Annotated in this window: 58 protein-coding genes, 2 tRNA genes and 1 pseudogene (2 of these 61 only partly in view); 45 read left to right on the top strand and 16 right to left on the bottom strand. The window is 68.2% G+C overall.

Annotated features, from left to right (window positions below; translation table 11 throughout):
• Positions 1-188, bottom strand: partial view of a sodium:proton antiporter gene (locus K7G19_RS04740; protein ID WP_226106049.1) — the start only. It extends 2023 nt beyond the left edge of the window; only the first 188 of its 2211 coding nucleotides appear in the window; it begins with the start codon at positions 186-188; its stop codon lies beyond the left edge, outside the window.
• Between the two features lie 451 nt (positions 189-639).
• On the opposite strand from K7G19_RS04740, the gene K7G19_RS25050 reads away from it, so the two are divergent.
• Positions 640-930, top strand: coding sequence for an H-NS family nucleoid-associated regulatory protein (locus K7G19_RS25050; RefSeq protein WP_370639498.1), 291 nt, complete (start codon positions 640-642; stop codon positions 928-930).
• A gap of 239 nt (positions 931-1169) precedes the next feature.
• On the opposite strand, the gene K7G19_RS04730 is transcribed toward K7G19_RS25050, so the two are convergent.
• Positions 1170-1595 (bottom strand): hypothetical protein, encoded by a 426-nt coding sequence (locus tag K7G19_RS04730; protein ID WP_226106047.1) that lies wholly within the window; start codon positions 1593-1595, stop codon positions 1170-1172.
• 290 nt (positions 1596-1885) lie between these two features.
• On the opposite strand from K7G19_RS04730, the gene K7G19_RS04725 reads away from it, so the two are divergent.
• Positions 1886-2326, top strand: coding sequence for a VOC family protein (locus K7G19_RS04725; protein WP_149316210.1), 441 nt, complete (start codon positions 1886-1888; stop codon positions 2324-2326).
• A gap of 336 nt (positions 2327-2662) precedes the next feature.
• On the opposite strand, the gene K7G19_RS25045 is transcribed toward K7G19_RS04725, so the two are convergent.
• Complete coding sequence (locus K7G19_RS25045; protein ID WP_370639479.1) at positions 2663-2875, bottom strand: hypothetical protein; 213 nt, start codon at positions 2873-2875, stop codon at positions 2663-2665.
• A gap of 123 nt (positions 2876-2998) precedes the next feature.
• Here K7G19_RS25045 and K7G19_RS04720 point away from each other — a divergent pair, with 123 nt between their 5' ends.
• A complete protein-coding gene (locus tag K7G19_RS04720) occupies positions 2999-5290 on the top strand; it encodes a heavy metal translocating P-type ATPase (RefSeq protein WP_370639478.1) in 2292 nt (763 codons plus the stop codon).
• 186 nt (positions 5291-5476) lie between these two features.
• Here the strand turns inward: K7G19_RS04720 and K7G19_RS04715 are convergent, their stop codons facing one another.
• The 9 genes from K7G19_RS04715 to K7G19_RS04675 form a co-directional block, all read right to left on the bottom strand.
• The gene (locus tag K7G19_RS04715; RefSeq protein ID WP_150083671.1) at positions 5477-6367 is read right to left on the bottom strand and encodes a polysaccharide deacetylase family protein; all 891 of its coding nucleotides are present in this window, start codon (positions 6365-6367) and stop codon (positions 5477-5479) included.
• Positions 6368-6451: 84 nt separating this feature from the next.
• Positions 6452-7504, bottom strand: coding sequence for a bifunctional UDP-4-keto-pentose/UDP-xylose synthase (locus K7G19_RS04710; RefSeq protein ID WP_149316207.1), 1053 nt, complete (start codon positions 7502-7504; stop codon positions 6452-6454).
• 13 nt (positions 7505-7517) lie between these two features.
• The gene (locus K7G19_RS04705; protein ID WP_150083672.1) at positions 7518-8450 is read right to left on the bottom strand and encodes a formyltransferase; all 933 of its coding nucleotides are present in this window, start codon (positions 8448-8450) and stop codon (positions 7518-7520) included.
• A complete protein-coding gene (locus tag K7G19_RS04700) occupies positions 8438-9682 on the bottom strand; it encodes a glycosyltransferase (protein ID WP_226106043.1) in 1245 nt (414 codons plus the stop codon). Before K7G19_RS04700 ends, K7G19_RS04705 begins: the two co-directional genes overlap by 13 nt.
• Complete coding sequence (locus K7G19_RS04695) at positions 9661-10851, bottom strand: DegT/DnrJ/EryC1/StrS aminotransferase family protein (RefSeq protein ID WP_226106041.1); 1191 nt, start codon at positions 10849-10851, stop codon at positions 9661-9663. The genes K7G19_RS04700 and K7G19_RS04695 overlap by 22 nt, the downstream gene beginning before the upstream one ends.
• A 118-nt stretch (positions 10852-10969) precedes the next feature.
• A complete protein-coding gene (locus K7G19_RS04690) occupies positions 10970-11341 on the bottom strand; it encodes an EamA family transporter (protein ID WP_150083676.1) in 372 nt (123 codons plus the stop codon).
• Positions 11338-13104 (bottom strand): glycosyltransferase family 39 protein, encoded by a 1767-nt coding sequence (locus K7G19_RS04685; RefSeq protein ID WP_226106038.1) that lies wholly within the window; start codon positions 13102-13104, stop codon positions 11338-11340. The genes K7G19_RS04690 and K7G19_RS04685 overlap by 4 nt, the downstream gene beginning before the upstream one ends.
• A 380-nt stretch (positions 13105-13484) precedes the next feature.
• Positions 13485-13775: an amino acid ABC transporter permease gene (locus K7G19_RS04680; RefSeq protein WP_149316203.1), complete on the bottom strand. Its 291-nt coding sequence runs from the start codon at positions 13773-13775 to the stop codon at positions 13485-13487.
• Between the two features lie 183 nt (positions 13776-13958).
• Entirely contained in the window at positions 13959-14891 is a 933-nt protein-coding gene (locus K7G19_RS04675; protein ID WP_149316202.1) for an amino acid ABC transporter substrate-binding protein, read from the bottom strand.
• Between the two features lie 254 nt (positions 14892-15145).
• Between K7G19_RS04675 and K7G19_RS04670 the strand changes: the two genes are divergently transcribed.
• The 7 genes from K7G19_RS04670 to K7G19_RS04640 all read left to right on the top strand — a co-directional run bounded on the left by K7G19_RS04670 (position 15146) and on the right by K7G19_RS04640 (position 22219).
• On the top strand, positions 15146-16225 hold the full coding sequence (locus tag K7G19_RS04670; RefSeq protein WP_226106037.1) for an acyltransferase: 1080 nt from the start codon (positions 15146-15148) through the stop codon (positions 16223-16225).
• Positions 16226-16414: 189 nt separating this feature from the next.
• Positions 16415-17653, top strand: coding sequence for a GTP cyclohydrolase II (locus K7G19_RS04665; protein ID WP_149316200.1), 1239 nt, complete (start codon positions 16415-16417; stop codon positions 17651-17653).
• A 23-nt stretch (positions 17654-17676) separates the two neighbouring features.
• The gene (locus K7G19_RS04660) at positions 17677-18972 is read left to right on the top strand and encodes a URC4/urg3 family protein (protein WP_226106330.1); all 1296 of its coding nucleotides are present in this window, start codon (positions 17677-17679) and stop codon (positions 18970-18972) included.
• Between the two features lie 231 nt (positions 18973-19203).
• Positions 19204-19821, top strand: coding sequence for a uracil phosphoribosyltransferase (gene upp / locus K7G19_RS04655; RefSeq protein WP_223819671.1), 618 nt, complete (start codon positions 19204-19206; stop codon positions 19819-19821).
• 69 nt (positions 19822-19890) lie between these two features.
• Positions 19891-20679 (top strand): TetR/AcrR family transcriptional regulator, encoded by a 789-nt coding sequence (locus K7G19_RS04650; protein WP_149316197.1) that lies wholly within the window; start codon positions 19891-19893, stop codon positions 20677-20679.
• A gap of 42 nt (positions 20680-20721) precedes the next feature.
• Positions 20722-22029 (top strand): amidohydrolase family protein, encoded by a 1308-nt coding sequence (locus tag K7G19_RS04645; protein ID WP_226106035.1) that lies wholly within the window; start codon positions 20722-20724, stop codon positions 22027-22029.
• Positions 22030-22132: 103 nt separating this feature from the next.
• Positions 22133-22219: transfer RNA gene (locus tag K7G19_RS04640), tRNA-Leu, on the top strand.
• Between the two features lie 489 nt (positions 22220-22708).
• Here the strand turns inward: K7G19_RS04640 and K7G19_RS04635 are convergent.
• Positions 22709-23311 (bottom strand): hypothetical protein, encoded by a 603-nt coding sequence (locus K7G19_RS04635; protein ID WP_226106362.1) that lies wholly within the window; start codon positions 23309-23311, stop codon positions 22709-22711.
• On the opposite strand from K7G19_RS04635, the gene K7G19_RS04630 reads away from it, so the two are divergent.
• The 3 genes from K7G19_RS04630 (at position 23304) to ampC (ending at position 25597) form a co-directional block, all read left to right on the top strand.
• A complete protein-coding gene (locus tag K7G19_RS04630) occupies positions 23304-23711 on the top strand; it encodes a hypothetical protein (protein WP_187829065.1) in 408 nt (135 codons plus the stop codon). The genes K7G19_RS04635 and K7G19_RS04630 overlap by 8 nt on opposite strands.
• A gap of 291 nt (positions 23712-24002) precedes the next feature.
• Positions 24003-24079, top strand: a tRNA-Arg gene (locus K7G19_RS04625).
• 333 nt (positions 24080-24412) lie between these two features.
• Positions 24413-25597, top strand: a complete 1185-nt coding sequence (ampC, locus tag K7G19_RS04620) for a class C beta-lactamase (protein WP_226106033.1) — start codon at positions 24413-24415, stop codon at positions 25595-25597.
• Between the two features lie 136 nt (positions 25598-25733).
• On the opposite strand, the gene K7G19_RS04615 is transcribed toward ampC, so the two are convergent.
• Positions 25734-27113 carry a cell wall metabolism sensor histidine kinase WalK gene (locus K7G19_RS04615; protein ID WP_226106031.1) on the bottom strand — a complete coding sequence of 460 codons (1380 nt, stop codon included), beginning with the start codon at positions 27111-27113 and terminating at the stop codon, positions 25734-25736.
• A 236-nt stretch (positions 27114-27349) separates the two neighbouring features.
• Positions 27350-28009 (bottom strand): annotated as a pseudogene (locus K7G19_RS04610) (response regulator transcription factor); the annotation flags it as partial.
• 782 nt (positions 28010-28791) lie between these two features.
• Here K7G19_RS04610 and K7G19_RS04605 point away from each other — a divergent pair.
• From K7G19_RS04605 to K7G19_RS04460, 30 genes are all read left to right on the top strand, one after another.
• Positions 28792-29499 carry a helix-turn-helix transcriptional regulator gene (locus K7G19_RS04605; RefSeq protein WP_190286376.1) on the top strand — a complete coding sequence of 236 codons (708 nt, stop codon included), beginning with the start codon at positions 28792-28794 and terminating at the stop codon, positions 29497-29499.
• 6 nt (positions 29500-29505) lie between these two features.
• Positions 29506-29724 carry an EscF/YscF/HrpA family type III secretion system needle major subunit gene (locus tag K7G19_RS04600; protein ID WP_149316190.1) on the top strand — a complete coding sequence of 73 codons (219 nt, stop codon included), beginning with the start codon at positions 29506-29508 and terminating at the stop codon, positions 29722-29724.
• Between the two features lie 2 nt (positions 29725-29726).
• Positions 29727-30035: a DUF1039 domain-containing protein gene (locus tag K7G19_RS04595; RefSeq protein WP_150083747.1), complete on the top strand. Its 309-nt coding sequence runs from the start codon at positions 29727-29729 to the stop codon at positions 30033-30035.
• Between the two features lie 19 nt (positions 30036-30054).
• A complete protein-coding gene (gene sctI / locus K7G19_RS04590; protein ID WP_149316188.1) occupies positions 30055-30381 on the top strand; it encodes a type III secretion system inner rod subunit SctI in 327 nt (108 codons plus the stop codon).
• Entirely contained in the window at positions 30378-31118 is a 741-nt protein-coding gene (sctJ, locus tag K7G19_RS04585) for a type III secretion system inner membrane ring lipoprotein SctJ (protein ID WP_149316187.1), read from the top strand. Before sctI ends, sctJ begins: the two co-directional genes overlap by 4 nt.
• Positions 31111-31731: a type III secretion system domain-containing protein gene (locus K7G19_RS04580; protein WP_149316186.1), complete on the top strand. Its 621-nt coding sequence runs from the start codon at positions 31111-31113 to the stop codon at positions 31729-31731. Before sctJ ends, K7G19_RS04580 begins: the two co-directional genes overlap by 8 nt.
• Positions 31728-32660, top strand: coding sequence for a hypothetical protein (locus K7G19_RS04575; protein ID WP_226106028.1), 933 nt, complete (start codon positions 31728-31730; stop codon positions 32658-32660). The genes K7G19_RS04580 and K7G19_RS04575 overlap by 4 nt, the downstream gene beginning before the upstream one ends.
• Positions 32657-33748 (top strand): TyeA family type III secretion system gatekeeper subunit, encoded by a 1092-nt coding sequence (locus tag K7G19_RS04570; RefSeq protein ID WP_226106026.1) that lies wholly within the window; start codon positions 32657-32659, stop codon positions 33746-33748. Before K7G19_RS04575 ends, K7G19_RS04570 begins: the two co-directional genes overlap by 4 nt.
• A 126-nt stretch (positions 33749-33874) precedes the next feature.
• The gene (locus K7G19_RS04565; RefSeq protein ID WP_149316183.1) at positions 33875-34243 is read left to right on the top strand and encodes a hypothetical protein; all 369 of its coding nucleotides are present in this window, start codon (positions 33875-33877) and stop codon (positions 34241-34243) included.
• Positions 34240-34446, top strand: coding sequence for a hypothetical protein (locus tag K7G19_RS04560; RefSeq protein WP_226106024.1), 207 nt, complete (start codon positions 34240-34242; stop codon positions 34444-34446). The genes K7G19_RS04565 and K7G19_RS04560 overlap by 4 nt, the downstream gene beginning before the upstream one ends.
• The gene (locus K7G19_RS04555) at positions 34443-36503 is read left to right on the top strand and encodes an EscV/YscV/HrcV family type III secretion system export apparatus protein (RefSeq protein ID WP_226106023.1); all 2061 of its coding nucleotides are present in this window, start codon (positions 34443-34445) and stop codon (positions 36501-36503) included. Before K7G19_RS04560 ends, K7G19_RS04555 begins: the two co-directional genes overlap by 4 nt.
• Positions 36490-37812: an EscN/YscN/HrcN family type III secretion system ATPase gene (locus K7G19_RS04550; protein WP_304524165.1), complete on the top strand. Its 1323-nt coding sequence runs from the start codon at positions 36490-36492 to the stop codon at positions 37810-37812. The genes K7G19_RS04555 and K7G19_RS04550 overlap by 14 nt, the downstream gene beginning before the upstream one ends.
• Positions 37812-38207 (top strand): hypothetical protein, encoded by a 396-nt coding sequence (locus K7G19_RS04545; RefSeq protein ID WP_226106021.1) that lies wholly within the window; start codon positions 37812-37814, stop codon positions 38205-38207. The genes K7G19_RS04550 and K7G19_RS04545 overlap by 1 nt, the downstream gene beginning before the upstream one ends.
• Entirely contained in the window at positions 38204-38752 is a 549-nt protein-coding gene (locus K7G19_RS04540) for a hypothetical protein (protein WP_226106020.1), read from the top strand. Before K7G19_RS04545 ends, K7G19_RS04540 begins: the two co-directional genes overlap by 4 nt.
• Positions 38739-39998: a type III secretion system cytoplasmic ring protein SctQ gene (gene sctQ, locus K7G19_RS04535; RefSeq protein ID WP_226106019.1), complete on the top strand. Its 1260-nt coding sequence runs from the start codon at positions 38739-38741 to the stop codon at positions 39996-39998. Before K7G19_RS04540 ends, sctQ begins: the two co-directional genes overlap by 14 nt.
• An 81-nt stretch (positions 39999-40079) precedes the next feature.
• Positions 40080-40730, top strand: coding sequence for a type III secretion system export apparatus subunit SctR (sctR, locus tag K7G19_RS04530; protein WP_150083754.1), 651 nt, complete (start codon positions 40080-40082; stop codon positions 40728-40730).
• Positions 40727-40996: a type III secretion system export apparatus subunit SctS gene (sctS, locus tag K7G19_RS04525; protein WP_149316177.1), complete on the top strand. Its 270-nt coding sequence runs from the start codon at positions 40727-40729 to the stop codon at positions 40994-40996. The genes sctR and sctS overlap by 4 nt, the downstream gene beginning before the upstream one ends.
• Positions 40997-41776 carry a type III secretion system export apparatus subunit SctT gene (gene sctT, locus K7G19_RS04520; protein ID WP_226106018.1) on the top strand — a complete coding sequence of 260 codons (780 nt, stop codon included), beginning with the start codon at positions 40997-40999 and terminating at the stop codon, positions 41774-41776.
• Positions 41773-43143, top strand: a complete 1371-nt coding sequence (locus K7G19_RS04515; protein WP_226106017.1) for an EscU/YscU/HrcU family type III secretion system export apparatus switch protein — start codon at positions 41773-41775, stop codon at positions 43141-43143. The genes sctT and K7G19_RS04515 overlap by 4 nt, the downstream gene beginning before the upstream one ends.
• A gap of 536 nt (positions 43144-43679) precedes the next feature.
• On the top strand, positions 43680-44807 hold the full coding sequence (locus tag K7G19_RS25040) for a transglycosylase SLT domain-containing protein (protein ID WP_370639477.1): 1128 nt from the start codon (positions 43680-43682) through the stop codon (positions 44805-44807).
• A gap of 101 nt (positions 44808-44908) precedes the next feature.
• Positions 44909-45340 (top strand): hypothetical protein, encoded by a 432-nt coding sequence (locus K7G19_RS04505; protein WP_149316174.1) that lies wholly within the window; start codon positions 44909-44911, stop codon positions 45338-45340.
• Positions 45337-46842 (top strand): EscC/YscC/HrcC family type III secretion system outer membrane ring protein, encoded by a 1506-nt coding sequence (locus K7G19_RS04500; RefSeq protein WP_150083758.1) that lies wholly within the window; start codon positions 45337-45339, stop codon positions 46840-46842. The genes K7G19_RS04505 and K7G19_RS04500 overlap by 4 nt, the downstream gene beginning before the upstream one ends.
• A 7-nt stretch (positions 46843-46849) precedes the next feature.
• Positions 46850-48073 carry a type III secretion system inner membrane ring subunit SctD gene (gene sctD / locus K7G19_RS04495; RefSeq protein ID WP_226106015.1) on the top strand — a complete coding sequence of 408 codons (1224 nt, stop codon included), beginning with the start codon at positions 46850-46852 and terminating at the stop codon, positions 48071-48073.
• Complete coding sequence (locus K7G19_RS04490; protein WP_226106013.1) at positions 48073-48336, top strand: EscE/YscE/SsaE family type III secretion system needle protein co-chaperone; 264 nt, start codon at positions 48073-48075, stop codon at positions 48334-48336. Before sctD ends, K7G19_RS04490 begins: the two co-directional genes overlap by 1 nt.
• A gap of 167 nt (positions 48337-48503) precedes the next feature.
• Positions 48504-48905 carry a hypothetical protein gene (locus K7G19_RS04485; protein ID WP_226106011.1) on the top strand — a complete coding sequence of 134 codons (402 nt, stop codon included), beginning with the start codon at positions 48504-48506 and terminating at the stop codon, positions 48903-48905.
• A gap of 47 nt (positions 48906-48952) precedes the next feature.
• Positions 48953-49576, top strand: coding sequence for a hypothetical protein (locus K7G19_RS04480; RefSeq protein WP_149316169.1), 624 nt, complete (start codon positions 48953-48955; stop codon positions 49574-49576).
• Positions 49577-49712: 136 nt separating this feature from the next.
• The gene (locus K7G19_RS04475; protein WP_226106009.1) at positions 49713-50261 is read left to right on the top strand and encodes a SycD/LcrH family type III secretion system chaperone; all 549 of its coding nucleotides are present in this window, start codon (positions 49713-49715) and stop codon (positions 50259-50261) included.
• Positions 50258-51859: a type III secretion system translocon subunit SctE gene (gene sctE, locus K7G19_RS04470; RefSeq protein WP_370639497.1), complete on the top strand. Its 1602-nt coding sequence runs from the start codon at positions 50258-50260 to the stop codon at positions 51857-51859. The genes K7G19_RS04475 and sctE overlap by 4 nt, the downstream gene beginning before the upstream one ends.
• A gap of 95 nt (positions 51860-51954) precedes the next feature.
• Positions 51955-52569: a hypothetical protein gene (locus K7G19_RS04465; RefSeq protein ID WP_226106007.1), complete on the top strand. Its 615-nt coding sequence runs from the start codon at positions 51955-51957 to the stop codon at positions 52567-52569.
• 6 nt (positions 52570-52575) lie between these two features.
• Positions 52576-53145 carry a hypothetical protein gene (locus K7G19_RS04460; protein ID WP_226106005.1) on the top strand — a complete coding sequence of 190 codons (570 nt, stop codon included), beginning with the start codon at positions 52576-52578 and terminating at the stop codon, positions 53143-53145.
• Between the two features lie 62 nt (positions 53146-53207).
• Here the strand turns inward: K7G19_RS04460 and K7G19_RS04455 are convergent, their stop codons facing one another.
• Positions 53208-53942, bottom strand: a complete 735-nt coding sequence (locus tag K7G19_RS04455) for a response regulator (RefSeq protein ID WP_223819685.1) — start codon at positions 53940-53942, stop codon at positions 53208-53210.
• A 225-nt stretch (positions 53943-54167) separates the two neighbouring features.
• Here K7G19_RS04455 and K7G19_RS04450 point away from each other — a divergent pair, with 225 nt between their 5' ends.
• Both K7G19_RS04450 and K7G19_RS04445 read left to right on the top strand, forming a co-directional pair.
• Positions 54168-54806, top strand: a complete 639-nt coding sequence (locus tag K7G19_RS04450) for a type III secretion system chaperone (RefSeq protein ID WP_226106003.1) — start codon at positions 54168-54170, stop codon at positions 54804-54806.
• A 271-nt stretch (positions 54807-55077) separates the two neighbouring features.
• Positions 55078-55567 carry the start of a DUF1254 domain-containing protein gene (locus tag K7G19_RS04445; RefSeq protein WP_226106001.1) on the top strand. 956 nt of this gene lie beyond the right edge of the window, so the window shows 490 of its 1446 coding nt (coding positions 1-490); it begins with the start codon at positions 55078-55080; the stop codon falls past the right edge of the window.

Genomic DNA, 55567 nt, shown 5'->3' with positions numbered 1-55567 from the left:
TGCAGGAAGTGTTCGGCGAACTCGGGCAGCGTGGCGTCGATGGCCACGTAGCCCGCGCCGATCGCGATGCCGATCGCCGACAGCAGCGTCGATTCGGGCAGCCGCAGCCTGGCCGCGGCGACCTGCACCACCGCGACAATCGCCAGCAGCGCGCCGAGCAGGATCAGTACGTCGACGATGATGTTCACGGGCGGGCGCTCCCGGCGCGCGCGGCAAGGCAGCGGCGCGGAAGGAGGAAGGGGAACGGCGAAAACACGGAGCGGTCCTGGCTTGCGGCGAAAGAGAGGCTCGACCTTAGCGCGAAGGTGTGGCGCAATTCAAGGTTTTGCCGCGGCGGCGGGGCGTATCGGCGCCGAGCCTGTAGAATCGCGGTGTTCGACCGGCACCGCCGGACCTTCTGTTGTCCTCCTAGCCTGTCGGCCGCCTCGGGTCGGCAGCGTGCACGAAAACGCCATGTCCGAGTTCGATGAAGCCCGACTAGCCGCGGCCGCCTGGGTGCGCGCGCAGATGGATCGCTACGGCCTGTCGCTGGACGATCTGGTCGCGGCCGGATGTTTCTCCGGCGCCAGCCGGGCCAAACGGGGCCGCGCCGCCGCGGCCGACGCGACGGCATCGAGCCCCGCGTCCGCCGATTCCCAAATGTCGGCGACCCCGGCCACATTTGCCGCGGCTCCTGCCGCCTCCACAGCCACCACGGCTGCCTCGGCTTCCACAGCCGCGACGGCCTCCACGGCTTCCGCAGCCGCCGCGGGCTCCGCGGCTTCCACGGCCAAGGCTTCCAGCGCGAACGAACCCGCGCCGCCGCAGCCTGCCGGCGTCCTCTATCGCAATGCCCTGGGTCAGTGCTGGGATGGCACCGGCGAGATGCCCGACTGGCTGCAGCGCGCCGTCAACGCGGGCCAGACGCCCGAGTTCTATCGCGTCAGCTGAATCGATACCGCGCCGGACGGGGACGTCGCGCCGACCGGGCCCCAAGGTCGAGGGATCCCGGAGGTCGGAGAGATTCGAGAGGGTCCGAGAGGCCCGAGGGGTCCCGACAGGTCCCGAGAGGTCCGAGTAGTCCCGAGAGGTCCGGGGTCCGGGAGGTTCGAGAGGTCAGAGAGCGCCTAGCGCTTCGACAGGTCCGCCAGGGGCTGCGAGGCCGGGGGATTACGGCGTTCGCGCGCCGCTCAGCAGCGTGCCGGGCTCGACGGAAACAGCGCCTCGGGCGTGGCGCCCGCCAGCGTGCCCAGCGGCGAGCGCGGCGGCATATGGCGATACTGGCTCAGTTCGAGCCCCGGCAGCACCGCGGCGATGGGGCACATGGCCGCGCCGCCGGGATGCCTCGCGTGGCGGTCTTCGCCGTCGGCGGCATGGCCGCCGGCGCCATCGTCTTCCGTGTCCCGCTCCTTGTCCGCGCTCATGCAACCCGCCTGGTCGCGACCCACCAGTTCCGCTTCGGCCTGCAGCTTCAGCGCGGCGTGCCGGCTCATCAAGGGCGTGGCCGCGGTGGCCTGCGCCGCGCCGCAAGCCAGCTTGGCCGTGCCGGCGACTCCAGGCAGGGGCAGGGCCAGCATGGCGAGGGACAGCAGAAGGCGTTGCGGCAGACGGTTCACGAGCGGATCGGCGAGTGGCGGACAGGTTGGAAGAAAGCGGGAAGGACCGTGTCGAAGGTGCGTGGCAGACACTGCGGCGGCGGCCACGCTGACGGTCAGGCCGCATTGTACCCGCAGGTCCACGGACACGACCCTGACGGCAACATGACAAAGCTGCAAGGCAGCGGGTTGGAACGGTCCGCCGGCGCATAATGACTGCGCCTTGCGGTACGGCCGCAGGCCCGCGGCGCCGGCGCGACGGCCCCGGCGCCGCCATCCATTCATCGACACGATCGACCCAGGAGACGGACATGCAGATACAGCCTTATCTCTATTTCGGCGGACGCTGCGAGGAGGCGCTGGCGTTCTACGGCAAGGCGCTCGGCGCCAAGGTCAACATGATGATGCGGTTCAAGGAGATGCCGGCCGAGGAGGGGCAGGGCGGCGCCGGCGGCGACGGCCAGCCGCCGCTGCCGGCCGGCTGGGAGGACAAGATCATGCATGCCAGCGTGACGGTCGGGCAGAGCGAGATCATGGCCTCCGACGGCATGCCTGGCGCGCCGCCCGAACCCTTCGCCGGCTTCAGCCTGTCGATCGTCGCGCCCTCGCTTGACCAGGCGCGGCAGTGGTTCGACGCGCTGTCCGAGGGCGGCCGCGTGATGATGCCGATGCAGAAGACCTTCTGGTCGGAGGGCTTCGGCATGCTGCAGGACCGGTTCGGGCTGAGCTGGATGGTCAACGTCGCGCATTGAGCCGACGGCATTGCGGCGAAGGACCGCCGGCGGGGGATGTGGCACAAGGACGCGCCTCCGGACGCGTGGCCTCCGGGGCGCGGCATCGAGGTGTGGCGTGGCATCAGGGCATAAGGGTGTGGCGTCAAGGTGTGGCATCCGGGCATGAGGTCACGGTACCGAGCCGCGGCATCAGGGCACGGACTTGAGGAATTGACCGCGCCGGAGTTAGGGTGGCTTGACCCTGTAGCGGCTACAGGCTATTCAATGCCACCCATGCCACAGCCCACGGAACCTTCGATGGCCAGACTCTCGCCGGAAGACCCATCCTCCACGCCTTCGTCCTCCTGCTGCGATTCAAAGGCAGGCGCTTGCGGCCAGCCCGCCCATGACGATGGCCACGATCACGACCATGGCCACGCCCACGCCCACGCCCACGCCCACGCCCACGCCCACGCCCACGCCCACGATCACGATCACGATCACGATCACGATCACGGGCACGGGCACGGGCACGGGCACGGGCACGGGCACGGGCACGGCCATGCCGGCGCCAGCGACCATCGCCACGCGGACTCCTGCTGCGCCGCGCCGCCCACGCCGCCCACTACGACCTCCTCCTGCTGCGTCGCGCCGCCCGCGCCTCCCACTACGACCTCCTCCTGCTGCGGCAGCGCCTGCGGCGCCGTCGCAATGCCGCCCCCGCCGAGCGAAGCCGCGGCGCCGGCCGGCGCCCGCACCGCGCGCTTTCGCATCGAGGCGATGGACTGCCCGACCGAGGAGGCGCTGCTGCGCGGCAAGCTCGGCGGCATGCCGGGCGTGGCGGGCCTGCAATTCAATCTGATGCAGCGGATCCTCACCGTGCATCACACCCTCGATTCGGAGCAGCCGCTGGTCGCGGCGATCGCCAGCGTCGGCATGCAGGCCGAGACCTTGGCGGTCGAAGGCGGCGCCTCGCCATCCACGGCACAGGCCGCGCCGGCGCCGGCCACGCCATGGTGGCCGCTGGCGCTGGGCGGCGTCGCCGCACTGGGCGCCGAGCTGGCCGAGTGGTTCTCGTTGGCTACGCCCTGGCTGCCCGCCGCCTTTGCGCTGGTTGCGATCGCCGTGGCCGGGCTGGGCACCTACCGCAAGGGCTGGATCGCGCTGCGCAACCGCAATCTGAACATCAATGCGCTGATGAGCATCGCGGTGACCGGCGCGCTGCTGATCGGCCATTGGCCCGAAGCGGCGATGGTGATGGTGCTGTTCGCGCTGGCCGAGCGGATCGAGGCGGCCTCGCTGGACCGCGCCCGCAACGCCATCCGCGGCCTGATGGCAATGGCGCCTGAACAGGCCACCGTGCTGCAGGCCGACGGCGTCTGGCTGGCCGTGCCCGCAGGCTGCGTGTCGCCGGGTGCGGTCGCGCGGCTGCGCCCGGGCGAGCGGGTCGCCCTCGACGGCCGGGTGCTGCGCGGGCAGTCGGCGCTGGACCAGGCCCCGATCACCGGCGAAAGCGTGCCGGTCGACAAGCAGGCCGGCGATCTGCTGTTCGCCGGCTCGATCAACCAGACCGGCGAGCTCGAATACGAAGTCACCGCGCCGGCCTCGGATTCGACGCTGGCGCGCATCATCCATGCGGTAGAGGCCGCGCAGGCGAGCCGCGCGCCGACGCAGCGTTTCGTCGACCGCTTCGCGCGCATCTACACGCCGACGATCTTTATCATCGCGCTGCTGGTCGCCGTGCTGCCGCCCCTGCTGGCCGGCGGCGCCTGGCTCGACTGGATCTACAAGGCGCTGGTGCTGCTGGTGATTGCCTGCCCCTGCGCGCTGGTGATTTCCACGCCAGTCACGATCGTCAGCGCGCTGGCCGCGGCCGCGCGCCACGGCATCCTGATCAAGGGCGGCGTCTATCTGGAGCAGGGCAAATCGCTGCGCTGGCTGGCGCTGGACAAGACCGGCACCCTCACGCACGGCCGCCCGCAGCAGATCGACTACGCGCTGCTGCCCGGCGCACCGACGGGCGCCCGCGCGATCGCGGCCAGCCTCGCCGCGCGTTCGGACCATCCGGTCTCGGGTGCGGTCGCCGCGGCGGCGCGGCGCGATGGCGTCGAGACGCTGGCGGTGCAGGACTTCGAGGCGCTGCCGGGGCTCGGTGTCACCGGCACGGTCGATGGCCAGCGGTACTGGCTCGGCAACCACCGGCTGATCCACGAGATGGGGCTGTGCTCGGACGAACTGGAGGCGCGGCTGGAGGCGATCGAACGCCAGGGCCGCACCGTGGTGCTGCTGGCCGGCGGCGAGGCGAACGCGGGCGGGGCCAACGACGGCGCGGTCAACGCTGGCGCGACCAATGCAGGCGCGACCAATGCAGGCGCGGCCAACGCGGGCGCGGCCAACGAACGCGTGGGCAATGCCGGCGTGCAGGCGCTGTTTTCCGTCGCCGACACCGTCAAGCAGACGAGCCGCGACGCCATCGCCGAGCTGCACGCGCTCGGCGTCGGCACCATGATGCTGTCCGGCGACAACCCGCATACGGCGCAGGCCATCGCGGCCGAGGTCGGCATCGACGAGGCGCGCGGCAATCAGCTGCCGCAGGACAAGGCCGAGGCCGTCGCGGCGCTGACCGCGCAGACGGCAGCACAGCGGGGCCCCCGGCATGGCCGCGTCGGCATGGTCGGCGACGGCATCAACGATGCGCCCGCGCTGGCGCGCGCCGACATCGGCTTCGCGATGGGCGTGGCCGGCACCGACACCGCGATCGAGACCGCCGACGTCGCGCTGATGGACGACGACCTGCGCAAGATCCCGGCCTTTATCCGGCTGTCGCGCCGTACCGGCACGGTGCTGACGCAGAACATCGCGTTGGCGCTCGGTATCAAGGCGGTATTCCTGGCGCTGACCGTGGCAGGGCTGGGCACGATGTGGATGGCCGTGTTCGCCGATATGGGAGCGAGCCTGCTGGTGGTATTCAACGGGCTGCGGCTGGCGGGACGCCTGCGCTGAGCGTCGGCACCCGGCCGGCGCTTCCGGCCGCGGGAAAACCGCCGCCTCGGCGTGGGGCCCAGGAAAACCGCCGCCTCGCGTGGGCCCCGGGGAAAGCCGCGCTTCCAGCGCGGCCCCAGGAAAGCAGGCTTCCGGCGCGGGCCCCAGGAAAGCAGGCTGCGGGCGCGGGCGGCGAGGCCCCGCGCTTCAGCGCTGCACGATCAGCTCGCCGCTGCGCCCGGGCACCGTGCCCCAGGCCAGCGGCAGATGCGGCAGCCGCGTGCGATCGAGCTGTTCATACAGCGCCGCCAGCGGCGCCAGCCGATGCCCCTGCCGGCGCCATCCCTGCAGCAGGCGCTCGAACACCGGCGCCAGCTTGCCGCCCTCCAGCTCCGCATGCAGCGTGAAGACATGGTCGCGGCCGTCTTCGGTGCGGGAGAGCAGCGCCTCGTGGACGTTGTTCTCGTCGATGCCATCCGCCCCAATCAGTTCGTCCAGCGTCGGCAGCGTGGTCGGCAGTTGCACGTGGCGGCAGGGCGTGCCGTCGAGCAACGGTACATAGGGCTCGGCGCCACGGCCATCGGAGGCATAGCGCAGGCCCCAATCGTCGAGCTGCCGGAACGCTTCCGCATTCATCTGCCAGCCGGCCGCGCCATGCGTCGATGGCGGCGTGCCGAACACCGCCTCGAAGCGCTGCCACGCACGCCGCATCTGCGCGCGCGTCCAGGCAGCATCGCGCGTGCGCACATGGTCCTGCCAGTAGACGTGGTCCCAGGTATGGATGCCGCATTCATGGCCGGCATCGCGCGCCGCGCGCATCGCGTCGGCGGCGCGCAGGCCGATATCCGGGCCCGGCAGCAGCACGCCATACATCAGCGTGCGCAGGCCGTAGTGCGAGACCACCGAGGTGCGCGACACCTTTTGCAGAAAGCCCGGCCGGAACACGCGCCGCAGCGCCCAGCCGGTATGGTCCGGACCGAGGCTGAACAGGAAGGTGGCGCGGGCGTCGCGGGCTCGCAGCAGGGCGATCAGCTTCGGCACGCCTTCGCGCGTGCCGCGCAGCGTGTCGACGTCGACCTTCAGGGCGATCATGGCCATGGGTTGTCGTCGAGCTTGTGATGGAGCTTGTTGTAGCGCTCGCTGTAACGCTTGTTGAAGAGCTTGCAGTCGGGCACACGCGGCCTAGTTGCCGGAATCCACCAGCGTGCGGGCCTCGATCACCTTCTCGCGATAGGCCTCGAAGATCCGCCGCAGCGATTCGGCCATCGTCACCGTCGGCTGCCAGCCGAGCTCCTGCATCGTGTTGTCGATCTTCGGCACGCGGTGCTGCACGTCCTGGTAGCCCTTGCCGTAGAACTCGCCGGACGAGGTCTCCAGGATGCGGCTATGGCGCGCGCTTTCCGCGTACTCGGGGTAGTCGGCGGCCATCCGCAGCATCATCTCGGCGAGCTCGCGCACCGAGTGGACGTTGCCCGGGTTGCCGATATTGAAGATCTTGCCGCTGGCGATGCCGCCGGGATTCTCGATGATCCGCATCAGCGCGCTGATGCCGTCCGAGATATCGGCGAAGGCGCGTTGCTGCGCGCCCCCGTCGACCAGCCGGATCGGTTCGCCGCGCACGATATGGCCGAGGAACTGCGTGACCACGCGCGAGCTGCCTTCCTTCGATTCGAAGATCGAGTCCAGCCCCGGCCCGATCCAGTTGAACGGCCGGAACAGCGTGTAGTTCAGGCCCTGCTCGATGCCGTAGGCGTGGATCACGCGGTCCATCAGCTGCTTGGAGCAGGCGTAGATCCAGCGCGGCTTGTTGATCGGCCCGTAGACCAGCGGCGACGATTCGGGGTCGAAGGCCTCGTCGCCGCACATGCCATAGACCTCCGAGGTCGACGGAAACACCAGGTGCTTGCGGTACTTGACCGCCGCGCGGACGATCGGCAGGTTGGCCTCGAAGTCCAGTTCGAAGACCCGCAGCGGCTGCCGCACGTAGGTCGCCGGCGTGGCGATCGCGACCAGCGGCAGCACGACATCGCACTTGCGGATGTTGTACTCGATCCATTCCTTGTTGATGGTGATGTCGCCCTCGAAGAAATGCATGCGCGGATGGTTGACCAGCTCGCCGAGGCGGGCCGTCGACATGTCCATGCCATAGACTTCCCACGACGTGGTTTCGAGGATGCGTCGCGTCAGGTGGTGGCCGATGAAACCGTTGACGCCGAGGATCAGGACTTTCTTCATGGACTTCCAGACTTCAGGCTTGAGGAGAGGACTGCAGCAGCGCGGCGAGGGCGGCGGGCGACAGCGGCGCGTTGCCTTCGGAGAGCGCGAGGATCAGCACCAGGCCGCCGTCGCCGCACAGGCCGACGATGCGGCCGTCGAGCACGTGCAGGCCGGGCGTGAGGCCGGCCAGCACCTGCGTCGGCGGCATCTCGGCCGGCAACGGACGGCGCGCGCGTTCGACCACCAGGCGGCGGCCCTTGAGTTCGGTGAAGGCGCCGGGATAGGGCGGCGCGACCGCGCGGATCAGGTTGTAGACCGCGGCGGCCGGCTGCCGCCAGTCGATGCGGCCGTCCTCGGGACGGCGGCCGGAGAAATAGCTGCCTTCGGCGAGTACGTTAGGACGGCGCGGCGTGTTGCCGGCCAGCATCGCCGGCAAGACCCGCCACAACGTCTGCTCGGCCGCCACGGTGACCTTGTCGAACACCTGCTGCGCGGTATCGTCGGGCAGGATCGGCACCGCGGTCTGCGCGACGATATCGCCGGCGTCCGGTTTGGCCTCCATCGCGTGCAGGGTTGCGCCGGTCTCGGTCTCGCCATGCAGCACGGCCCAGTTGACGGGCACGCGGCCGCGGTACTTCGGCAGCAGCGAGCCGTGCATATTGAAGGCGCCGCGCGGCGCCAGTGCGAGCACGGCCGGCGGAATCATTGCGCGGTAGTAGAACGAGAACAGCATGTCGGGCCGCGCGGCCTTGACCGCGGCGGCCAGCGCCGGGTCGTTCGGATCGTCGCCATGGACGACCGGCAAGCCCAGTTCCGCGGCGGTGTCGGCCACGCGGCGGAACCAGATCGTTTCATCGGGGCGATCGCGATGCGTGACCACCAGCGCCACCTCGACGCCGCGCGCGTGCAGCACGCGCAGGCAGCGGTCGCCGACGTTGTGGTAGGCGAAGACTACGGCGCGCATGGGGGCTTCCGGTCGTGACGGGGATCGCGGGGGTCGTGGGGATCGCTGGGACCGGACCGGCCGCCGTCGCCGGATTCATCGAACTCGCTGAATTCGCTGAACTCCTCCAGCCCTGACCGTCGTCCGCCGTCGCCGCGTCGCGCATCGCCCTGCGACGCGTCCAGGATCGCCTTGATCCGATAGCGCGGCCGGTCGCGTACCTGCTGATAGATCCGGCCCACGTATTCGCCCAGCAGGCCGATGCCGAACAGCATGATGCCGACCAGGAAGAAGTTGAACGCGAACAGCGTGAACAGGCCCTGTACCTCGGAGCCCAGCAGGAATCGCCGTACCAGCAGCACCACGAACAGGCCGCCCGACAGCAGCGACAGGATCGTGCCGATCATCGAGAACCATTGCAGCGGCACGATCGAGAAGCCGGTGACCAGGTCGAAGTTCAGGCGCACCAGCTGATACAGCGAGTACTTCGATTCGCCCGCATGCCGCTCTTCGTGCCCGACCACGATCTCGACCGGATTCGACGAGAAGGTGTAGGCCAGCGCCGGGATGAAGGTATTGACCTCCCGGCAGGCGTTGATGGTATCGACCACGCTGCGGTCGTAGGCGCGCAGCATGCAGCCCTGGTCGGTCATCCGGATATGCGTGATCCGTTCGCGCAGCCGGTTCATCGCGAACGAGGCGACGCGGCGGAACGCGCTGTCATGGCGCTGGCGGCGAATCGTGCCGACATAGTCGTGGCCGGCGCGGATCGCCTCGACCAGCCTCGGGATTTCCTCGGGCGGGTTCTGCAGGTCCGCGTCGAGCGTGATCACCATGCGGCCGCGCGCATGCTCGAAGCCGGCCAGGATCGCCATGTGCTGGCCGAAATTGCCGTTGAACATCACCACGCGCGTGACCTCGGGCCGCTGGCGGAACTGCCGCGCCAGGATCTGCGCCGAGCGGTCGGTGCTGCCGTCGTTGACGAAGACGATCTCGTAGCTGGTGGCCAGGCCATCGAGCGCGGGATAGAGCCGGTCGAACAGCGCCTGCAGGCCGGCCTCCTCGTTGTAGACGGGGATTACCACCGAGACCTCGATCGGCCTGGCGCGCGACGGCGACGACTGGCCCGGCAGCGGCGCGGTCTCGTCGTCGCGCGCGGTCGCGTCGTCACGAATGCGCGTGGGCTGGCCCGGCAGCGGATGCGGCATCGCGCAGGACAGCAGTTCGGAAGTTACGGAAGCAGACGTTTGCATGTTTCGTTCAGCGTGGCGCAGACGCGCTCGACATCGGCCTCTTGCATGGCCGGGAAGAGCGGCAGCGTGAGAATGCCCCGCCCGATGCGCTCGGCGTGCGGCAGCATGCCTTCGCGCCAGCCCAGCGAGCGGTAGTACGTAAACAGATGCAGCGCGGGGTAGTGCACGCCGGTGCCGATGCCGGCCTCGCGCAGGGCCTGCATCACCGCGGCCCGTCCGCCTTGCAGGCGCTCGGCCGGCAGTACCACTTGAAACATATGCCAGTTCGGCAGCGCTGTCGCGGGGTCGCCGGCGACCGGCAGCTCGATGCCCAGTTCGGTGAGGCCATGCCGCGCGGCGCCGTCCATGTAGGCGCGGGCCAGCGCCGTGCGGCGCGCGGTGATCGCGTCGAGCCGCGGCAGCTGTGCCAGCCCGATCGCGGCGTTGACATCGGTCAGGTTGAACTTGCCGCCCGGCACCTCGACGTCCATGCCGTCCAGGCCGCTGCGGATCACGCCCTGCAGGCGCAGGCGCTCGGCGCGCAGCGCCTCGTCCTCATCGTTCATCACCAGGCAGCCGCCTTCGACCGTGGTGATGTTCTTGTTGGCCTGGAAGCTGAAGCTGACCAGGTCGCCGAAGCTGCCGATGCGGCGGCCGCGCCAGCGGGAGTCGATCGCCTGCGCGGCGTCCTCGATCACGCGCAGGCCGTGTTTCCTGGCGATGGCGTAGAGGCGATCCATGTCGACCGGCAAGCCGGCCAGATAGACCGGCAGGATCGCGCGGGTGCGCGGCGTGATCGCGGCCTGGACCGCGTCGAGGTCGAGATTGCGCGTGCGCGGATCGATGTCGACGAACACCGGTCGCGCGCCGACCGCGACGATCACGTTGGCGGTGGCCACCCAGGTGATCGCGGTGGTGATCACCTCGTCGCCGGGACCGATGCCGGCGATCCGCAGGGCGATCTCCATCGTCGCCGAGCCGTTGGCGAAGGTACGCACCGGCCGTCCGTCGAACAGCGCCGACAGCGCGGCCTCGAAGGCCTGCATCTTCGGGCCGGAGGTGATCCAGCCCGAGGCCAGCACCTCGCCGACCGCGGCGATCGCGTCGGCGTCGATGTCGGGCCTGACGAAGGGCAGGAAGGGCGCAGCGGATGGGGCGGCGGCTTGGGTGGATTGGGCGGAAGCGGGCATCGGGCGAAGTCGTCAGGACGTCAGCGGCAACGGAAGGTCGGCAGCGTGGTCGGGCAGGCGTGGTCGAGAAAGCGGGGTCGAGAAAGCGGGGTCGAGAACAAGCGGTCGGAAACACCGGTCACGAACGCGCGATCAGGAACACGCCGGCCAGGATCAGCAGGATGCCGGCCATCCGCAATGGTCCGATCATCTCACCGAACAGCCACCATGCGGCCACCGCGTTGACCACATAGCCGAGCGACAGCATCGGGTAGGCCATCGATACATCGACGCGTGACAAACCGACGATCCACACCGCGACGCTGGCGACGTAGAGGCTCAGCCCAGCCAGCACCGGCCATTGGGCCAGCACGCGCAGCGCGGTATCGAACAGCGTGGCGCGGTCCAGCGCGATCGCGCCGACCGCGTTGACGCCGGCCTTGAGCAGCAGTTGCGCGCAGGCGTTGAGCAACACGCCGGTCAGGATGAAAGCGAAGGTGGTGATCGTCATCGATTGGAAGCGGAAGCGGGCGCTGCGGACGCGGCCGGGGCAGCAGGCGCGGGCGGCGCAGCGAAATTGGTGACCACGACGCGGCGGACGTCTTCGGCGACCCGATACATGGGCAACGCCTGAGCCTGCAATCTGGTGTACATCTCCGGCGACATGATGGCGACCGCGGGCCGGCCGTTGCGCCACGTCTGTTCGAACGCCTCCAGCGTCGGAATCCACTTGTCCGGTTCCTGCTGCAGGCCGAACTGCAGTTCGTCGGGATGCCAGACCAGCGTCAGCGGATGGCGCAGGTAGAACGGCAGCGTGTGGTCGAGCATGCCGACGCCATAGAACGGCATGTCGTCCTTCAGCACCTGCTGAATGGCGGGTACCAGATCGATGCCGGAGGTGCGCCGGCCCATCACCTCATGGCCGAGCAGCGCGACCGTGAAGCTGGTGTACATCGCCAGGCCGTAGACCACGATGCTGGCCAGCCGGCCGTTGCGCCGCGCCAGCCAGTGGGCGAGCAGCACGCCGGCGAACATGACGACGAAGGCGGCGCCGATCCACAGCGCGAAGATCCGGTAATAGGCGTTGGGCGTGTTGTCGGAATCGAGCGTCGCGACCACCGGCGTGGCGGCCAGCCCGAGCACCGAAACGCCCAGCATCAGCAGCACCAGGCGGCGCCAGCCGGTGTCGCCGATGCGGTCCAGCGCGACGCCGGCCAGCATCCCCAGCGCCGGGAAGATCGGCACGATATAGCCGGGCAGCTTGGAGTTCGACAGGCTGAAGAAGACGAAGATGGCGCCGGCCCAGACCAGCATCAGCAGGGCTGGGCGCAGCGGGACGGCATTTGCCGGCTCCCCCGCCTGCGCCGCCTGCGCGGCCTCGGTCCGCTCGCGGCGCACCGCGCGCCAGATGCCCGGCGCCAGCGCCAGCCACGGCAGGAAGCCGGCCAGCAACAGGGGCACGAAGTACCACACCGGTCCCTGGCGATGATGGACGCTGGTCGTATAGCGCTGCCAATGCTCGTGGATGAAGAAGAAGCGCAGGAATTCCGGATTGCGCTCGGCGATCAGCCAGAACCACGGCACCGTGATCGCCAGCAGCAGCGCGGCGCCCCACAGCAGATGCAGGCGGCGCCACAGGCCGAAGTCGCGCGTGATGGCGGTGTAGACCACCAGCACCAGCCCGGGCAACGCGATGCCGATCAGCCCCTTGGTCAGGATGGCGACGCCCATCGCGGCCCAGCAGCCCAGCATCCAGCCGCGGCGTGCGGCCGGGGTGGTGTCCGGATGCTGCGCCAGCAGCATGCAGGCCAGCACGCAGGCGAGCGCGCCGGCCAGCGTCATGTCCAGCGAATTGAAGTGCGCGGCGACGCTCCACATCGGTGCCGCGGCCAGCGCCAGGCCGGCCAGCCAGCCGGCGCGCGCGCCGAACCAGCGCCCGGCCGCCCACATCGACGCGAGCAGGCCGATGAAGCCGGACAGCGCCACGCACAGCCGCGCCTGCCACTCGCCGAGCCCGAAGGCGGTATAGGTCAGCGCCGTCACCCACAGGTGAAAGGGCGGCTTCTCGAAATACTTGACGCCGTTGTAGCGGATCGTGACCCAGTCGCCGCTGGCGAACATCTCGCGGGCGATCTCGGCATAGCGGCCTTCGTCGGAGCGCAACAGATGGCGGGCGTCCAGCGTCCCGAACCAGAGCAGGACGATATACAGGACGACCAGGGCAATCACCGCCGCGGACAAGCCGGCGGCGCGCGTGGTCGGGGAACGGCGCATGAAACTCCTGAAACGGTGCTGCGCGGCCTCGGCCGCTTGCTGACAACCCGCTACGGAGCGCTGCCGCTCCGTGTGGTGCATACGACGCCTATGTCAACGGCGAAGTTCGCATTTTGTGCGAAAGCTATGACGGCTGATACCGAAAAATGTCCTACAGGGGACCGCACCGGAGGGCTTTTTCCGGCTCGGGACATATGTCCTGTGGCGTCCATTTCACTTTTCGTGCCTCGTCGCCCCGGTCGGCAGCGGCGACGCACCGCCGCCCGCGCGGGCACGGGCGGCGCGCGATGGGCGCACGGACGCAAAAAAACCCGCCGGCAGCGGGTTCTTGAATTCGCCATCGGGACGGGCCGCCCCCGGGCTGGCCCGTCGGGCCGATGTCAGTTCGCCGGCTTGGCGGGCTTGGCCTTCTTCGCCTTGTGGCCGTTCTTCTTGCCTTCGTCCTGGCCCGGCGCGAGATCGGCGCGCGTGCTCTGGTTGGTGCCCTGGGTGTAGGGATCGAACTTGTCGCCGGCTTTCGCCCCCTGGCTGTAGGGGTCGAACTTCTCGCCCGCCTTGGCGCCTTGCGAGTACGGGTCGAACTGCTTCTTGCCGCCGGTGTTCTGGGCGTGCACCGCCAGCGAGGCGGTGCCGATGCACAGCGCGATGGCCGTCGCGACGAACTTGCTCATGGTGTCTCCTCGAAAGTTGCCGTCCATCGGATGGGCGGCTGACGATGGGCAGGCGCCGACGCGCCGCCCGCGCCAGTGTCTCCAACCTGTCTTGCGGCTGTCAAGCGAGTCATACCGGGCGTCGCGGGCGCGTCGGCCTCATGGAAAGCGAGGATTGCCGGGGTCGCCGGCCCCGGTATGCGCCTATTCCGTGACCGCGTCGGACGGATGCTTCCACGCCTCGCGGACCTCGGCCGACGGGGCCAGCGCCAGGTTGATGCCACGTCCGCCGATCGGCTTCTGGAACCAGCGCTGCTGCAGCGCCTCGATCTGCGGGCCGCGATAGACGCCGGCCAGGGTCTCGTCGACCAGCCGCTTCCACGCCGGGTCCGACTTCGACAGCATCAGCGCGTTCTGCTCGACCGACAGCGCGGGACCGACGATCACGAATTGCGATGGATCCTTGGCGCGGGCGCGCAGGCCGGCCAGCAGCACGTCGTCCATCACGAAGGCCTGGGCGCGGCCGGACTCGAGCAGCAGGAACGATTCGCCGTGGTCCTTGGCGTAGACGTCGCGATAGCCGTACTGGCCCTTGAGCCGGCGCACGTGGCGGTCGCCGGTCGAGCCGGCGCTCGTCACCACGGTCTTGCCGCGCAGGTCCTCGAGCGAGTCGATGCCCGCATCGGCACGCACCAGCATCCGCACCGTCGACACATAGTGCGAGACGCTGAAGGCGACCTGCTTCTGGCGCTCGAGCGTGTTGGTGTTCGGCGCGCAGTCGAGGTCGACCAGGCCGTTGACGATGGCGGGGATGCGGTTCTGCGGCGTCAGCGGCATCCAGCGCACCTTCAGGTCCTTCAGGCCGAGCGCCTGGCGGGCGCCCTCGGCCGCGCGCAGGCACAGGTCGACCGCGTAGCCGGCCGGCTGGCCCTTGTCGTCGGCGAACGAGAACGGCAGCGCGGACTCGCGGTAGCCGAGCACGATGGTGCCGCTGGAGCGGATCTTGTCGATGACCGGACCGTGCAACGCCTCGGCGCCGGCGGCGTGGGCGATGCCGGTGCCGAGCAGGGCTGCCGCGAGGAGGACCGGGCGGAACGAACGAAGAGGGCGACGGAAAGAACGAAGGGAGGACAGCATGGCGAAGCGATAGAAAACAGCAAAGACCAAAGGGTAGCGATAGGGAGGAGTCAGGGGAAGGACAACTTCGTCATAAGTAAATACCCTAGGTCGATGTGATGACGCGGGCACAATGACCGGTCCAGCATGGCGGCGCCGGCACCTGCACCCGGGTACAATCCCGGGCCACGCGCCCGGTGTCGCGTCGCGCACGGGCGCGTCGAGGCTGGTCCGCGATTTCCGTTCGGTTCCCGTTCGCTTCCCGTCTGTCACCCATGTCTTCGCAACCCGCGCGCCTGGCCGGCATCGATGCGCTCAAGGCCATCGGCTCGCAACTGATCGTGCTGCACCATCTGGCCTTCTACGGGCCGATGTCCGATGCGGCCCATTCCCTCGCCCCCGCCCTGATCGACTGGCTCGCCGACTACGCGCGCATCGCCGTCCAGCTCTTCCTGGTGATCGGCGGCTTCCTGGCGGCGCGCAGCCTGGCGCCGGAGGGACTGCTGCGCGCGTCCCGCCCGCTGGCGGCGCTGCTGCGGCGCTATCGCAAGCTCGTCGTGCCCTTCGCCGCGGCCATTGTCCTCGCCATCGCCGCGGCGGCGCTCGCGCGGCAGGGCATGGACCATCCCTCGATTCCGGCGCCGCCGCAATGGGGCCAGCTGCTGGCGCATCTGCTGCTGTTGCACGACGTGCTCGATATCGACGCGCTGTCCGCGGGCGTCTGGTATGTCGCGATCGATTTCCAGCTGTTCGGGCTGCTGTTGCTGGCGCTTTGGCTGGCGCGCCGGATGCCCGCCAGCAGGCGTGTCCGCGTAGGCGTGGCGCTGGTGGCGGCGCTCGGCCTGGCCTCGCTGTTCTGGTTCAACCGGGACGCCGGCTGGGACATGTGGGCGATCTATTTCTTCGGCGCCTACGGCCTGGGCGTGCTCGGCTACTGGGCCTCCAATCCCGGGCGCTCCCCCTGGTGGATCGCGGCGCTCGCGGCGGTGGGCGTCGCCGCGCTGATGGTCGATATGCGCTCGCGCATCGCACTGGCGGTCGTCGTCGCGCTGTGGCTGGCGATGGCACGGCGCGGCGGCTGGCTGTCGTCGTGGCCGCGCGGCCGTGTCTTCGCCACGTTCGGCGCGATCTCGTACTCGGTGTTCCTGGTGCACTTCCCGATCTGCCTGCTGGTCAACAGCCTGATGTCGCAGCTCGCGCCCGGCATGCCGTGGCTCAACGCGGCCGGCATGGCGATGGCGTGGCTGGCCAGCAACGCCGCCGGTGCGCTTTTTTACCGATATGTCGAATCGCGCGACCCCCTCGCGTCGCTGGGCAAGTTGTTGTTGCGCAACCGTACGGGGCTCGCCGGCTAGCAGGCGTTGCCCGCCTGCAACATCGGCGGCGCTGCACGATACGTGGGCGCCGCATGAACCGTTGTTGTGCCGCAGTTGGTGAGGGAGCGTACTCAAAAGGGGAAAACGCCCATACGCGCTTGGCATGGCGATTGCCTACCATCAAGGTAAACCTGACCGTTTGGTCAGGATTCACGCCTCGAGGCTGCCATGTCCGATCACATCGTCCTGACCTCGCACGCACGCCGCGACAAGCCGGCCGAGCCGATCCACTGGGGGGCGCCGACCGCGGCCGAGCGCGGACCCGTGATCGCGACGCTGACCAATCCGGCGCATCGCAACGTGATCGGGACGCATGCCGGCGCCTATGCGGTCTATCGCGCGCTGGCGGTCGCTTCGGGCACGTTGCAGCGCGACCACCGCCCCGACCTGACCGACACCGCGCCGGCCGAGCCGATCGGCCCGCATCCGCAATGGGGCGATCCCGACAAGATCGTGTCGCTGGACCCGTGGGGACATCTGGTCTCGACCGTCTTCGCCGACCGCATCGCTGCGGGCGTCGATATCCGGCCGACCATCGCCGTCACGCGCGCCCATATCAACATGCCGGAACTGGTGGCGGCGATCGCCGCCGGCCGGCTGATCCCCGACGGCAGGATCCTGTTTGCCAACGGCGACGTGCGGGTGACCAAGGCCGCCGTCGATCCGGTCTGGTATCTGCCCGGCATGGCGCGCCGCTTCGGCATCAAGGAGAGCGCGCTGCGCCGCAGCCTGTTCGAGCAGACCAGCGGCATGTTCCCGGAGCTGGTGACCCGTCCCGACCTGAAGGTCTTCCTGCCGCCCATCGGCGGCATGACGCTGTATTTCTTCGGCGACGTCAGCCAGCTGGGCAAGCCGCAGACGCCTGTCGCCTGCCGCGTGCACGACGAATGCAACGGATCGGACGTATTCGGGTCGGACATCTGTACGTGCCGCCCGTATCTGGCGCACGGTATCGAGGTGTGCATCGAGATGGCCCAGCAGGGCGGGGTCGGACTGGTGGTCTACAACCGCAAGGAAGGCCGCGCGCTGGGCGAGGTCACCAAGTTCCTGGTCTACAACGCGCGCAAGCGGCAGGTCGGCGGCGATCGCGCCGAGACCTATTTCGCGCGGACCGAATGCGTGGCCGGCGTGCAGGACATGCGCTTCCAGGAGCTGATGCCCGATGTCTTCCACTGGCTGGGCATCCGTCGCATTGACCGCTGGGCCTCGATGAGCAATATGAAACACGGCGCGCTGGTCGCGCAGGGAATCGAAGTGGTCGAGCAGGTGCCGATTCCCGATGCGCTGATTCCGGCCGATGCGAGGGTGGAGATCGACGCCAAGGTGGCGGCGGGCTACTTCACCCGTTACACGCCTCCGGACGCCACCGAACTGACGGTGGCCAAGGGCAGGGGACTGGACGAATGACAGAACGAAACGATGCGGCATCGATGGGCGCGGCGGGGCAAGCCGGCGCGCAGGCCCGTGCTTCGCGCGAGGGCTGGCAAAGCTGGGTGGAACCCGATCATCCGGCGTCGCCGTTGTTGACGGCGCAGGCGGTGCGCGCGCGCTGCGCCGCCGTGACGGCCGCGGTGGCGGCCGGCGATTCGCAGTGGTTCAGCTGGCATCCCGAGCGGGTCCCGGCGATCGCCGACTATGTGGCCACCACCATCCGCTCGCGCTACCGCGATCTGCAGGTGCCCTACCACAGCCGCTGGCGCCATTTCGAGAGCGGCGGACCGGGCGAGCTGCGCGACCGCTGGGGCATCCTCTGCGAACGCGCGGCGCTGACCGGCGACGATCATCGCGAAGAGCGCGCGCGCATCGGCATCGACCTGGTGATTCCCAGCGTGCTGCTCGACGCGGGCGCCGGGCCCGACTGGCGCTACCGCGACCCGGCCAGCGACCTGAGCCTGAGCCGCTCCGAAGGGCTGGGCGTGGCCAGCTTCGACCTGTTCGCGCGCGGCGGTTTCTCCGCGACGCCGGACGAGCCGCTGCGCTCGGATGCCGAGCGGCTGGCGCAGATCGACCCCTCGACGCTGGCCACTGCCTTCCAGGTCGCGCAGCACAATCCGCTGGTCGGCCTCGAGGGCCGGGCGGGTCTGGTGCGCCGGCTCGGCAAGGTCGCGCAGGCCACGCCGGCGGTGTTCGGCGAGCCGGCAAGACTCGGCAATCTGTTCGACTATCTGAAGGCGCATGCCAGCGAGGGGCGCATCGACGCGGCCTTCGTGCTGCGCACGCTGCTGGTCGCGCTGGGGCCGGTCTGGCCGGGGCGGCTGCAGCTCGAAGGCGTGTCGCTTGGCGATTGCTGGCGCCATCCGGCCAGCCCCGACGGCCTGGTGCCCTTCCACAAGCTGACGCAGTGGCTGACCTACTCGCTGCTCGAGCCGCTGGAGGACGGCGGCCTGACGGTGATCGGGCTCGATGCGCTGACGGGCCTGCCCGAATATCGCAACGGCGGCCTGCTGTACGACTTCGAGCTGATGGTGCCGCGCGATGCGAGCTTCGCCGAGGCGGTGCACCGGGTCGACGAGCCCGCCATCGTCGAATGGCGCGCACTGACGGTGACGGGCCTCGATCTGGTCGCCGAGGCAACGCGGCAGGCGCTGGGCCTGTCCGCCAAGGCCTTTCCGCTGGCGCGCGTGCTGGAGGGCGGTACCTGGGCGGCGGGCCGGCGCATCGCCGCCAAGCGCCGGCCAGGCGGTCCGCCGCCGTTCGCGATCGACAGCGACGGCACCGTGTTCTGAGTTCCTGAGCCCGTGCAGGGCGCGGCTGTCGCAAACGCTGCGCGCCTGCACGCCGTCGTCCCGCCCCGGCCGCATCCGGCCACGGCCGCATCGAGGAGTGCCATCATGACCGCCCTGTCTGCCGATCTGTCCGTCGATCCGTCCGTGGCGCTGTCCACGGGGCTGCCCACGGGACTGTCCGCGGGACTGCCCGCGGGCGTGCCGCCCATCGCGCCGGCCGCCGCTTCCGTGATGGTGGTCGACCACCCGCTGGTCCAGCACAAGGTCACGCTGGTGCGCAGCGAGGACACCACCACCGACAACTTCCGCCGGCTGGTGCGCGAGATCGCGCAGCTGCTGACCTACGAGGCCACGCGCGACCTGGCGATGGAGACCGTGGCGATCAAGACGCCGATCGCGCCGATGCAGTCGCCGATGCTGTCCGGCAAGAAGCTGTGCCTGGTGTCTATCCTGCGCGCGGGCAACGGTTTCCTCGATGGCATGCTCGACCTGCTGCCGGCCGCGCGGGTCGGCCATATCGGCCTGTACCGCGACCCGGAAACGCTGGAGCCGATCGAGTACTACTTCAAGATGCCGGACGATATCCAGGAGCGTCAGGTGATCGTGGTGGACCCGATGCTGGCGACCGGCAATTCCGCGATCGCCGCGCTGAACCGGCTCAAGGAGGCGGGCGTCACCGCGCTCAAATACGTCTGCCTGATTGCCTCGCGCCCGGGTTTGCGCGCCTTGCAGGCCGCGCATCCCGATGTGGCCATCGTCACCGCCGCGATCGACGAGCAGTTGAACGAGCACGGCTATATCGTGCCCGGACTTGGCGATGCGGGCGACCGGCTCTACGGCACGCGCTGACGCCGTGGCGCCCGCCAGGAATCCGGCCGTGACGACGATGGCGTTGGCGCCGCCACGCCCGGCCTCGCCATGGACGCGCTAGCTCCCGCCACCCGCCTGCAGGCGCTGGCCGGCCGCGACGGCAACGCCGGCCGGATCCGCCAGCGCAACGAGGCGCGCATCCTGCGTGCCGCCGAAGCGGTGTTCGCGCGGGCCGGCTTCGCGGGCGCCACCATGGCGGAGATCGCCACGCGCGCCGGCGTGCCGAAGTCCAATCTGCACTACTACTTCCGCACCAAGCAGGCACTCTATCGCGCGGTGCTCGCCAACACGCTGCGGCTGTGGCTGTCCCAGGCCGACATCATCAGCGCCAGGCGCTCGCCGGAGGCCGCGCTCGAGCAGTACATCCGCGCGAAGATGCGGCTGTCGGCGCGCTATCCCGACGCCTCGCGCGTGTTCGCCAACGAGTTGCTGCACGGCGCGCCCGAGATCGGCGACGTGCTGCGCGACGCGCTGCGCAGCCTGGTGGGCCGTAAGTCGGTGGTGATCCACGGCTGGATCGCCGCGGGACGGATGGCGCAGATCGATCCGAGCCATCTGTTCTTCACGATCTGGGCCGCCACGCAGACCTATGCCGACTTCGAGGCCCAGATCTGCGCGGTGCTCGGCGTGCAGCGGCTGGAGCGGCGCGACTACGAACGGGCGACCGAGCATCTGGTGGCATTGGTGCTGCGCGGCTGCGGCCTGACACCGCCCGCGCCGGCTCGCGCCGGCCGGCGTGCGCGCGGCACGGCGACGGCGGGCGCGCCGCCGGTTGCCCGCGAACGAGGCCCGCAGCGGCGCAGCGCCTGCCAGGGCAATGCCGATCCCTTGCCGTAAGCCGTAAGCCGTAAGCACGTCGGCAACAGCCCGGAGACCCACATGCTCGATCTGATCGTTCGCGACTGCAATCTGCCCGATGGCCGCACCGGCATCGACATCGGTATTGCCGACGGCCGCATCGTTGCCGTCGAGCCGGCGCTGCCGGCGCAGGCGGCCGAGCAGATCGATGCGGCGGGCCAGCTGGTGTCGCCGCCGTTCGTCGACGCGCATTTCCATATGGACTCGACGCTGTCGTACGGGCTGCCGCGCGTGAACCAGTCCGGCACCTTGCTCGAAGGCATCGCACTGTGGGGCGAACTGAAGCCACAGCTGACGCAGCAGGCGCTGGTCGAGCGCGCGCTCGCGTATTGCGACTGGGCGGTGGCGCGCGGCCTGCTGGCTATCCGCTCGCATGTCGACGTCTGCGACCCGCGGTTGCTGGCGGTCGAGGCGCTGCTGCACGTGCGCGAGCAAGTCAGGCCCTATCTCGACCTGCAACTGGTGGCCTTTCCGCAGGACGGCGTGCTGCGCAGCCCCGGTGCGCTCGACGACCTGAAGCGCGCACTCGACATGGGCGTGCAGGTGGTCGGCGGCATTCCGCATTTCGAGCGGACCATGGCGGACGGCGCGGCGTCGGTGCGGCTGCTGTGCGAGCTGGCCGCCGAGCGCGGACTGCCCGTCGACATGCATTGCGACGAGACCGATGACCCGATGTCGCGCCACGTCGAGACGCTGGCCGCCGAAACGGTGCGGCTGGGCCTGCAGGGCAGGGTGGCCGGCTCGCATCTGACGTCGATGCATTCGATGGACAACTACTACGTGTCCAAGCTGCTGCCGCTGATGCGCGAGGCCGGCATGGCCGCGATCGCCAATCCGCTGATCAACATCACGCTGCAGGGCCGGCACGACAGCTATCCGAAGCGGCGCGGCATGACGCGCGTGCCGGAGCTGCTGGCCGCCGGCGTGCCGGTGGCGTTCGGCCACGACTGCGTGATGGACCCCTGGTATGGGCTTGGCTCGGGCGACATGCTCGAGGTCGCCCATATGGGCCTGCATGTCGCGCAGATGACCGGGCAGCAGGGGATGCGCGCCTGCTTCGACGCGGTCACCGAGACCCCGGCAAGAATCCTGGGTTTGACCGGCTACGGCATCGCGCCCGGTTGCCGCGCCGACCTGGTGCTGCTGCAGGCCGCCGATCCGGTCGAGGCGCTGCGCCTGCGCGCGACCCGGCTGCTGGTGCTGCGTGCGGGCAAGGTCATCGCCAGCACGCCGCCGGCCACGGCCGCGCTGCGCCTGCCCGGCAGGCCGGAGCGGGTCGACTTCCGAGTGGGCGGCACGGCCACGGAGCGGTCTGCGGCATCGAGGTAAATATTTTTTGTGCGAGGGTGTTGACGACCCTCGATCGGATCTGCATAATTGCGGTCTTCGCATCGCAGCAAACGTGACGCAAGACACGGAAGCGGCGAACGAAGCCCAGGTGGCGGAATTGGTAGACGCACTAGGTTCAGGTCCTAGCGGTGGCAACACTGTGGAGGTTCGAGTCCTCTCCTGGGCACCAAAATCCTGAAGAGAAGGCCGTTGCAAATCGCAACGGCCTTCTTTTTTTTCGTCCGCGTTTCGTCCGCATTCGTCCCGCGTCTCGCCGGCGGGACTACCGGGTGTGGTTCCCTCGTGCGCTTTCCTGCCACGTCACCGCCCGCGCTGTCACCATTCCCTCTGCAATGACCTGCCGTCTCGCTGCCGGGTCCCGCCAATCCCTGCGGATTCCCGCTGATTCCCGCTGATTCCATATCGCGGCGCGCCGTTTCAGTGTTCGCGCGCGGCCGCTGCCGGAGCGCGCGCGGGACGGCCTTCATCGGGTTGACGCCCCTAACGGTTGCGTTGCCTTTGACCTATGCTCAGATCAAATCGGGCACGCTGACATCAGCCCGAAGGTGGTCGCCATGGACATGGTCTTGTTGTCGAGAGAGAGGAAGACCGGCGTTGCCGCTGGCCGGGCTTGCGTGGGCACCAACCATCGAAGGATCTGCCGCTGTCACCGATGGCGCTACGGCTCCTGTGTCGCCATCTTCCTGACCGCAATGGCCCAGGCCGAGAGCGGGCCACCCGGCAGCGATGCCGTACTCGGATGGCAGCCATTGGGCGAGGAAGAGGCCGCCGCGTTGTTGGCCGCGCTGGATCCGGCTTCGACATCGGCACGGTCCGATCCCTTCCAGCCCGTGCACGCGGCCGCGGACGCATCGGCGCCACCGCCATCCCTTCCTGAATCATCGACGCCGTCGGCCGCGCCAGTACTGTTGGCCTCGCTGCCGTCATCTTCGGCCTCCGCAGCGCCGCCATCTTCGGCCTCCGCAGCGCCGCCATCTTCGGCCTCCGCAGCGCCGCCATCGTCGGCCTCCGCATTGCCGTCATCTTCGGCCTCCGCATCGCCGCCATCGTCGCCTTCAGCATTGCCGCCATCGTCGGCCGCCGCATCTCCGTCGTCTTCGACCCCACGATCCGCGCTGACACAAATGGCAGCGGAATCCGAGGCCGCGATTCGCGCGGCCCTCGCCGCCGACGCACGCGATGGCGCGCGTCGGCCCGCATGGCTGCTGCACGCCGACGATGCCGCCTCCGCCAGCGGTTTCGTCGATACGCGCGTGCGCACGCTGTCGCTGGCGCTCGACGCGGTGTTGCCGCGCAGCGGGGTTACGATCCAGCCCCGCGTGCAGCTCGCCTACCAGCCGCGCGACGATGGCCTGCCCAACCCCGCGCTGGCGGCGATGCCGGCGGACGACCGCGCGACCGGCCTCGCGGTGCGGCTCTACGGCGCGCAGCCGACCCGCCTGGCCGGCGTCTATCCCTTCGTCGAGGCCGACCTGTGGCAGGACAGCAGCCGCAAGACCATCAACATCAACGGCACCCGCATCGACACCGATCTGCTGCGCGGCCTGTTCTCGTTCAATATCGGCGCGCACGGCAGCACGCGCGGCGGCGTCAAGATCTGGGTCAAGGTCAAGACCGGCCGCAATGCGGGCGGCATCATCGGGGCGCGCTATCGGTGGTGACGATCGGTGCCGCCTACCGGTGACGACTGCGGGTCGTGACTACCGGCGGCGACTGCCGATGGTGGCTGCCGGCAGGGGCTGCTGGTGGTCGCTGCGGGTGGTGACTGCCGGCAGTGGCCGCTGGTGGTGACTCTGGTAGTGATTGCTGGTAGTGACTGCTGGTAGTGACTGCTGGTGGTGGCGGCTGGTGGTGGCTGCTGGTGGCTGCTGGTGGTGACAGCGAGCCCAAGCATCGGCCCGCAAAAAATGCTTGCGTTCCCACGCCACTGCGATACAATTGCGCCCTCGCGTGCGGCTGTAGCTCAGTTGGATAGAGTACTTGGCTACGAACCAAGGGGTCGTGGGTTCGAATCCTGCCAGCCGCGCCACCTATACGAAGGGCTTCCATCACTGGAAGCCCTTTTTCTTTGCCTCCGCGCTTTGCGCTCGGTCTTGGCGCTCCCTCTTTGCGCCCGACTTTGCAGCCGGTCCTTGCCCCGCCCTTTGCGCTGATGGCGCATGCATCGCCGCGCCATCACCGCCGATTCCGGCACGCTGACCTTGCGACGGCCTCCTCAGGTGACAGCCGTTACAGCGCGGCTCGACACGGTGCTGCCGGCATTCCCTACACTGCGGCCATACCGATTGATGCGATGCCATTCTGCCGGCAACCCGAATTCCGCAGCGCGCAGCCGGCATCGCGCATCCCGCCCCGCATAGCCATGAAACCATCGACGCCTCTGTTCTCACTGCTTGCCTTCCCGCTCGTCTGCCTGCTTGCCGTGCCTGGCGCCACGACCAACGCCTACGCCGCCGATGACGACGATGCGGCCAGGATGGCAGCGATCGTCGACGCCGCCGTCAAGCCGGTGATCGAGCAGCATCGGCTTCCGGGCATGGCGGTTGGCGTGACCGTCGACGGCAAACGCTATTTCTTCAACTATGGGCAGACCGCAAGGCAGCGCGGCCGGCCGGTGACGAAGGAAACCCTGTTCGAGATCGGCTCGGTCAGCAAGACCTTTGCCGCCACGCTGGCGGCCTACGCCGAGGCGAGCGGCAAGCTGTCGCTGCAGGATCCGGTCAGCCGTCATCTGCCCGCACTGCGAGGTGGCATCTTCGACAAGGTCACGCTGCTCCATCTCGGGACGCATACCTCGGGCTTGCCGCTCGCGGTGCCGGAGCGGATCGACAGCGAGCGCGGCATGGTCGAATACCTGTCGGCATGGCGCCCGACTTATCCGGTCGGCACGCATCGCGTTTACTCGAACAATGGCATCGGCCTGCTCGGCGAGATTGCGGCGAACCGTCTCGGCGGGCCGTACAGCGAGCTGATCCGCACGATCGTGTTCGAGCCGCTCGGCATGAAGCGCAGCCACTTCAGGGTCCCCGCCGACAGGCAGGCTGACTATGCGCAGGGCTATACCGCAACGGATGCGCCGATCCGGATGAAGGAAGGGCATCTGTGGGAGCCGGCCTATGGCATCCGCTCATCGTCCGGCGATCTGCTGGCCTTTATCGAAGCCAATATGCCGGGGGCCCGCATCGACGATACGCTGCGCCAGGCGATCGCGCGCACCCATGTGCCGCGCTTTCGCGCGGGGCCCATCACGCAGGACCTGATATGGGAACAGTATCGCTATCCCGCGACCTTGCAGCAGCTGCTGGCCGGCAATGTGGCGATCCTGCGCGCCGAGGCCGCGAACCCAATCGACGCCGCGGCGCAACCGCGGCAGCCGGTGTATCTGCACAAGACCGGCTCGACCAACGGCTACTCGGCCTATGTCGCGTTCGTGCCGGACAAGCGGATCGGCATCGTGCTGTTGGCCAACAAGGCGTATCCGGTCGATCAGCGGGTGACGATCGGTTACGAGATCCTGTCGCGCGTGGCCGGGCGAACGAAGCCATAGCCCAGCGGCGATATCCGTGCAGCGATAACCCGGCAGCGAAAACTCAGCGGCGATAACTAAGCGGCGATAACTCCGCGGGGATAACTCTGTGGCGATATCCGTGCCGCGCTAACCCCGCGCCGGCTCGCCAGCACCGTCATCGGTGCGCCAGCGGAAACCGCACGCGCGCGATGACACCGGACGGCGCGTCGCCGCGGTTGTCGATGCTGGCATCGCCGCCGTATCGCTCGGCGATCGCCTTGACGATCGCCAGCCCAAGACCGCTGCCCTCCGTGCCGTGGACGTCGGCGCGAAAGAAGCGGTCGAACACGCGCGGCAACGCCTCGGGCGCGACCCCGTTGCCGGTGTCGCGCACTTCGATGCAGCCCAGCCCTTGCTCGCGATAGGCGCGCAGGTCGACGGTGCCGCCGTCGGGCGTGTACTTGAGGGCGTTGTCGACCAGGTTGCTCAGTGCCGTGCGCACGTCGGCGAGGTTGGCGCGCACCTGCAGGTCCTCCAGTTGCTCGACGCCGAGGTCGATGCCGTGCGCGGCCGCGCGGGGCAGGTGCATCTCGATGACGTCGGGCACCACATCGCGAATGGCCACCGGCTGCGACGAGGCGCGCTCGAGCGGGGCGTCCGCCCGTGCCAGCCGCAGCAGCTGGGAGACCATGCGCGTGCTGCGTGCGATCACCTGCTGCAGCGCGTTGTACTCGCGCAGGCTGTCCGGGTCCGACAGCGTACGGCCGAGGTTGTCGGCCTGGATCTGCAGCGAAGTCAGCGGACTGCGCAGCTCGTGTGCGGCATCGGCGATGAACTTCTTTTCGACGCGCAGCGACTGCGACAGCCGCGTGATCATCAGATTGATCGACTGGACCAGCGGCAGCAGCTCGCGCGGCACCTTGTCGGTCGGCAGCGCGTCCAGGCGGCCGATGTCGAGCCGCGCCGCACGCTCGCCCAGCGCGCCGACCCGCCGCAGGGCGCGCCTGACCGTCACGAAGATCGCCAGCCACGCCAGCGGCATCATCACCAGCGCCGGCGTCGCGCTGGCGATCGCCGCGTCTTTCGCAATGCGCTTGCGCGAGGCTTCGCGCTGCGCGACGTTGATGGTCCAGTTCGGCCCGTGCTCCGAGTACACCCGCCACCGTTCCTGGTCGACCGTCTGCGTCGAGAGTCCCGGCGGGGCCTCGCGGCCGATGGCGATCCGGTCGCTGTCCGGATGAAGGGTCGGCTTCGGCGCGCCGAGCCAGATCTGGATCACGATGCCATCGGATGCGTCGCGATACAGGTACAGCGGGTCGATCGCCCGCGTCATGTCGTCGCTGACGCGCGCCGCGACTTCCTGCAGGCGGCGGTCGAGCAGTTCATGGATCTCGGACGTGGCCAGCACGTAGGTCCACGTCGTATGCAGCAGGGCGAAGACCGCGATCACCGCGCTGAGCGCCAGGCTCAGCATCAGGCTCAGCGAACGGTTGCGCGATGGCGCGGCGTGCGGCGCCGGGGGCGAGTTGCGGTGCAGGGCGGTGTGGGCGGGCATGGTATCTGGCCAGGTACGCGCCGGACTGCCGGCCGCGGGATTCAGCTTGGTGGATCGTTCGGCTGGTCGTTCGATGGGCCGTTCGGCAGGTCGTTGGGCAGGTCGTTCGGTGCGTCGCTCGCGGGATCGCGCTTGGGATCACTCTCGGGATCGAACTCGGGACCGCTGCCGGTGCCGTGATCCCGCGTGCCGGATTGCGGCGCGGCCGGTCCCGCATCCCGCTTGACCTTGTCGCTGCCCAGCAGAACGGTCCAGCCGAGTCCACGCACGTTGCGAATGGCCGATGCGCCGAATTTCTTGCGCACCGAGTAGATCAGCACGTCGACCGCATTGCTTTCGACTTCCTGGCCCCAGCCATAAATCTTTTGCTCGAGCTGACTGCGCGACAGGATCGTGCCCGGCCGTTCGAGCAGCGCCAGCATCAACGCGAACTCGCGTGCCGACAGCGTTTCGGTATGGCCGTCCACCGTCAGGCTGCGCGTATCGAGATTGAGCCGGATGGTGTCGTCGCCGAGGCTGGAGGTCGCGTAGCCGGCCTTGCGCCGGAGCACGGCGCGCATGCGCGCCAGCAGCTCGGGAACCTCGAAGGGCTTCAGAACGAAATCGTCGGCGCCGGCGTCGAGCCCCTGCACGCGCGTGTCCAGGTCGTCATGGGCTGTCAGGATCAGCAGCGGAGTCTGATTGCCCTGCGCCCGCAGCCGCTGCAGCAGATCGAGACCACCCATGCGCGGCAGGCCGAGGTCGAGCAGGATGATGGCGTAGGAGCCTTGCTCGATCGCGTGCTGGCCCGCGACGCCGTCGCGCACCCAGTCGACGCTGCACTGCATGTTTTCCTTCAGCGCGCGCATCAGGCTGGTGCCGATCTGCAGGTCGTCCTCGATCAGGAGAATGCGCATGATTTCCGCTCGATACGCGATGTAAAAGATAAGCAGGAGCGACATCGACACGGTGCCGCTCCGCGGTGCATGGGCAACGTCGGCGAAACGTCGGCGGCGCAACGTCGCGCGCTGCGGCTTCACTTATACCGCCGGGGAATCGGCGAGGGAAGTGGCGCTTGTCCCCATCGGGGTGCCGCCGATGCTGTCGGCCGTGGCGTGGCCGAATCTCGGCGTGCGATCGCGCTGTCGAAGATCAAAAATACGGCGTGATTTTCTGATGTGCCCACAGCGATGGAGGGTGACACTTCGCGCCGGTCGGACTCGTTCCCGGCCTCCCCGCCTCTGCTTTGTCCGCCTGCCACAGGCGGATTTTTTTTTGCCGGCATCGTATCCAGCGTCTTTCCAACATCAAGTCGAAACGCAAAGCGCGTGATCGCATATTGGCGCTGTCCGCACCCGCGATCGCAAGGTCTTCGACCGTGCGTTCGCGCACGCAAACCGCCGTACGCGTCTCACATTTCGGGTTGCGAGAAAGAAGTTATAAGAAATCGATCAAGACTTTCTCTAAACGATTCGAGTAGACCCTCAAATTCTCAAAGTTCATTCGATAAATGGTTTGATATCGATGCGCTGTCCGGCGCCGTACAACGCATCGAATCGAACGCATCGAACCGATCGCTCACGACGCCGGACAGCGACGTCTTTCAGGTCATCACCGGATCGGTAGCCGGGTCCGGCGATGGAATGATGCAGCCACTGAGCACGAGTGTTCGAGGGAAAGAATGGGGGCAGTCAAGCTAATGATCTTCAGCCGGTCCGGCCGGATCGAGTGCAACGGCGAGACGCACGAAGTGCCGGCATGCAGCCTGGTCTTTACCAACGGCAATGCGACGGCGATTCCGGCACGCGACGGCATCGATACCTATGTCTTCCATTCGGGGGACTTCCAGGATATCTACCGCGAACTGCATGAGCTCGCGAGCCGCTACCGACGGGGCACGCAATTCTGGCGCGAACCCGTCAAGCGGATCACGGTGCCGGAGGAAACGATCAACGTGATTCGGCATCTCGGTTCCGCCGAGCCGCGCGCGATGCTCCGCTTCGCCTATGTCTACTGCATGGGAACCGAGCCGGAGTACTTCTCCAGGCTGCTGCACCACCTGATCGACAGCAGCCGCGACTTCTTCGAGTTCATCGAGGAGAACAGCATGAGCGCGTGGCCGGTCACGCAGTACGCCAAGGCGCTCGGCATCCCGGTGCGCAAGCTGAACGTGATGTTCTACGAGAAGTTCGGCGTGTCGGCCAAGAACTGGCTGCTGGAGCGCCGGCTGCAGCGGGCACGCGAACTGCTGCTGCTCACCTCGATGAAGGTCACCGATATTGCGCAGGAGTGCGGCTTCAACAGCCACGCGCATTTCAGCGTCAGCTTCCGCCGCCGCTACGAGGCCAGTCCCCGGCTGCTCAGGCAGCACCACCAGAGTATCAACGACGCAGCGAACGAGGAGTAGAACGACATGAATCTGAACGCATTGATCGATGGCATGGACGGGCCGATCTCTTCCGCCAGCTTCAGCATGGCGGAGGCCCTGCAGCGCGCGGTGACCACGGGCGAGACCATCGACTTCATTCAGGCTCAGAAGATGACGGCCGCCTTTACCAACATGACCGCGCTGCAAAGCTCGATCATCAAGGCGATGCACGACACCATCGCCGGCATCATCCAGAAGATCTAGCCATGCAGCCCTTGTCGCGAGAGGTCAGGCGCCTGCTGGTCGAACTGGCGTTCGCTGCAGCCAATCAGCGCCTGCGCGGGGAGATCGAGGTCTTTCTGGACACGCTCGACCTGTTGGTCGACGACGAGCAGGACCGAGCCATTTGCCGCGCGCACCTGTACATGCAGAGCGGCCGGCTCGTCGAGGCGCGTGCCTGCCTGGGCGAGCGCAACGATTCCCCGGCGTTGCTGCTGGCGATGCTGATCGCCGCCAGGCGCGATGCCGCCACGGCGCCGCGCGTGATATCCCCGTCGGCCCGGACGCGCCACTGAGTTATCGAAGACTTTCATCATGACTATCGACCCCACCACCGTCGCCGGCCAGATGCCGGCCACCGCCACGGGCAAGGAGCCTGCGGCAGCCGACATCCAGGCGTTCATGGATGCGATGTCCGCCCGCGTACCCAAACCGGAGGCCATTGCCACCGACGTTCTGCGCAAGGCGGAGGCCGCGGTTTCCGCACGTGTGCAGACCGTCGGTGCGAACGCCGCGCTGGATCCGGCCACCATGACACGGACACAGCAGGCGCTGCTGGAGATGCGCAACGGCGTCGACCTGATCGCGAAGATCGCCGGGACGCTGTCGCAATCGATCAACAAGCTGACGACGATGCAATGAAGCGCTTCCGCACGATCGCCCTGGCCATGCTCGCCGCCGCCACCATGGCGGGCTGCAAGATGACGCTGTACTCGAATGTCGCCGAGGCCGAGGCGAACCAGATGCTGGCCCTGCTGATGCTGCGCCATATCCCCGCGGAAAAGGTGGTGGAGAAGGGCGGCACGGTGACGCTGCGCGTCGACAAGGGCGAGTTCATCAATGCCGTGGAGGTCCTGCGGCAGAACGGCTTCCCCCATCACAAGCGGCTCGGCATGGAAGACCTGTTTCCGTCGAACCAGCTGGTGACATCACCCACGCAGGAGCGCGCCAAGATGCAGCTGCTCAAGGAGCAGCAGCTCGAAAGCATGATCTCGGCGATGGACGGGGTCATCGGCGCCAAGGTGTCGATCGCGCAGAAGGTCGATGAGAACGGCAAGCCGACGGGCGCACCGTCGGCGGCGGTGTTCATCAAGTATTCGCCGCAGTTCAATCTCGCCAACTACGAGGTGCAGATCCGCAGCCTGATCCGCGATGGCGTTCCCGATATCGCGTCGGACCAGATCAGCGTGGTGATGCAGGCCGCAGACTATCGCTATCAGGCACCGGCAGCCGAGGCGCCGCCGTCGCGTTGGCGGCAGTGGTTGCAGGCGCAGCCGGCGCAGGCGGCGGCCGCAGTGGCCGGTGGCGTGCTGGCGCTTTGCGCGATGGCGGGACTGTCGCTCTGGATCGCCCGGCGCAAGGGGAGCGTCGATGTCTGATGCCGCCAAGGCTGGCGCACGCGCGCAACAGGGCCTGTGCCCGGCGGTGCAGCGCTTGCACGCGCTCGCGTGGCGACCGGGCGAGGTGATGCACCGCGGGTGGTGGGGCTATCTCGGGCTCGACGCGTGGCGAGACGACTATCGCCGCCATCCCGGCAGCCGCCGCGCGCTCGACGCGCTGATCGTGCAGCGCCGCGGATTTCCGGCCATGCCGCTGCCTGCCGCGCTGTCGGACGAGCAACGCCGCTTGCTGTCCCTCGAGCCGAGGCTGCCGGTGCTGCTCGTCGCGCTGGGAGCGGTGGCCGCGCGCGCCCCTGAACTGCTGCTGCTCGGCGACTATCGGCGGCAATTGCTGGCGGTACTGGGTGACGACGGTTGCGACCAGCTCGCCGCGCTGGTGCCGGACGGCAAGCGCCCGTCCTTGAGCCGCCCGCCCGAACAGATCGTCGAATGGCTGCGGGAACTCGGCAGACTTTGGCTGGAGCAGACGCTGCCCGGCAGCACCGTCTGGCAGGCGCTGTCGATCTGCCTGCCGCCTCCGGGCGGACTACTGGTGACACCGCCGCCGGGTCTTGCATTGCCGATGCTGTTTCGCCTGGAACGCCTGCTATGAATCCCTTTGGACTGACGATCACCGCTGTCCGCGGTGAACTGCCCGTGGGCGGCGTCGTGCCGGCGGCAACGCTGGACGAATACATCGATGCGGCCGCCGTGCTTCGCCGCAATCGCTCGCGTGCGGCGGCCGTGCTGCTCGCCAGCAGGCGCTGCCGCGCCCAGGCCCGGCTTGAAGCGGCGCAGGTCCTCGCCGAGGCACGTGCCGAAGGCGAGCAGCGCGCCGAGGCAGCGGCGCGGGCGGCCCACGACGCGATCTGCGCGGACGTGCTGCACTGGCTGGTGCGGGAGGGCGAGCTCGAGGCGGCCATTGCCGAGCGGCTGGAATGGCGCTGCCGGACCGTGATCGCCGACGCGGTCACCTCCTTCGCCGGCGAGGCCGACCGCGCGGCGTTGATCGCGCAGCGCGTGGCCGCTCGTTGGCGCGAGGTGTCCTCGCACGGCGCGTTCACCTTGCGGCTGTGCCCTGACGACGTCGCGGCGGTGGCGGCGCGACTGCCGGCGGAGCCGGGATTCTCCATCAGCGCCGAGCCGGCGCTGGCTTCCGGCCAGGCGCTGATCGACAGCCCCTACGTGCACCTTCGCATCGATCTTGACCGTCATCTCGCTGTGCTGCTGGCCGCCATTGGCGCCGAGCCAAGCGAGGCGAGCCTGTCGGAGGCCAAGCCGGACGCGCTGGAAGGCACCCGCCGTGAACAGCACGAACAGGACCCGGGTGCGATGGGAGGCAGCCAGCGCAGCCGCCGCGAACAAAACCCGGATCCAGTCGAAGCCAGCCCCCGCAGCCGCCGCGACCAGGACCCGGATGCTCTGGCGAACCATCTGGACGGTCTGATTGCCGATCTGGACGACATCGCGAGAGGTCGGCTTTCGCCGCCGCGGCGCAATCCTGGTCTGCCCGATACCGACGCTGCAGGATGGCCAGCATGAGCCCGAAGGTACAAGGCCCCAAGGCCGTCATTCCGACCGGTCCGGCGCCGGCGATCCTGCCGGGCCAGGGCAGCGGCATACCGAGCCGCGGGCCTCAGCAGCTCAGTCCCGCCCGCTCGGCGATGGACCTCGCGGCGCGCGCCTTGAGCGCGTCGCGCCGCCTGCAGGAAGCCGGCCTCACCAACGTGCACTCCTCCAAGCTGCACGCACTGCTGCGGGGCGATCGCCGCAACGATGCCCTGCTGGCTCGTGCCTTCGTCGGCAAGCTGGCCAAGTCGCTGCTAGCCAACAAGGATCCCCGCATCGAACAGTTGCTGCAGCAGTTCGGCGACATCGACGACGTCGACAGCCTGTTGGCCGCGATCGAACGCAGCGAATTGCATCCGGCGGCGATGGCCTTGCTGCTCGCCGCGATGGCCGAGCAGCACCGTCCCGGGCGCAAGCGCACCCGTCTGGAGCAGGCGCTGGAGCGGCGGCTCGGCGCCAGCGGGGACTGGGAGCTCGCCATGCTTGGCTGGCTCGAGTTTGGTGCGATGACCCCGGAACTGATGTCGCAACTGAAGTCGCTGTATCAGCGCGCGGACGCCGTGCAGCAGGGCATCGCGGCGTTCCTGGACCAGCTGGCCGGCATCGGAGAGCGTCGGCGCAAGGTCAAGGTACTGATCCGTGCGCTCGGGGCCGAACTGAGCGGCATCGAGGACGACGCCGCCGAGGGCATCAAGCTCGCCGCGGTGGTTCGCGACCTGAAACGTCTGCTGATCTTCCTCGGATGCGAGGAGCAGTGCGGCCGGATCGCGCGAGGACTGGGCGACCCGCCGATCGAGCCCGATACGGTCTTGCGCCTGCTGATCCGCATGGTCGACCAGCCTTGGCTTTACCACGACTGGATTCGCGGCGAAGTCGACGGCATGCAGCCGGGCCGCGAGCGCGGCTACAAGCTGGTCCGGGACCTGACCCGGCTGGCCAAGCTGTTGCCGGAGCCGTGTTTTCGCGACGACGACCACCGGCAGCAGGTGCTGGCCGCGCTGGCCGAGTTCAACGACCGTGCCGAGAACGCGGACCCTGCCGAGGGCGACGCCACGGGCTGACGCCCCTTCAGGTATCCGCCCGATGCCGCGTGCCGCGACTGCCGCGCACGATGGCGACATAGCACGCAATGAGGACAGCAAGCGCGTCCGGTGGCTCGCGCCGCCGGGGTCGTGCCTGGATCACCGATGGATATTGGAACGCTGCGCAATCTGGAAAAGCTGTTTCGGCTGATGGATGTCAAGCCGATCACGATCGAGCCCCGCGTCGAGATACGCGACGGCGAGATCCAGGTGTTCATGGAAGTGCGCGACCGCCGCGTGCTGCTGTCCACCATGCGGCCGGTCGATCCCTACGTGGCCGACACGGCGCTGCGCTCGCTGCTGACGCGCTGGTCGCCCGCGTGCATGGCCGGTGTGCCGCTGCGGGTGTTCCGGGTCGACGACTGCCTGTTCGTATCGGGCGCGATGCCCGCCGGCAGCGGCGCGGAACTGTGGTACCGGACGGTCCGGGCACAACGCAGGTTGCTGGAAGCCTGCACGAAGGAGGAAGCATGAGGTTCGTCCTTGCGGCGTTGTTGTTGCCGCTGGCGCTGCTCTGGAGCACCGCGATCGTCGCGTTGGCACTGGCGCTGGTGCTCGGCGCGGTAGCCTTCGGCGTCGGCTGCCGGACCCCCGCCGCGCTGGGAGACTTATTCGGTCGCGCCGTACGGGCACGGCGCGGGACACGGCGCAGCGCACAGCGCGGGGCACGGCCATGATCAAGCGCCTCAGTACCTGGCTCGCCACCGTCGGCGGCCGGCAGGACGTCGTGCTGGCCGTCATGCTGATGGTGGCGGTGTTCATGATGATCCTGCCGCTGCCGACCATCCTGGTCGACCTGCTGATCGCCATCAACCTGGGCCTCGCGCTGCTGCTGCTGATGACGGCGATCTATGTGCGCGATCCGCTCGATCTGTCCGCATTGCCGTCGCTGCTGCTGATCACGACGCTGTTCCGCCTCGCGCTGACGGTCAGCACCAGCCGCCTGATCCTGCTGCAGCACGACGCCGGTGAAATCGTGACCGCCTTCGGCAATTTCGTCGTCGGCGGCAATCTGGCGGTCGGCATCATCGTGTTCTCGATCATCACGGTGGTGCAGTTCATCGTGATCACCAAGGGCGCGGAGCGCGTGGCGGAAGTCGGTGCGCGCTTCTCTCTCGACGCGATGCCCGGCAAGCAGATGAGCATCGACGGCGACCTGCGCGCCGGCACGATCGACGCCAACGAGGCCAAGCGCCAGCGCCAGCTGGTGCAGAAGGAGAGCCAGCTGTATGGCGCGATGGACGGCTCGATGAAGTTCGTCAAGGGCGATGCGATCGCCGGCATCATCGTGATCCTGGTCAACATCGTCGGCGGCATCGCGGTCGGCACGATGCAGCACGATATGGGCGTCGGCAAGGCGCTCGAGGTCTACTCGGTGTTGTCGATCGGCGACGGCCTGATCGCCCAGATCCCGGCGTTGATCATCTCGATCGCCGCCGGCATCGTGGTGACGCGCGTGCCCGGCGAGAAGCGCGAGAACCTGGCGCAGGACTTGGTCAACCAGTTCTCGCGCCAGCCGAACGCGCTGATGATCGCCGCCGGCGTGCTGCTGCTGTTCGCGCTGGTGCCGGGCTTTCCCGCGTTGATCTTCATGCCGCTGGGCGTGCTGCTGGGACTGGTCGCGTTCTATGCGCGCCGCCGCGCCAGATCGGTCGCTGCCAATACGGCGGATCAGGGCGGTGCGGTCACCGACGGCGATGGCGAGACGCGCATGACGCCGGGCGCCGAGCCGCTGTCGCTGAAGATGGCCAAGGATGTGGCGGCGCTGCCGGGCCTCGCCGAGGCGCTGGAGGCGCTGCGCTGGCACAAGTTCGAGCGGCTCGGCATCGCGCTGCCGAGGATCGAGCTGGTCGCCGAGGCCGGGTTGCCGGCCGGCAGCTTCAGCGTGCTGCTGTACAGCGAGCCGGTGCTGAAGGTCGCCATGCCGGCAGGGCGGTTGCTGCTGGCGCGGCAGACCGGCGCCATGCCGATCGCCGAGCGCGTCGACAACCTGCCGTTCGGCGGGCTGACCCTGCAATGGATCGCGCCCGAGCACCAGGGCTCGCTGGCGCAGTCGGGCCTGTCGCTGCTCGCCGGATCGCAGGCGGTGTCGTACGCCACCGCGCTGACCGTGGACCGCTTCGCCGACGAATTCATCGGCGTGCAGGAAACCCGCTACCTGATGGACGCGATGGAGGCGCGCTACGGCGAGCTGGTCAAGGAGCTGCAGCGCCAGCTGCCGATCAGCAAGGTCTCGGAGGTATTGCAGCGGCTGGTGGCCGAAGGCATCTCGATCCGCGACCTGCGCACCATCTTCGAGGCCTTGATCGAGTGGTCGCCGAAGGAGAAGGAGACCGTGATGCTGACCGAATACGTCCGCGTCGCGCTGCGCCGCCAGATCGTCGGAAGGCATACGCGCGGCGAAGGGCGGATCAACGTCTGGCTGATCGGCGACGGCATCGAGAACATGATTCGCGACTCGGTGCGGCAGACCGCCGCCGGCGCCTACTCGACCCTGCAGGGCGACCAGATCGAGGCCATCGTGGCGCGCATCAAGGCCGGCATCGCCGGACGCGAGGACATGGAGGGTGCGCTCGTTACCGCCATCGACGTGCGCCGCTTCCTGCGCAAGTTCCTCGAGCGCGAGTTGTTCAGCGTGCCGGTGTTGTCGTACCAGGAGCTGGGCGACGACGTGCAACTGCACGTGCTCGGCAATATCGACATGATCGGGGAGTACGACGATGCGTATGCCTGACGTCGACGCGATCGTCTCCGAGGTGGCGGGCCGCCTGACGCTGCCCGCGCTGGACGATGGCGTGGAGCGCTTCGGCCGGGTGGTCGAAATCGGACCCACGCTGATCAAGGCCAGCCTGCCCGACGCCGCGCTGGCCGAACTCTGCCTGATCGGCGCGGATATGCAGGCCGAGGTGGTCGGCCTGCAACGCGAGATCGCGCTGCTGTCGCCATTCTCCGAGCCGATCGGCATGAGCTGCGGCGCACTGGTGCGCCCGCTCGGCACCGAGCATCGCATTCCGGTCGGGCCGCATCTGATCGGCTCGGTGGTCGACGGCCTGGGCCGCCGGATGAGCGGCCCGCCGGTGCCGTCGGCGTGCGAAACGCGCGCGCTGGAGGCCGCGGTACCGGATCCGCTGACGCGCACGCTGATCGATCAGGTGCTGCCGCTTGGCGTGCGCGCGATCGACGGCATGCTGACCTGCGGCCGCGGCCAGCGGATCGGCATCTTCGCCGCCGCGGGCGGGGGCAAGAGCACGCTGCTCGGCATGATCTGCGACGGCAGCCTGGCCGACGTGGTGGTACTCGGGCTGGTGGGCGAGCGCGGGCGCGAAGTCCGCGAGTTTCTCGATCAGACCTTGACGGCCGAGGCGCGCGAGCGCTCGGTGGTGGTGGTCTCCACCTCGGACCGGCCGGCGCTCGAACGCCTGAAGGCGGTCTACACCGCGACCACCATCGCCGAGTACTTCCGCGATCAGGGCTTGAACGTGCTGCTGATGGTCGATTCGCTGACGCGCTTCGCGCGCGCCGGCCGCGAGATCGGGCTGGCCGCCGGCGAACTGCCGGCCGCCGGCAGCTTCCCGCCCAGTGTGTTCGCGCGCCTGCCGCGCCTGCTGGAGCGGGCGGGCTGCGCCGCCAGCGGCAGCATCACCGGCATCTACACCGTGCTGGTCGAGGGCGACGACATGACCGAGCCGATCGCCGACGAGGTCCGCTCGATCCTCGACGGCCATATCGTGCTGTCCCGCGAGCTGGCGGAAAAGAACCACTATCCCGCCATCGATATCCCGGCCAGCATCAGTCGCGTGATGCACCAGGTCACCAGCGAGCAACATCGGCAGTGGGCCGGAAAGGCGCGCCGGCTGCTGGCCCAGTACAAGGAAATCGAACTGCTGGTGCGCGTCGGCGAATACGAACGCGGTCACGACGCCGAGGCCGACGATGCGTTGGACCGCCGCGCCGGGCTGGAGGCATTCCTGTGCCAGGGCACCGGCGAACGCGCCGATTACCAGGGCACGCTGCGCCAGCTGCGACAGGTCATGGAGGGGTGATGGCCAGGCTCACCACCGCGCAGATGCTCGATCAGTTGCGCACCATCAAGACTTGCCGGGAAGGCGTGCTGCGCCATCGCGCCCGTCGCATCGAGGCGGACATGCGCGAGTGCCGGCAGCAGTCCGACACGCACAAGGCCGAGCAGGCCGATCTGCGCGCCCAGTGGCGTGCCGCCAACCAGACGGAGCAGGCGGTCGACCCGCGGGACTTCCACAAGGTCAAGCGCCAGTTCGCCGAGTTCTATCAGCGCGAACAGCAGCTGCAGGCCGCCCTGCGCAAGCTCGCCGAGCAGATCGCCGATTGCCGGGCCCAGGCGGCGCAGACCGCGCGGGCACTGAAGGAGAACCTGCGCGGCCAGGAGAAGCTGGCTGCGCTGATGGAGGAGCAGCGATGAGTGTGTCTCCCGTCGGCGGCGTCCCGCCCAAGGGCGGCCGCGATCGCGACGAGCGCCGCAAGGTGGAGCCGGAGCAGTCGGCGCAGTTCGATGCGGCGATGCGCAAGCGCAGGCGAGCCCGGGAGCGGAGCGCCGAGGAAGCGGAGCCCACTGGGACGCCAGCGTTCCTGCCGCCGGCATGGTGGTCGATGCGCGGCGGCGCGCGTCCAGAGTCGGCGGCTACGGCTGCAGCGGTCGCCTGCGGTGGCCAGGACGCCGGCCGCGCCGAGGCCACCGCGCCCGGCGACGTCGAAGCCGACCGCTTTGCGGCGGGTACGCAGACGCGCCTGAACGGCAATGCGATGCATGTCCGCTTCACGCAGGGGGCATGGGCCGGCATGGAGCTGCAGGCGTCGCTGCATGCGGGGCAGGTCGTCGTCACGCTGCGGCCGCTGAACCGGCAGCAGCACAAGCGCCTGGTCGAAGCGAAGTCGTCGTTGAGCGACGAGGTGGCCAGGCAGACCGGTGAAGTGATTCGATTGGAGGTAGCCGATGCTACTCGATGAATGGAGCGATCAGGAGCTGGAACTGGCGCGGGCAATCGGCCCTGGCCGCTCCAGTGCCGCAGCCGGTGGGCGGCGTATTGGCGCGGGCGGCAGCGCCCGCGGCGAGGGACTGGACGCGTTGCAGGCGCTGGATCGTCTCGGCACTGCCGATCCGCCGATGGACCCGCTGATGGATCCGCTGGTGGATCCGCTGGTGGATCCGATCCGGCGGCTCGATGCGTTCGGCGGCGATCCGCTTCCCGACGTCCACGCCGACGTCCACGCCGACGCCCACGCCGGCGCTCACACCGACGTTCACGCAGCAGACCGCGACGGCTGGGGCCACGGCATCGGCGGCATGGGCGACACCAGCGACACCAGCGATACCGAAGCGCAAGCCGAAGCCGGCGCGATCGTGCTCGACCTGAAGCCCTGCGGCGGCGACGGCGTGGTGATGTCGATGTCGATCGACGGGCAGCGTGTCCGCGCCTGGGCCGACGCCGACGCCTGGTGCGAATGGCTGGCGCCGCGGCTGGCGGTACAGCGCTTCCACCAGATCCCGCCCGATCTGCTCGGCCTGCTGGGCCAGTGGACGCTGTCGCCGCTGCAGCACCATGCCCGCCAGGCCGGTCTGGGCGCGCCGCACTTCTGCGCCGCCGAGCCTGGCAGCTGCGTGCGTGCGATCGCGCCCACGCTGACGCTGTGCCGCGCCGATGCCGAGCTCGACCTGCGCCTGCTGGACTGGCCCGAATCGTGGATCGCCGCACTGGCACAAACGATGGAAGACCGCCGGCCGCCGCTGGTGATCCCGCCGATCCCGGTCGCGCTCGCGGCCGGATGGGCACGCCTGAGCCGCGCGCAACTCGCCCGGCTGATGCCCGGCGACGGCGTCGTGCTCGAGCGCCCCGCGGCGATCGAGCACGGCCACGCCTGGCTGGTCGCCGAACGCCCGCTGGCGCTGGCGTGCTTTGCGCACGGCGCCTGGCATATCGAATACGCATGCAATGAGGAAACCGGCATGGAACAAGAGACGGACGTCACGCTGCGCGGCAGCCCGCTGGACGACGACAACATCGTGCTGACCGCGGTGGCCGAAGTGGGGCGGCTGTCGCTGTCCCTCGATACGCTGCGCGAGTTGCAGACGGGGCAGATGCTGGAGCTGGCCCATGCCGGCCACGGCCGGGTCACGCTGACGGTCTCGGGGCAGGCGATCGCCCACGGCACGCTGCTGCGCGTGGGCGACAAGCTGGTGATGCGGATCGAGTGAAGGCCGGCGATTTCAGGCATGGGCCCGATGCCGGCGTTCACCGGCCATGCCGAGAATGATCGCTCACCCACGGACCAGATCATGTCGCTTGCCGATCATCCTCTGCAGCTGATCCTGCTGCTGTTCGCGCTGTCGTTGCTGCCGCTCTTCATCGTGATGGGCACGGCCTTCCTGAAAATTTCGATCGTGCTGTCCACGCTGCGCAATGCGCTCGGCATCCAGCAGATTCCGCCGAACATGGCGATCTACGGGCTCTCGCTGGTGCTGACGCTGTTCATCATGGCGCCGGTGGGCATGGCGATCAGCGACAACCTGAAGGCCAATCCGGTCAGGATGGAGGCGCCGGATCTGTTCGGCCAGGTCGAAACCCGGGTGCTCGAGCCTTACCGCGAGTTCATCAAGGGCAAGGCGAGTCCGCAGCAGGTCCGCTTCTTCATGGACATCGGCGAGAAGATGTGGCCGGAGCCCTACCGCAATCGCATTCCGGACGATTCGCTGGTGGTGCTGATCCCGGCCTTCACCGTCAGCGAGCTGGTGGAGGCCTTCAAGATCGGCCTGCTGCTTTACCTGCCCTTCGTCGCCATCGACCTGATCGTCTCCAATGTACTGCTGGCGATGGGGATGATGATGGTGTCTCCCGTGACGATCTCGCTGCCGATCAAGCTGCTGGTGTTCGTGATGATCGGCGGTTGGGAGAAGTTGCTCGGCCAGTTGATCCAGTCCTACCTATGAGCAACGAAATCATTGCGCAGCTGGCGTCCAACCTGCTGTGGCTGGTGCTGATCCTGTCGCTGCCCGTCGTCGTCGTCGCGTCGGTGGTCGGTGTGCTGGTCAGCCTGGTGCAGGCACTGACGCAGGTCCAGGATCAGACGATCCAGTTCCTGCTGAAGCTGATCGCGGTCTGCGTCACGCTGGTGATGACCTATCACTGGATGGGCGCCACGCTGATCGGCTATACGAACATGGCGTTCGAGCAGATTTCCGTGATGGGGAAATAGGTGGACGGCTGGCAGCATATCGTTCCGACGCTCGCACTGACGATGCTGCGCCCCCTTGGCATGCTGGTGCTGATGCCGATGTTCTCGGCACGCGCGCTCGGCGGCGGCCTGATCCGCAATGCGCTGGTGCTGGTGATGGCGCTGCCCGCGCTGCCGATGCAGCTCGCGCAGGCCGCGCAGTTTTCCGAACTGTCGCTGCCGGCCCTGGCCCTGCTGGTGATGCAGGAGTTCGCCATCGGGCTGGTGATGGGCTTCTGCGCAACCATTCCCTTCTGGGCCATCGACATGGCCAGCACCGTGATCGACACCGTGCGCGGCACCTCGATGGCCTCGGTGCTGAACCCAATGCTGGAAGAGCAGTCGTCGGTGTTCGGCGTGCTGTTCACGCAGGTGCTCGCGGTGCTGTTTCTGGTCGGCGGCGGCTTCAACGCGATGCTTACCGCGCTCTATGCCTCGTATCAGAGCATGCCGCTGCTCGGCGGCTGGCATCTGTCGGCGAGCTTCCCGGGCTTTATCGCCCATCAGTGGCAACTGATGATGGAGCTGTGCATCGGCTTCGCGCTGCCCGCGCTGGTGGTGATGGTGCTGATCGATGCCGCGCTCGGCCTGGTCAATCGCTCGGCGCAGCAGTTGAACGTGTTCTTTGTCGCGATGCCGATCAAGAGCGCGCTGGCGCTGTTCGTGCTGGCCATCGGCATGAGCTACGCGCTGGGTGCCTTCCAGCAGCGTTTCGATGCGTTCGGCGGCGTGGTGGCCAATCTGCTCGGGACCATGCGATGACCGAGAAGACCGAACAGCCGACGCCGAAGAAGATCCGCGATGCGCGCGAGGAAGGCCAGATCGCCAAGAGCGTGGAGATCGCCACCGGCATCCAGCTCGCCGTGCTGCTCGGCTACTTCTGGGTGCGCGGCGAGGACATCGTCGACGCCTTCCAGAACATCATCGAGGTGGCGATCGCCAGCACCGGCGAGCCGTTGCGTGTGGCGATGTGGCGGGTGGCGACGGTATCCGGCACGCTGATGCTGCATCTGCTGGCGCCGGTCGCCATCGTGCTCGTGCTGGCGACGGTGGGCGCGGTGATGTCGCAGATCGGCCCGCTGTTCGCGCCGAAGTTCATCAAGCCGAAAGGCGAGCGCATCAACCCGCTGACCAACGCGAAGCAGCTGTTCTCGCTGCGTTCGCTGTTCGAGTTCGGCAAGTCGCTGCTCAAGGTGTCGATCCTGAGCATCGCCTTCTATTTGCTGATCAAGCGCTACCTCTATTCCTTCCAGTTCCTGCCGCTGTGCGGCGCCGAGTGCGGGCTGCGGGTCACCGGTGTGCTGATCGGCTGGCTGTGGGGAATCCTGGTGCTGTTCTACGTGGTGTTCGCCATCGCGGATCTGGCGTTCCAGAAGCGCAGCCTGACCAAGCAGCTGATGATGAGCCGCGACGAGATCCAGAAGGAATTCAAGAACACCGAGGGCGACCCGCATATCAAGCACAAGCGCAAGGAGATCCATCGCGATATCCAGAGCGGCAGCATGGCGGCCAACGTCAAGCGTTCCACCGCGGTTGTGCGCAACCCGACCCATGTCGCGGTCTGTCTGTACTTCGTGGCCGGCGAGACGCCGCTGCCCCAGGTCATCGAGAAGGGCGTCGATGCGCGTGCGCTGCAAATGATCGCGATCGCCGAGGAGGCGGGCGTGCCGATGGTCGAGCAGGTCTATGTCGCGCGCCGGCTCCATGCGCGTACCGAGGTTGGTGACTACATCCCCGCCGAGCTGTTCGAGCCGGTCGCCGAGATCCTCAGCCTGGTCAACGAGATGAGGCAGGCGGAGGAGGGCATCGGCGATGACGACCTGGATGACGAGCTGAATGACGATTCGGACGACGACCTGGACGTCGGCGAGGACACGGAAGGCGACAGCGACGCGGGCACCCACAGCGACACCGACACCCACGGCGACGCCGACCCCGACCCCGACCCCGACAACGACACCGACCCCGACACCGACAACGACACCGACAACGACACCGACACCGACACCGACACCGACAGCTGCACCGACACCGACAGCTCCACGCCAGGCCTCGACGGCGGCGTCGACCCCCGCGGCGCTTCCGGCCGCAACCCACGACCCGATCCCCGCCGCCCGGCCGATGGCTAGGCCGGTGCCAGGGACGGTCCCCCATTGGAGAGCGTTTCGTGATGAGGACGATAACGGCGGTCCCGGTGATCGCCCTGGTCGGCGGCCTGGCGGCAGGCGCCGCACACGCCGACGACGCCGCGCCATCGGCAGCGCAGGCTGCAGCGCAGGCCGTGGCACCGCCCGTAGCGCCGGCCATGGCACCGGCCCCGGCCCTGGCCCCGGCGCCGACCCCGGCACCGGCACCGGCACCGGCCCCGGCACCGGCACCGGCACCGGCACCCGCGATGGTGCCCCCCGTGCCACAAGCGGTGAACCCCGCGGCCGGCAGTATCTGGGGCGTGCGGAGCGCCGCAGAGCGGGAGGCCCGGGCCATCGTGGACAGCGAGCGGGCCGCTTCGTCGACCGCAATACCGCAAGCGCAACTTCGCGGCTCCGCTGGTTCGCGTGGCGCCGCTGACGGGCGCGCTGATGACGGACGCGCCGATGACGGACGCTCCGGCCACTGGGGCCCCGCTGACGGAAGCGCCGGCCACGGGCGCCCCGGTGTCGAACAATTGGCGCTCAGCACGCTGGCCCGCCATGCGGCACGCGCCATGGGCCAGGACAACGCCCGCGTGCTCGGTCTCGATGCCATCGCGCCGACCGTCGACCCCGCGGTTGCGTCGGCCGAGGCGCGATCGCCGGCTTCCACGGCACCGCGCGCGCGCACCGTCGCCTTCCGGCCCGACGCGATGCGCGAGGGAATGCGCGAGGGAATGCGCGAGGGGATGCGGGAGGCGATGCGCGAGGGAATGCGCGAGGGGATGCGCGAGGGAATGCGCGAGGGGATGCGCGATGGCGGCATGGCGGGCGAAGTCGTGACCGCCGCGGGGGGGGCAACGCGCCCGCGCCACACGCAACTGGCGCTCGCCCCGCCGAACGCCCGGCTGGCATCGGCGTACGACGATCTGATCGAAGAGGTCGCGCGCCGGCACGATGTCGCGCCGCATCTTGTCAGGGCGGTGATCAAGGTCGAATCCAATTTCCAGCCGCAGGCGCGCTCGCCGAAAGGCGCGGTCGGCCTGATGCAGGTAATGCCCGCGACGGGGCGACGTTTCGGCGCGGCCGATCTGCGCGATCCGCGCAGCAATCTGAGCGCCGGCACGCAGTATCTGCGCTGGCTGCTGAACCGCTTCGACGAGGACCTGACGCTGGCGCTGGCGGCCTACAACGCCGGCGAGGGCGCGGTCGAAAGGTATGGCCGCCGCATTCCGCCCTTTGCCGAGACGCAGGGCTACGTCAGCAAGGTGCTGGCGCACCTCGGCCTGACGCCCGGAACAGCGCAAATGCCCTTGCCGGCTGCCCCGACGGCGGGCGCCAATGCCCCCGGCAACGGCGGCACGGCCGATGCGCAAGCCGCCGGCACGATCGCGAGCCGCACCGACGACGGCAGCAGCGCGAAGGCGGGCCGTCCGGCGAGGGCCGGCAGCAACGCCGCGGCACGCCAGCAGGCCGATGCGACGCTGCGGACCGTATCGAACTGGATCGGCGCGCTGTTGACGTCCAGCTCGCAGCCGCCGACGCGCGCGGCAACAAACGGGACCACTGCCACGGTACGGGCGATGGCGACGGACGCGCCCGTCGAGGCGTCGACCTGGACGCGATTGCCGGCCCCCGAGCCGGTACGCGCGGGACCGGTCTGATGACGGTGCCATCAAGCATGCCGCCGCCGCGCGGCGCCGGCGCACGGCTTTCAGGTCATGACCGGATCACGCCGTCGCGTTCCCTGCCAGATGATGAGTCGATGAACCCACCGTCCACTTTCGGCCAGCGCGGTGCCGGCGCCTGGTTGCGCAAGCTGATGGATTGTCCAGGCGTCGCGGTGATCGCCGCCAATGGACCGACCGCGCAGATCGAGGTCGGCGGTGTGCCGGCCAGCGCGTGGTGCCTCGAGGCGGGACTGTGCATCGGCCTGCTGCTCGAGCTCGGCGCCGAGCCGCCCGAAGGCTGGCTCGACGACGCGACGCTGTCGTTGGCCGCAACGCCGGCCGCGGCCGATGACGCGCTGGCCAGCGATGGCAAGGCGTGGCTGCTGTGGCACCGCTACGACCACGATATCGAAGCGAAGCAACTGGAAGAACGGCTTGCGCTGCAACTGGCGCTGGTCCGGCGGCTGACGGAAAGCGCGCGCGCTGCCGCGACCGGACCGGGTTCGGATATTGGAAGACTGATATGAATGCATTGCAGCTGGGCAAGCTGACGTTTCTCGCCGCGGCGCTGGTATTCGCCGTCGAGGCGCGGGCGGCATCGGGCCCGCTGGGCCTGTCGGGCCCGGAGTTCTCCGTGTCTTCGCGCGGCATGAAGGTCGCCGCGCTGCTGCGCGACCTGGGCGCCAACTATGGCGTGCCGGTGATCGTCAGCCCGGACGTCAACGACACCTTCGTCGGCACGCTGGAGGGCCGCCAGCCGGAACGCCTGCTCGACCAGCTGGCGCAGCTGTACAACCTCGCCTGGTATTTCGACGGCCGCGTGCTGTACGCCTACAAGGCCGGCGAGGTCAGGACCGAAGTCCTGACGCCGTCCTATCTCGATGCCGGCGAGCTGGCGCAGTACCTGCGCGAGGCCGGCGTGTTCAAGGGTGGTACCTGCTCGGTGCGGCCGGTCAGCAATTTCAATGCGGTCGAGGTATTCGGCGTCCCGGTCTGCGTGCAGAGGATCGGCAAGCTGGCCAAGGATCTCGACGAGAAGACGTTGAACCAGACCCAGAACAAGGAGGTCGTGCAGGTCTTCCCGCTGCGCTATGCCTCGGCGGTCGATGGCGCCTACACCTACCGCGACCAGCAGGTCGTGATTCCCGGCGTGGTCACCGAGCTGCGGGAAATGGTGCGCAGCCGTGCGATTCCGGCGCCGACGGAAAGCGGGCAGGTGGTACCGGTCTCCGGCACGCAGCCGACGTTCTCGGCGGACGCCCGCAACAACGCCGTGATCGTGCGCGACCGCGCGGCGAACATCCCGCTGTACGCGGAGCTGATCAAGCAGCTGGACCAGCGGCCGCGGCAGATCGAGATCTCGGTGGCGATCATCGACGTGGACGCCGCCGACATGCGCGAGCTTGGCCTCGATATCGGCGGCAGCGTCGGCCTGGGCAAGTCGCGCATCAGCTTCAACGCCGGCAATGCCGCGGCCACGGACGGCACCTTCTCGACGGTGCTGAGCAACACCGCCGACTTCTTCGTCCGCATCAACGCGCTGGAGCAGAACTCCAGGGCCAAGGTGCTGTCGCGCCCGTCGGTGGTGACGCTGAACAACGTGCAGGCGGTGCTCGACCGCAACATCACCTTCTACACCAAGCTGCAGGGCAACAAGGTCGCCGAGCTGGCCTCGGTCGCGGCCGGCTCGCTGCTGCGCGTGACCCCGCGTCTGATCGACATGCACGGGGAGCAGGAGGTAATGCTGACGCTCGACATCCAGGACGGACGGCAGGAGCCGCCGGCCAACAACATCGAGCAGCTGCCCCAGGTGCGCAACTCCGGCATCGCCACGCAGGCCATCCTGCGGCCGGGTCAGAGCCTGCTGCTGGGCGGCTTCGTCGAGGAGAAGCAGCGCCAGGGCCAACGCAAGATTCCGCTGCTGGGCGACCTGCCGCTGGTCGGCGGCCTGTTCCGCAACGAGACCCGAGAGAACCTGAGCGTCGTGCGGCTGTTCCTGATCAAGGCCGAACCGCACGCCCTCAACTGAAGTGGTCATGAAATACCGATACCAGATCAAGATCCTCAGCGGGCCGCTGGCCGGACGCCGGCTGCGCTTGCCCGAGGGCGAATTCACCATCGGCGGCGCCGATCCCGACCTTGACGCCATGCTGGAGGGCGGCGGGCGCGCCGTGCTCGATTGCACCGGGCAGGGCGTGCTGCTGCGCACTGAGGTGCCGGTATGGATAGAAGGCGTGCCGACGAAGCCGGCGGACGTCCCGTTGCCGCTGGAGAAGGTCGTCGACATCGGCGGCCTCGCGCTGCTGGTCGGGGATGCCGATCGGCCGCTGCCCGAGCGCAAGGTACCGGCCCGGCGAGACGGGCGACGCGGCATGGTGGCGACCGTCCTGGCGTACGCCGGCCTGGTGCTGCTGATGTCCGGCAGCGCGGGCGCGGCGATCTGGGCGTACGGGATGCTGCAGCCGGACAGCGCGGTGGTCGATCGCGACGAGTGGCTGGCCGAGTGGCGCAAGCGGGCGCGGCAGCAGGGCATCGATGTTGCCACCCGTCAGGACGGGATGATGGTGCTGGCCGGCAGCTGTCTGGATTCGAATGCGCGCAACGCACTGGTTGACAGGCTGCGCGAGCACGGCAAGCCGTATCGCGACGACACCCTGTGCCAGGACGAACTGGTGCGCAACGTGCAGGCCGTGCTGAATCTGCACGGCTTCGGCGAGGCGCGGGTGCGGCCCGGTCCGGCGGTCGGCACGGTGGTCATCCAGGGCACCCTCCATGCCGACGCGCGCTGGCGCCGCGCGGTGTCGATGCTGTCGTCGATGCAGGGATTGCGGCGGTGGTCGGTGGAGGACCCGGTCGGCACCAGCGTCAAGACGCTGATCGGCATGCTGCGCGACGCGGGCCTGATCGGGCGGCTCAGCGTCGCGCGCGAGAAGGACCTGATCCTGATCACCGGCGTGCTCGATGAAGGCGCACAGCGCAGCCTGTCGGCGGTCACGCACGCGTTCGCGGGCTCGCATCCGGACGCGCCCAAGGTCATCTTCCAGAACATCCCGACCCGGTCGAGCCAGACCGGCATCTTCCCCGCGCCGGTGGTCAGCTTCGGCGGCAGCGGCGAGCTGGCCTTTCTCGATCTGGCCAACGGCACGCGCCTGAAGACGGGAAGCCGGCTGCCGGCGGGCCACGTGATCGTGCATCTGGACCGCAACGGCATCGACCTCGAGCGCGAGGGCGAGCTGATGCATCTACCGCTGGAGCTTTGATGGAACCGACTTCATCCAACACCCCGCCCCCCGCCCTGTATGGCACCGAGATCGAGTGCCGCCTGGCCGAGGACAGCGACGGCGCGCTGCGCAAGCAGCTGCGCGCCGAACTGGCGCGCGCGCGCCGAAGCATCGATGCACAGCTGCGCGCGCCGCAGACGCCGGAGGCCTTCGCCCGATTGACGGCGATGCGCGAGCTCTGTCTGGCCGGCACGCGCACGGTCGACAAGGTATGGCGCCGGCTGGCGGCACAGCGCGCGTGAGCGCTGCGCGAAGCGGCCCGAATGGCGTTGCAATGATCCATGACCGCAAACGCCTTGGCGCAATACCCGAACGAAAACCAAATGCTTTAGCACCCCGGATTTTTCAATAGATTCATGAAGCCTTGATCCGTAGAGTCATCACAACGGGCTTCGAATGGAGAAGCAAGATGGAAGAAGAGCAATTGTGGAAGCAGGCCGTGGAAACCCTCGAACGTCTGCGCGCAACGCTGCAAAAGGAGATGAACGACTGGGCCGAGATCGAACGGCGCATCGACGATCTGCAACTGCGCGCGACCAGGGATCCCAAGGCCGCGCAAGAGCTGGCCGCGCTGGCCGCCTTCCTGGATGCGAGCCGAAACAACGGCGACGACATACAGGGCCGGATGGAGCAGCTGCAGGCCATGATCAAGGAAATGAACCTGCGCGCCGCGCAGGACCGCCGCGAAATCGAGCGCTACAAGCAAAAGGTGTTCGGTGCGCGCGGGGAGGAACAACAAACCGCTCCGGTGCCGCCTCGCGCCGGGAGCACGGCGGAAAAGCCCAAGAAACGCGTGCGCCGTTTTGCATGACGAGGCCCTCCTGTTTTGAATCTTGAATATTGAATTGGAGTAGAAAAATGGCTGGACATATACAAACGCGACCCAATCCGGAACTGCTGCTGCAGACCGACGCGCCTGTCAAGGAGATGCCTCTGACGACCGCCGAGCCCGCGCCGCTGGCCGGCGGGCTGCTCGTTCCGCGTAACTACGATACCAAGCCGGTCACCGATTCCGCCTGCTTCGCGCTGATGTTCCAGGCGATCGAGAACCAGCGGCTCGAGGTCGGCGCGCGCATGGACGAATACAAGTGGAACAACGAAACGGCGCGCGCGATCGAGAAGCTGAAGAACGCGACCCAGATCGCCATCGACAAGGACATCGGTTCCGATCCGAACAAGACCACCACGCTGCCGAGCGACGTCGCCCGCTACATGTGGGACAACAACCTGCAGATCGACGGTGTCTTTCCCCGCAAATACGCGAGCTTCGAGGAATTTGCGAGTCAGAAGTACTCGGCCGCCCAGTTGCGCACCGCCATTGGGAGCCTGGACATCAAGAAGACCGAGTACACCGACATGAACAGCCAGTACATGCAGCAGACCAATATTGCGCTGAGCCTGCTGCAAGTGGTCCAGCAACTGCTGACGTCGCTGATCGACATGGTCAAGCGCATCAAGGAACAGATCACGTCCAAGGTCTGATCGCGCAAGCCAGCCAGGGGAGAGCACCGTGCAACGCGTGTTGAAGCAGGCAAGTCCATCCGGTGCGGCGCCGCTTGCCGGCGCCGGCCGCGCCGACGGCGATCGCGATCCGGCGCCGGCAGAGCCGATCGAGCCGATGGAGCCGATGGAGCCGATGGAGCCGATCGCTCATAACGCGGCGCAGCGGGACGTCGAGCGCTACTTCGCCGAGGGCGGGAGCCTGCGCGAATTGTTCGGGCTCGATGCCGCCGCGCTGGAGGTCCTGTACACGTACGCCTGCCAGCGGTACGAGGCAGACGACCACGAGGGTGCGCGGCAGCTCTTCCTTGCGCTGGCGGCGATCGACCCGCACGGCTACGACTACTGGTTGTCGCTGGGGCTGAGCCTGCAGAAGCTGCATCGGCACGACGAGGCGATCTATTGCTTCACGCGCTGCGCGCAATTGCGCATGTGGGAACCGAAGCCACCCTACCTGGCCGGGGTCAGCCTGCAGTTGTGCGGCGAGTATCAGAAGGCGGCGCAAGCCTATTCGGCCGCGATCGGTTGGTGCGGGGAGCAGATCACATACCAGGGACTGCGCGGTCTCGCCGAACAATCGCTGCAGTCGCTGCAGTCGTTTCAGGCCCTGCCGCCGGCAACCCCGCCGGCCGCAGAGAGCGCGCGAATGGAAGGAGGAAAACAATGATCGGTGCCAATGCACTACAGCCCGTCGGGCTGGTTCCCGGCGGGGAGAGGCAGGATCGCCTCGATACGCAGTGGGAGGCAAGCGGACCCGGCCGGACCGGCATGGTTCGTGGCAGCGCGGGAGCGCGCGTTGCCATGCCGGCCATGTTGCCGGCTTCGGCGTTGGAGGTCGAGGAGGCCGAGGAGGTTGACCAGGTCGCTCGAGCCGCGGCCTTTGCCGCTTCGCTGCTGAAGCCACCGCCGCCGGCGCTGCGCGAGGTCGACCGGCGCACCGCCGAGCGCGCCTGGGGCAGCGTCATGGACGTGTTGTCCGGCGCGTTTCGTGCCGCGAAGGCGGCCTCGAAGCATGACGAAAAGGCCGTTCAGCTGGCGCTGAGCGACCTGGGCGGCGCGACCGAATCGATGCACGCCTTCTATCGGCGCGCACTGAATCCCGAGGCGGTCCTGATGGAACTGCAGGTCGAGAGCGGGATCTTCACGGCCGAATTGATGAAGGCCAACCTCGACCACACCCTTGCCCTGCGCAAGGAAGAAATGGCGGCCATCGAGGAAAAGCAGCGCAAGGAGCAGGAGGCCGCCGAGAAGCAGAAGCAGATGCAGCAGAAGGCCGGCAAGGGGCAGGTACTGGGGCTGGTGCTGAACTGGGCCATGGCCGCCGCGCAGGTCGTGACCGGCGCGCTGAAGATCGCCACCGGGCAACCCCAGGGGGCCATCGACCTTGCGGCTGGTCTGGTCGGGCTGGCCAAATGCACGCTGCAGACCATCGAGATGGCTCACCCGGAGCTTGCCGGCAAGCTTCGACACCATATCGACGAGCTGGCGAAATGGGAAATGGGCCTGAGCGTGGTGGCCGGCCTGGCAAGCGTGGTCTCGGTGGCGAGGATCGCCAAGGCGGCCAATGCGATCCTCGGCACGGCAGCCGGCGAACTGCTGACCACCGGCGTGGAGCAGGGCGGCAAGCGAATCAGTTCGGTTGGCGTGACGCTGGTCAATGCGATGGAGAAAGGCGGCGACGCTGCCGAAGCCGCATCGCAGCTGGTCAAGAACATCGCCCAGACGATGGTCGACGACGTCGCCGTGCAGCTGCGCAACTCCCTGCGGGTTGCGGGCGGCAGCCAGAAGCTGGCGGAGGCATTCGCCAGGTCGTTCACCAATGAGGCCGTGCAGAAGCTGGTCGAGCAGTCGCTGTGGCAGGCCGCCAAGCAGATGCGCGGCCTGACGACCGAGGTCATCCAATCGACCTTCATCGACCAGGTCAAGAAGCAGCTGACGCTGGCGACAGTGCGCGCGGCGGTCAACTTCACGGCCGCGCTGGAGGCGGCATCGGCAACGGCGCGAGTCGTCGCGCCGGCGGCACAGCAGATCACCGTCAATGCGCTTCGCGTCGAAGGCGCCAACAAGAAGGAAGAGATCGAACGGATGATGATCCACGCGATGATGCTGCAGTTTCTGATCGATCTGATCGGCCGACAGATCAAGGAAAACAGGAACGCGCTCGAACGGGTCACCCAGGACCATATCGACAATACCGAAAACATCACCAACGCAATCGGCGAGATTCGCGACGTGGCACTGCAGGCCGTAACGGCCGGCGTTTGAGTGCCAACAGTCGTTCCGATCAAGAAGCGGGCGGTGGCGCTGCATCGGCAGGTCGCCGCCGACATCGCGGAAGCGATTTCACAGGAGCAGCAACGATGAACACCATCAGCAATTCGGCCAGCGTCGCGACGCAGCAGCCGATTACCGTGCCGGAAGCGTCGGCCCGCAGCAGCGAGACAAAGTCGGCGCAGGCCATGATCCTCGAATTTCAGGCCTTGATGAGGAAGCTGTACAACACCTACGTGGAGTGCCACGCGGCGCTCGAGAAGAACGTGGCGGATCTGCAGAAGCTGGCCTACCAACGGGCCATCGATGCGAAGGACCAACGCAAGAAGGCCGAGGTGGCGACCGGCGTGACCGGGATTGTTACCGGCGGCTTCAGCATGGCCTGCGGCATTGGCGGCGGCATCATCGGCTTGAAGACTCCCCTGGGCTACGGCATGGGTGTGGAAATGGGGTCGCATCTTGGCACGCCGGCCAGCGGTATCGGCAACGCCATTGGCCAGACCGTGACTGCCGGTACGCGCGGCAAGGCGGAGGAGGCGCAGATTCATGCCGACCTCGCCCGCAACGTCTCGGACTCGGCGGCGCGCGACGCAGGCAAGGCGCGCGACAACGCCGATCAGCATCACGATCAATATCTGCGTGAGGCCGGTCAGCTGACACAGGAAATGATCGCGGCCATCAAGGCCACGGTCGCTCCGCGGTAATCGATCGTGGCTGCGCCGAAGCATTCCGACAGCGAAGCGCCGCAGGCCGCGATCGCCGTGCCGGCGGATCCGGTCACCGGATTTCTGCTGTCTCGCGGCCTGCAGCCCGACATTGCCTATCTCGGCGAGTCGGCATTCGAACTGGGGCGCCGCGTGCGGTTTGCCCGGCTCGAGCTGATCTACCGCTTCCAGCAGGGCACCCTGTTGATCTGCGATATCGCGGCGTACGACGAGTCCGGCGTATCGGATTCCTCGGGATCGTCTGGATCGTCTGGATCGTCGGGTTCGTCGGATCCCACGAGCGCCCCAGGCGACTTCCGCGGGGCGATGCGCACACTGGTATCGCTGATCCATGCGATCGAGCGATCGGTACCGGAGGTCGAGGTCGTCGAAGGGCTGGTGCCGTTGACGGAGGGCCACGCGAGCGATGTCGATGAGCAGCAGCTTGGCCGGCGTTTGTTGTCGGTCTATCGCCAGCTGGGCGCGCAATGCGAGCCGCATGACATCGCGGGCATGGTGCAGGTTCGGTATCGGATGCGGGGCGGCCCACGGCAAGGGCGGCCGGTACAGCCATGACGCCGCGGGCCGCTACGGCAAGGACGGGTCCGGTCGGCATGGCCCGGACCGTGGATGCCCGATCAAACGTCGATCAGGCCAAGCCGTCGCGCCCATTTGGACAGGTCCGCGACATTGTGGGCGTCGAGCTTGCGCATCAGGTTCATCCGATGCGTCTCGACGGTCTTCAGGCTGATCGACAGGCGCTCGGCCACACGCCGGTTGGTATGTCCTTCGGCGACCAGCTTCAGTATCTGCCGCTCGCGCGGCGTCAGTCCGGCGGCGGCCACATGGCCGCCGTCGTCCCCCTCGGTGCGGCGCATCGCGTCCACCTGTTCGAGGTCGATGTCGGGATCGAGATAGGCCATGTCCTGGCGGACGGCGTGCAGCGCCGCCATCAGTTTTTCCAGGTTGCTGCGTTTGAGGACGTAGGCGTGCGCGCCGGCGCGCAGCGCGGCGGCCGCGCGGTTCTCGGAATGCAGGCCGGCCAGTACCACCACGCGAATGCTGGGCCATCTGCGGCGAATGGTCGCAATGGCGTCGACCCCGTCGAGGGAGCGCAATTGCAGGTCCATCAGGATCAGATCGGGATGGAACTGCAGGCAGGCGTGGACGGCACCGTGTCCGTCCGACGCTTCGCCGACGATGTCCACGGTCGGGTCGGCCTTGGTCAGCAGCGATTTCAGGCCCTCTCGCATCACGGCGTGATCGTCGACCAGCACGACGCGGGTGGCGGACAGGTGACCGGTGATGGGGCGGCGTGCGGATTGCACCAGGCGCGGCAGTACGGCAAGGCCGTTCAACGTTTGGATAGTCATGTGTTGCTCCGAAGACTATGCCGGAATCCGAGTTGCGTCCGATGCCAGGTGTTGGCTCGATGGCCCTCGGTTCAGGATGGCGCCAGTCTAGGTAGCGACAATGAGCAATAAATGATGGAACGATGAGATGGAAATGAGGGCCTGCGACCGGCAGCATCGACGCGCGGCATCGAAGCCGATCGATGCCATGGATCGAGGTGTGAACGAACGCGACTGGAGCGCGACATGAACAGACTGGATGGCTTTGACCGCCTGCTGGCGGAGTTCGGCGAATCGATCGGGATTCCCGAAATGGCGTTCGACGAGGATGGCCTGTGCCATATCCGCGTCGACGAGGAGTACCCGATCACCTTCCGTCGCGATGACGACAACCATAATCTGGTGCTGGTCGGATTGATCGCCGAAGAATTGCCGGAGCGGCTCGATCGCGAAATGGTCAGGGAGATGCTGGCCACCGGCGTCGAGCCGCTGCGCGACCACGGTGCCGCGCTGGGACTGGAGCCGCAGTCCGGCACGCTGATCCTGCATCAGACCATGCCGCTCGCCAAGATCGACCGCACGGTGCTGGAGACGCTGCTGGGCAACTTCATCCTGATGCAGAAGGACTGGTCGGCGCGCGTGGCCGGTGTGGATGCGGAGGGCGGCCAGGCCGACCAGGCCGGAACCAGGGCGGGCCACGAGCTTCCCGCCGGTCCGTTGGCCGGCCGGCCGGCCGGCCTCGGTGGTCCCGCCGGTCCCGCTGGTCTCGCCGGTCCTGCCGGCGCAAAGCCTGCGTCGTCGGGCACCGGTCAGCCCGGTGCCAAGGCCCCGGCCAAGCCGGCCGCGACGGAACCGCGCTACCACCCTCATCTGCATCACCGCTGACCGCTGACCACTGACCGCTGACCGCTGACCGCTGACCGCTGGCCGTTGAACGTTGCTCCGTTGCCCCGTTGCCCCGTTGCCCCGTTGGCCCGTTGGCCCGCCGCTGGCGGCGAACGTCGGTGCACGGTGCGAAGATCGACCGGCGGCGGCGTCCCGGCGCCACACTGTCGATTGACAATCCTGGCCCAGGCTATCCATCATTCTGGTCGGAAAAGAAGGCACCCCGGATCGGCATTCGCCCCGGGGACAGCCGCACAAGAAGGAACGGGAAATGATGCAGTGGATACGCCTAGTGGCGGGCGCGGCGGGAGTCGCGGCGCTGTTGGCCGGGTGCGCGGCGGTGCCGCCCGACGAGTCGCCGCTACGGGCGGCAGTACAACCGACGCGGGACGACGCCCGCGCGCTGGCCGTCGAAGTCTATACCTACGCCTATCCGCTCGTGCTGACCGATGTCACGCGCGAGGTGATGGCGGCGCGGGCCTCGGCCGGCGCGGCGGGGCAGACGGCGGTCAATACCTTTGTCCACCAGCGCGGCGCGCCGCGTCCCGGCGCCTCGGACATGGCAAGCCCCGACGCGGACACCCTGACCTCGATCGCCTGGCTCGATCTGTCGCGCGGGCCGGTGGTGCTGAGCGTGCCGGACACCCAGGGCCGCTATTACACGATGCAGTTGCTCGACGGCTGGTCCAACGTCTTCTCGGCGCTGGGCAAGCGGACCACCGGGACCCAGCGCGGCAACTACGCGATCGTCGGGCCGGACT

The organism is Cupriavidus sp. DB3 (genome assembly GCF_020418465.1).
GTDB classification, from domain to species: Bacteria; Pseudomonadota; Gammaproteobacteria; order Burkholderiales; family Burkholderiaceae; genus Cupriavidus; species Cupriavidus cauae.
The sequence above is the reverse complement of the archived record's forward strand: the minus strand, read 5'-3'. Positions and strand labels throughout refer to the sequence as shown.

Coding starts and splice junctions, on each gene's coding strand:
- K7G19_RS25050 (WP_370639498.1), top strand. CDS start 640: ATGTCGGCGACCCCGGCCACATTTGCCGCGGCTCCTGCCGCCTCCACA.
- K7G19_RS04725 (WP_149316210.1), top strand. CDS start 1,886: ATGCAGATACAGCCTTATCTCTATTTCGGCGGACGCTGCGAGGAGGCG.
- K7G19_RS04720 (WP_370639478.1), top strand. CDS start 2,999: ATGCCGCCCCCGCCGAGCGAAGCCGCGGCGCCGGCCGGCGCCCGCACC.
- K7G19_RS04715 (WP_150083671.1), bottom strand. CDS start 6,367: ATGGCCATGATCGCCCTGAAGGTCGACGTCGACACGCTGCGCGGCACG.
- K7G19_RS04710 (WP_149316207.1), bottom strand. CDS start 7,504: ATGAAGAAAGTCCTGATCCTCGGCGTCAACGGTTTCATCGGCCACCAC.
- K7G19_RS04705 (WP_150083672.1), bottom strand. CDS start 8,450: ATGCGCGCCGTAGTCTTCGCCTACCACAACGTCGGCGACCGCTGCCTG.
- K7G19_RS04700 (WP_226106043.1), bottom strand. CDS start 9,682: ATGCAAACGTCTGCTTCCGTAACTTCCGAACTGCTGTCCTGCGCGATG.
- K7G19_RS04695 (WP_226106041.1), bottom strand. CDS start 10,851: ATGCCCGCTTCCGCCCAATCCACCCAAGCCGCCGCCCCATCCGCTGCG.
- K7G19_RS04690 (WP_150083676.1), bottom strand. CDS start 11,341: ATGACGATCACCACCTTCGCTTTCATCCTGACCGGCGTGTTGCTCAAC.
- K7G19_RS04685 (WP_226106038.1), bottom strand. CDS start 13,104: ATGCGCCGTTCCCCGACCACGCGCGCCGCCGGCTTGTCCGCGGCGGTG.
- K7G19_RS04680 (WP_149316203.1), bottom strand. CDS start 13,775: ATGAGCAAGTTCGTCGCGACGGCCATCGCGCTGTGCATCGGCACCGCC.
- K7G19_RS04675 (WP_149316202.1), bottom strand. CDS start 14,891: ATGCTGTCCTCCCTTCGTTCTTTCCGTCGCCCTCTTCGTTCGTTCCGC.
- K7G19_RS04670 (WP_226106037.1), top strand. CDS start 15,146: ATGTCTTCGCAACCCGCGCGCCTGGCCGGCATCGATGCGCTCAAGGCC.
- K7G19_RS04665 (WP_149316200.1), top strand. CDS start 16,415: ATGTCCGATCACATCGTCCTGACCTCGCACGCACGCCGCGACAAGCCG.
- K7G19_RS04660 (WP_226106330.1), top strand. CDS start 17,677: ATGGGCGCGGCGGGGCAAGCCGGCGCGCAGGCCCGTGCTTCGCGCGAG.
- upp (WP_223819671.1), top strand. CDS start 19,204: ATGGTGGTCGACCACCCGCTGGTCCAGCACAAGGTCACGCTGGTGCGC.
- K7G19_RS04650 (WP_149316197.1), top strand. CDS start 19,891: ATGGACGCGCTAGCTCCCGCCACCCGCCTGCAGGCGCTGGCCGGCCGC.
- K7G19_RS04645 (WP_226106035.1), top strand. CDS start 20,722: ATGCTCGATCTGATCGTTCGCGACTGCAATCTGCCCGATGGCCGCACC.
- ampC (WP_226106033.1), top strand. CDS start 24,413: ATGAAACCATCGACGCCTCTGTTCTCACTGCTTGCCTTCCCGCTCGTC.
- K7G19_RS04615 (WP_226106031.1), bottom strand. CDS start 27,113: ATGCCCGCCCACACCGCCCTGCACCGCAACTCGCCCCCGGCGCCGCAC.
- K7G19_RS04605 (WP_190286376.1), top strand. CDS start 28,792: ATGATCTTCAGCCGGTCCGGCCGGATCGAGTGCAACGGCGAGACGCAC.
- K7G19_RS04600 (WP_149316190.1), top strand. CDS start 29,506: ATGAATCTGAACGCATTGATCGATGGCATGGACGGGCCGATCTCTTCC.
- K7G19_RS04595 (WP_150083747.1), top strand. CDS start 29,727: ATGCAGCCCTTGTCGCGAGAGGTCAGGCGCCTGCTGGTCGAACTGGCG.
- sctI (WP_149316188.1), top strand. CDS start 30,055: ATGACTATCGACCCCACCACCGTCGCCGGCCAGATGCCGGCCACCGCC.
- sctJ (WP_149316187.1), top strand. CDS start 30,378: ATGAAGCGCTTCCGCACGATCGCCCTGGCCATGCTCGCCGCCGCCACC.
- K7G19_RS04580 (WP_149316186.1), top strand. CDS start 31,111: ATGTCTGATGCCGCCAAGGCTGGCGCACGCGCGCAACAGGGCCTGTGC.
- K7G19_RS04575 (WP_226106028.1), top strand. CDS start 31,728: ATGAATCCCTTTGGACTGACGATCACCGCTGTCCGCGGTGAACTGCCC.
- K7G19_RS04570 (WP_226106026.1), top strand. CDS start 32,657: ATGAGCCCGAAGGTACAAGGCCCCAAGGCCGTCATTCCGACCGGTCCG.
- K7G19_RS04565 (WP_149316183.1), top strand. CDS start 33,875: ATGGATATTGGAACGCTGCGCAATCTGGAAAAGCTGTTTCGGCTGATG.
- K7G19_RS04560 (WP_226106024.1), top strand. CDS start 34,240: ATGAGGTTCGTCCTTGCGGCGTTGTTGTTGCCGCTGGCGCTGCTCTGG.
- K7G19_RS04555 (WP_226106023.1), top strand. CDS start 34,443: ATGATCAAGCGCCTCAGTACCTGGCTCGCCACCGTCGGCGGCCGGCAG.
- K7G19_RS04550 (WP_304524165.1), top strand. CDS start 36,490: ATGCGTATGCCTGACGTCGACGCGATCGTCTCCGAGGTGGCGGGCCGC.
- K7G19_RS04545 (WP_226106021.1), top strand. CDS start 37,812: ATGGCCAGGCTCACCACCGCGCAGATGCTCGATCAGTTGCGCACCATC.
- K7G19_RS04540 (WP_226106020.1), top strand. CDS start 38,204: ATGAGTGTGTCTCCCGTCGGCGGCGTCCCGCCCAAGGGCGGCCGCGAT.
- sctQ (WP_226106019.1), top strand. CDS start 38,739: ATGCTACTCGATGAATGGAGCGATCAGGAGCTGGAACTGGCGCGGGCA.
- sctR (WP_150083754.1), top strand. CDS start 40,080: ATGTCGCTTGCCGATCATCCTCTGCAGCTGATCCTGCTGCTGTTCGCG.
- sctS (WP_149316177.1), top strand. CDS start 40,727: ATGAGCAACGAAATCATTGCGCAGCTGGCGTCCAACCTGCTGTGGCTG.
- K7G19_RS04515 (WP_226106017.1), top strand. CDS start 41,773: ATGACCGAGAAGACCGAACAGCCGACGCCGAAGAAGATCCGCGATGCG.
- K7G19_RS04505 (WP_149316174.1), top strand. CDS start 44,909: ATGAACCCACCGTCCACTTTCGGCCAGCGCGGTGCCGGCGCCTGGTTG.
- K7G19_RS04500 (WP_150083758.1), top strand. CDS start 45,337: ATGAATGCATTGCAGCTGGGCAAGCTGACGTTTCTCGCCGCGGCGCTG.
- sctD (WP_226106015.1), top strand. CDS start 46,850: ATGAAATACCGATACCAGATCAAGATCCTCAGCGGGCCGCTGGCCGGA.
- K7G19_RS04490 (WP_226106013.1), top strand. CDS start 48,073: ATGGAACCGACTTCATCCAACACCCCGCCCCCCGCCCTGTATGGCACC.
- K7G19_RS04485 (WP_226106011.1), top strand. CDS start 48,504: ATGGAAGAAGAGCAATTGTGGAAGCAGGCCGTGGAAACCCTCGAACGT.
- K7G19_RS04480 (WP_149316169.1), top strand. CDS start 48,953: ATGGCTGGACATATACAAACGCGACCCAATCCGGAACTGCTGCTGCAG.
- K7G19_RS04475 (WP_226106009.1), top strand. CDS start 49,713: ATGGAGCCGATGGAGCCGATGGAGCCGATCGCTCATAACGCGGCGCAG.
- sctE (WP_370639497.1), top strand. CDS start 50,258: ATGATCGGTGCCAATGCACTACAGCCCGTCGGGCTGGTTCCCGGCGGG.
- K7G19_RS04465 (WP_226106007.1), top strand. CDS start 51,955: ATGAACACCATCAGCAATTCGGCCAGCGTCGCGACGCAGCAGCCGATT.
- K7G19_RS04455 (WP_223819685.1), bottom strand. CDS start 53,942: ATGACTATCCAAACGTTGAACGGCCTTGCCGTACTGCCGCGCCTGGTG.
- K7G19_RS04450 (WP_226106003.1), top strand. CDS start 54,168: ATGAACAGACTGGATGGCTTTGACCGCCTGCTGGCGGAGTTCGGCGAA.